The organism is Solirubrobacter deserti (assembly GCF_027587175.1).
Lineage (GTDB): Bacteria > Actinomycetota > Thermoleophilia > Solirubrobacterales > Solirubrobacteraceae > Solirubrobacter > Solirubrobacter deserti.
Genome location: NZ_JAPCID010000041.1, coordinates 1 through 55,627 on the forward strand (window position 1 = coordinate 1; position 55,627 = coordinate 55,627).

At 71.5% G+C, this 55,627-nt stretch carries 58 protein-coding genes, 1 tRNA gene, 1 pseudogene and 1 riboswitch (1 of these 61 cut by a window edge); of the genes and pseudogenes, 45 read left to right on the forward strand and 15 right to left on the reverse strand.

Annotation, left to right across the window (positions count from 1 at the left end; translation table 11 throughout):
• The 8 genes and pseudogenes from OJ962_RS23535 to OJ962_RS23570 all read left to right on the forward strand — a co-directional run.
• A pseudogene (locus OJ962_RS23535) lies at positions 1–515 on the forward strand (hypothetical protein); the annotation flags it as partial.
• Positions 512–1,018, forward strand: coding sequence for an arsinothricin resistance N-acetyltransferase ArsN1 family A (locus OJ962_RS23540; protein WP_202954213.1), 507 nt, complete (start codon positions 512–514; stop codon positions 1,016–1,018). The pseudogene OJ962_RS23535 and the gene OJ962_RS23540, both read left to right, overlap by 4 nt.
• A complete protein-coding gene (locus tag OJ962_RS23545; protein ID WP_202954214.1) occupies positions 1,018–1,680 on the forward strand; it encodes a hypothetical protein in 663 nt (220 codons plus the stop codon). Before OJ962_RS23540 ends, OJ962_RS23545 begins: the two co-directional genes overlap by 1 nt.
• Before the next feature lie 16 nt (positions 1,681–1,696).
• Entirely contained in the window at positions 1,697–1,876 is a 180-nt protein-coding gene (locus OJ962_RS23550; protein ID WP_202954215.1) for a hypothetical protein, read from the forward strand.
• Between the two features lie 35 nt (positions 1,877–1,911).
• Entirely contained in the window at positions 1,912–2,337 is a 426-nt protein-coding gene (locus OJ962_RS23555; protein ID WP_202954216.1) for a type IV pilin protein, read from the forward strand.
• A 50-nt stretch (positions 2,338–2,387) separates the two neighbouring features.
• Positions 2,388–3,950 (forward strand): carboxypeptidase-like regulatory domain-containing protein, encoded by a 1,563-nt coding sequence (locus OJ962_RS23560; RefSeq protein ID WP_202954217.1) that lies wholly within the window; start codon positions 2,388–2,390, stop codon positions 3,948–3,950.
• On the forward strand, positions 3,950–4,708 hold the full coding sequence (locus OJ962_RS23565; RefSeq protein ID WP_202954218.1) for a prepilin-type N-terminal cleavage/methylation domain-containing protein: 759 nt from the start codon (positions 3,950–3,952) through the stop codon (positions 4,706–4,708). Before OJ962_RS23560 ends, OJ962_RS23565 begins: the two co-directional genes overlap by 1 nt.
• 35 nt (positions 4,709–4,743) lie before the next feature.
• The gene (locus tag OJ962_RS23570) at positions 4,744–6,336 is read left to right on the forward strand and encodes a hypothetical protein (RefSeq protein WP_202954219.1); all 1,593 of its coding nucleotides are present in this window, start codon (positions 4,744–4,746) and stop codon (positions 6,334–6,336) included.
• Here OJ962_RS23570 and OJ962_RS23575 read toward each other — a convergent pair whose 3' ends face one another.
• On the reverse strand, positions 6,337–6,729 hold the full coding sequence (locus OJ962_RS23575) for a hypothetical protein (protein ID WP_202954220.1): 393 nt from the start codon (positions 6,727–6,729) through the stop codon (positions 6,337–6,339).
• Between the two features lie 71 nt (positions 6,730–6,800).
• Positions 6,801–6,884: riboswitch (cyclic di-GMP riboswitch) on the forward strand.
• An 80-nt stretch (positions 6,885–6,964) separates the two neighbouring features.
• Between OJ962_RS23575 and OJ962_RS23580 the strand changes: the two genes are divergently transcribed.
• The 11 genes from OJ962_RS23580 (at position 6,965) to OJ962_RS23630 (ending at position 17,675) form a co-directional block, all read left to right on the forward strand.
• Positions 6,965–7,411 carry a type IV pilin protein gene (locus OJ962_RS23580; protein ID WP_202954221.1) on the forward strand — a complete coding sequence of 149 codons (447 nt, stop codon included), beginning with the start codon at positions 6,965–6,967 and terminating at the stop codon, positions 7,409–7,411.
• A gap of 117 nt (positions 7,412–7,528) precedes the next feature.
• Positions 7,529–8,572: a pilus assembly protein PilM gene (gene pilM, locus OJ962_RS23585; RefSeq protein WP_202954222.1), complete on the forward strand. Its 1,044-nt coding sequence runs from the start codon at positions 7,529–7,531 to the stop codon at positions 8,570–8,572.
• A gap of 82 nt (positions 8,573–8,654) precedes the next feature.
• Positions 8,655–9,416, forward strand: a complete 762-nt coding sequence (locus tag OJ962_RS23590; RefSeq protein WP_202954223.1) for a prepilin peptidase — start codon at positions 8,655–8,657, stop codon at positions 9,414–9,416.
• Between the two features lie 54 nt (positions 9,417–9,470).
• Entirely contained in the window at positions 9,471–10,304 is an 834-nt protein-coding gene (locus OJ962_RS23595) for a PilN domain-containing protein (protein ID WP_202954224.1), read from the forward strand.
• Complete coding sequence (locus OJ962_RS23600; RefSeq protein ID WP_202954225.1) at positions 10,301–11,026, forward strand: hypothetical protein; 726 nt, start codon at positions 10,301–10,303, stop codon at positions 11,024–11,026. The genes OJ962_RS23595 and OJ962_RS23600 overlap by 4 nt, the downstream gene beginning before the upstream one ends.
• Complete coding sequence (locus OJ962_RS23605; protein ID WP_202954226.1) at positions 11,023–11,817, forward strand: hypothetical protein; 795 nt, start codon at positions 11,023–11,025, stop codon at positions 11,815–11,817. Before OJ962_RS23600 ends, OJ962_RS23605 begins: the two co-directional genes overlap by 4 nt.
• Positions 11,818–11,924: 107 nt before the next feature.
• Positions 11,925–13,097, forward strand: coding sequence for a chorismate synthase (gene aroC / locus OJ962_RS23610; protein ID WP_270006642.1), 1,173 nt, complete (start codon positions 11,925–11,927; stop codon positions 13,095–13,097).
• Complete coding sequence (locus OJ962_RS23615; protein ID WP_202954227.1) at positions 13,079–14,590, forward strand: bifunctional shikimate kinase/3-dehydroquinate synthase; 1,512 nt, start codon at positions 13,079–13,081, stop codon at positions 14,588–14,590. Before aroC ends, OJ962_RS23615 begins: the two co-directional genes overlap by 19 nt.
• Positions 14,587–15,021: a type II 3-dehydroquinate dehydratase gene (locus OJ962_RS23620; protein WP_202954228.1), complete on the forward strand. Its 435-nt coding sequence runs from the start codon at positions 14,587–14,589 to the stop codon at positions 15,019–15,021. Before OJ962_RS23615 ends, OJ962_RS23620 begins: the two co-directional genes overlap by 4 nt.
• Entirely contained in the window at positions 15,018–16,064 is a 1,047-nt protein-coding gene (locus OJ962_RS23625; protein ID WP_270006643.1) for a M24 family metallopeptidase, read from the forward strand. The genes OJ962_RS23620 and OJ962_RS23625 overlap by 4 nt, the downstream gene beginning before the upstream one ends.
• 60 nt (positions 16,065–16,124) lie before the next feature.
• Positions 16,125–17,675 (forward strand): IPT/TIG domain-containing protein, encoded by a 1,551-nt coding sequence (locus tag OJ962_RS23630; protein ID WP_202954230.1) that lies wholly within the window; start codon positions 16,125–16,127, stop codon positions 17,673–17,675.
• Here OJ962_RS23630 and OJ962_RS23635 read toward each other — a convergent pair.
• Genes OJ962_RS23635 through OJ962_RS23655 form a run of 5 tightly spaced genes read right to left on the reverse strand, consistent with a single transcriptional unit; the run spans position 17,668 to position 21,789 of the window.
• Complete coding sequence (locus OJ962_RS23635) at positions 17,668–18,207, reverse strand: OsmC family protein (protein ID WP_202954231.1); 540 nt, start codon at positions 18,205–18,207, stop codon at positions 17,668–17,670. The two genes, OJ962_RS23630 and OJ962_RS23635, sit on opposite strands and share 8 nt — an antisense overlap.
• Positions 18,204–19,088 (reverse strand): bifunctional helix-turn-helix transcriptional regulator/GNAT family N-acetyltransferase, encoded by an 885-nt coding sequence (locus tag OJ962_RS23640; RefSeq protein WP_202954232.1) that lies wholly within the window; start codon positions 19,086–19,088, stop codon positions 18,204–18,206. Before OJ962_RS23640 ends, OJ962_RS23635 begins: the two co-directional genes overlap by 4 nt.
• A gap of 15 nt (positions 19,089–19,103) precedes the next feature.
• Complete coding sequence (locus OJ962_RS23645) at positions 19,104–19,625, reverse strand: DUF2231 domain-containing protein (protein ID WP_202954233.1); 522 nt, start codon at positions 19,623–19,625, stop codon at positions 19,104–19,106.
• A complete protein-coding gene (locus OJ962_RS23650; RefSeq protein WP_202954234.1) occupies positions 19,625–20,428 on the reverse strand; it encodes a M28 family metallopeptidase in 804 nt (267 codons plus the stop codon). Before OJ962_RS23650 ends, OJ962_RS23645 begins: the two co-directional genes overlap by 1 nt.
• 26 nt (positions 20,429–20,454) lie before the next feature.
• Positions 20,455–21,789 (reverse strand): hypothetical protein, encoded by a 1,335-nt coding sequence (locus tag OJ962_RS23655; RefSeq protein ID WP_202954235.1) that lies wholly within the window; start codon positions 21,787–21,789, stop codon positions 20,455–20,457.
• A 61-nt stretch (positions 21,790–21,850) separates the two neighbouring features.
• Here OJ962_RS23655 and efp point away from each other — a divergent pair, with 61 nt between their 5' ends.
• The 6 genes from efp (at position 21,851) to OJ962_RS23685 (ending at position 26,384) form a co-directional block, all read left to right on the forward strand.
• Positions 21,851–22,417, forward strand: coding sequence for an elongation factor P (efp, locus tag OJ962_RS23660; protein WP_407697537.1), 567 nt, complete (start codon positions 21,851–21,853; stop codon positions 22,415–22,417).
• Positions 22,410–22,829 carry a transcription antitermination protein NusB gene (gene nusB, locus OJ962_RS23665; RefSeq protein WP_202954236.1) on the forward strand — a complete coding sequence of 140 codons (420 nt, stop codon included), beginning with the start codon at positions 22,410–22,412 and terminating at the stop codon, positions 22,827–22,829. The genes efp and nusB overlap by 8 nt, the downstream gene beginning before the upstream one ends.
• On the forward strand, positions 22,810–23,013 hold the full coding sequence (locus OJ962_RS23670; protein ID WP_202954237.1) for a hypothetical protein: 204 nt from the start codon (positions 22,810–22,812) through the stop codon (positions 23,011–23,013). Before nusB ends, OJ962_RS23670 begins: the two co-directional genes overlap by 20 nt.
• A 20-nt stretch (positions 23,014–23,033) precedes the next feature.
• On the forward strand, positions 23,034–23,912 hold the full coding sequence (locus OJ962_RS23675) for a polyprenyl synthetase family protein (protein ID WP_322101343.1): 879 nt from the start codon (positions 23,034–23,036) through the stop codon (positions 23,910–23,912).
• Complete coding sequence (dxs, locus tag OJ962_RS23680; protein ID WP_202954239.1) at positions 23,909–25,828, forward strand: 1-deoxy-D-xylulose-5-phosphate synthase; 1,920 nt, start codon at positions 23,909–23,911, stop codon at positions 25,826–25,828. Before OJ962_RS23675 ends, dxs begins: the two co-directional genes overlap by 4 nt.
• Positions 25,829–25,913: 85 nt before the next feature.
• Positions 25,914–26,384: a hypothetical protein gene (locus OJ962_RS23685; protein ID WP_202954240.1), complete on the forward strand. Its 471-nt coding sequence runs from the start codon at positions 25,914–25,916 to the stop codon at positions 26,382–26,384.
• Positions 26,385–26,464: 80 nt separating this feature from the next.
• Here OJ962_RS23685 and OJ962_RS23690 read toward each other — a convergent pair whose 3' ends face one another.
• Positions 26,465–27,427 carry a M10 family metallopeptidase domain-containing protein gene (locus OJ962_RS23690; protein ID WP_202954241.1) on the reverse strand — a complete coding sequence of 321 codons (963 nt, stop codon included), beginning with the start codon at positions 27,425–27,427 and terminating at the stop codon, positions 26,465–26,467.
• 46 nt (positions 27,428–27,473) lie between these two features.
• Between OJ962_RS23690 and OJ962_RS23695 the strand changes: the two genes are divergently transcribed.
• The 10 genes from OJ962_RS23695 (at position 27,474) to mutM (ending at position 38,703) form a co-directional block, all read left to right on the forward strand.
• The gene (locus OJ962_RS23695) at positions 27,474–28,244 is read left to right on the forward strand and encodes a TlyA family RNA methyltransferase (protein ID WP_202954242.1); all 771 of its coding nucleotides are present in this window, start codon (positions 27,474–27,476) and stop codon (positions 28,242–28,244) included.
• A complete protein-coding gene (locus tag OJ962_RS23700; protein ID WP_270006646.1) occupies positions 28,241–29,086 on the forward strand; it encodes an NAD(+)/NADH kinase in 846 nt (281 codons plus the stop codon). The genes OJ962_RS23695 and OJ962_RS23700 overlap by 4 nt, the downstream gene beginning before the upstream one ends.
• Positions 29,087–29,218: 132 nt before the next feature.
• Positions 29,219–30,880: a DNA repair protein RecN gene (recN, locus tag OJ962_RS23705; protein ID WP_202954243.1), complete on the forward strand. Its 1,662-nt coding sequence runs from the start codon at positions 29,219–29,221 to the stop codon at positions 30,878–30,880.
• A 59-nt stretch (positions 30,881–30,939) separates the two neighbouring features.
• Positions 30,940–32,616: a CTP synthase gene (locus tag OJ962_RS23710; RefSeq protein WP_202954244.1), complete on the forward strand. Its 1,677-nt coding sequence runs from the start codon at positions 30,940–30,942 to the stop codon at positions 32,614–32,616.
• A complete protein-coding gene (locus tag OJ962_RS23715) occupies positions 32,613–33,719 on the forward strand; it encodes a M20/M25/M40 family metallo-hydrolase (RefSeq protein ID WP_202954245.1) in 1,107 nt (368 codons plus the stop codon). The genes OJ962_RS23710 and OJ962_RS23715 overlap by 4 nt, the downstream gene beginning before the upstream one ends.
• Positions 33,716–34,255 carry an NUDIX hydrolase gene (locus OJ962_RS23720; protein WP_202954246.1) on the forward strand — a complete coding sequence of 180 codons (540 nt, stop codon included), beginning with the start codon at positions 33,716–33,718 and terminating at the stop codon, positions 34,253–34,255. The genes OJ962_RS23715 and OJ962_RS23720 overlap by 4 nt, the downstream gene beginning before the upstream one ends.
• Positions 34,256–34,299: 44 nt before the next feature.
• Positions 34,300–35,250 (forward strand): site-specific tyrosine recombinase XerD, encoded by a 951-nt coding sequence (xerD, locus tag OJ962_RS23725; RefSeq protein ID WP_202954247.1) that lies wholly within the window; start codon positions 34,300–34,302, stop codon positions 35,248–35,250.
• A 63-nt stretch (positions 35,251–35,313) separates the two neighbouring features.
• On the forward strand, positions 35,314–36,465 hold the full coding sequence (locus OJ962_RS23730; RefSeq protein ID WP_202954248.1) for a phosphopentomutase: 1,152 nt from the start codon (positions 35,314–35,316) through the stop codon (positions 36,463–36,465).
• A gap of 97 nt (positions 36,466–36,562) precedes the next feature.
• The gene (locus tag OJ962_RS23735) at positions 36,563–37,846 is read left to right on the forward strand and encodes a gluzincin family metallopeptidase (protein ID WP_270006647.1); all 1,284 of its coding nucleotides are present in this window, start codon (positions 36,563–36,565) and stop codon (positions 37,844–37,846) included.
• A 14-nt stretch (positions 37,847–37,860) separates the two neighbouring features.
• Complete coding sequence (gene mutM, locus OJ962_RS23740) at positions 37,861–38,703, forward strand: bifunctional DNA-formamidopyrimidine glycosylase/DNA-(apurinic or apyrimidinic site) lyase (RefSeq protein WP_202954250.1); 843 nt, start codon at positions 37,861–37,863, stop codon at positions 38,701–38,703.
• Between the two features lie 4 nt (positions 38,704–38,707).
• Here the strand turns inward: mutM and OJ962_RS23745 are convergent, their stop codons facing one another.
• Positions 38,708–39,037 (reverse strand): hypothetical protein, encoded by a 330-nt coding sequence (locus OJ962_RS23745; RefSeq protein WP_202954251.1) that lies wholly within the window; start codon positions 39,035–39,037, stop codon positions 38,708–38,710.
• Positions 39,034–39,291, reverse strand: coding sequence for a glutaredoxin domain-containing protein (locus tag OJ962_RS23750; RefSeq protein ID WP_202954252.1), 258 nt, complete (start codon positions 39,289–39,291; stop codon positions 39,034–39,036). The genes OJ962_RS23745 and OJ962_RS23750 overlap by 4 nt, the downstream gene beginning before the upstream one ends.
• 21 nt (positions 39,292–39,312) lie before the next feature.
• Here OJ962_RS23750 and recO point away from each other — a divergent pair, with 21 nt between their 5' ends.
• Positions 39,313–40,035 (forward strand): DNA repair protein RecO, encoded by a 723-nt coding sequence (recO, locus tag OJ962_RS23755; protein ID WP_270006656.1) that lies wholly within the window; start codon positions 39,313–39,315, stop codon positions 40,033–40,035.
• Here the strand turns inward: recO and OJ962_RS23760 are convergent.
• On the reverse strand, positions 40,032–40,901 hold the full coding sequence (locus OJ962_RS23760) for a LysR family transcriptional regulator (RefSeq protein WP_202954254.1): 870 nt from the start codon (positions 40,899–40,901) through the stop codon (positions 40,032–40,034). The two genes, recO and OJ962_RS23760, sit on opposite strands and share 4 nt — an antisense overlap.
• 103 nt (positions 40,902–41,004) lie before the next feature.
• On the opposite strand from OJ962_RS23760, the gene OJ962_RS23765 reads away from it, so the two are divergent.
• The 9 genes from OJ962_RS23765 to OJ962_RS23805 all read left to right on the forward strand — a co-directional run bounded on the left by OJ962_RS23765 (position 41,005) and on the right by OJ962_RS23805 (position 52,499).
• Positions 41,005–41,754 (forward strand): SDR family oxidoreductase, encoded by a 750-nt coding sequence (locus OJ962_RS23765; RefSeq protein ID WP_202954255.1) that lies wholly within the window; start codon positions 41,005–41,007, stop codon positions 41,752–41,754.
• A complete protein-coding gene (locus tag OJ962_RS23770; RefSeq protein WP_202954256.1) occupies positions 41,755–42,621 on the forward strand; it encodes an SDR family NAD(P)-dependent oxidoreductase in 867 nt (288 codons plus the stop codon).
• A 72-nt stretch (positions 42,622–42,693) separates the two neighbouring features.
• Positions 42,694–43,080: a DUF6636 domain-containing protein gene (locus OJ962_RS23775; RefSeq protein ID WP_202954257.1), complete on the forward strand. Its 387-nt coding sequence runs from the start codon at positions 42,694–42,696 to the stop codon at positions 43,078–43,080.
• A 3-nt stretch (positions 43,081–43,083) separates the two neighbouring features.
• Positions 43,084–45,756 (forward strand): pyruvate, phosphate dikinase, encoded by a 2,673-nt coding sequence (gene ppdK / locus OJ962_RS23780; RefSeq protein WP_202954258.1) that lies wholly within the window; start codon positions 43,084–43,086, stop codon positions 45,754–45,756.
• Positions 45,757–45,817: 61 nt separating this feature from the next.
• Positions 45,818–46,822, forward strand: coding sequence for a deoxyguanosinetriphosphate triphosphohydrolase (locus OJ962_RS23785; RefSeq protein WP_202954259.1), 1,005 nt, complete (start codon positions 45,818–45,820; stop codon positions 46,820–46,822).
• Positions 46,822–49,293: a DNA primase gene (gene dnaG / locus OJ962_RS23790; RefSeq protein ID WP_202954260.1), complete on the forward strand. Its 2,472-nt coding sequence runs from the start codon at positions 46,822–46,824 to the stop codon at positions 49,291–49,293. The genes OJ962_RS23785 and dnaG overlap by 1 nt, the downstream gene beginning before the upstream one ends.
• Positions 49,294–49,329: 36 nt before the next feature.
• Positions 49,330–50,022 (forward strand): helix-turn-helix domain-containing protein, encoded by a 693-nt coding sequence (locus OJ962_RS23795; protein WP_202954261.1) that lies wholly within the window; start codon positions 49,330–49,332, stop codon positions 50,020–50,022.
• A gap of 17 nt (positions 50,023–50,039) precedes the next feature.
• A tRNA-Asn gene (locus OJ962_RS23800) sits at positions 50,040–50,111 on the forward strand.
• Between the two features lie 252 nt (positions 50,112–50,363).
• Positions 50,364–52,499 carry a PQQ-dependent sugar dehydrogenase gene (locus OJ962_RS23805; RefSeq protein ID WP_270006649.1) on the forward strand — a complete coding sequence of 712 codons (2,136 nt, stop codon included), beginning with the start codon at positions 50,364–50,366 and terminating at the stop codon, positions 52,497–52,499.
• Here the strand turns inward: OJ962_RS23805 and OJ962_RS23810 are convergent.
• The 5 genes in view from OJ962_RS23810 to OJ962_RS23830 are tightly spaced (each overlapping or abutting the next) and all read right to left on the reverse strand, a layout consistent with a single transcriptional unit that may run on beyond the window.
• Positions 52,468–53,673 carry a glycosyltransferase gene (locus tag OJ962_RS23810; RefSeq protein ID WP_202954263.1) on the reverse strand — a complete coding sequence of 402 codons (1,206 nt, stop codon included), beginning with the start codon at positions 53,671–53,673 and terminating at the stop codon, positions 52,468–52,470. The genes OJ962_RS23805 and OJ962_RS23810 overlap by 32 nt on opposite strands.
• Positions 53,670–54,140, reverse strand: a complete 471-nt coding sequence (locus OJ962_RS23815; RefSeq protein WP_202954264.1) for a GNAT family N-acetyltransferase — start codon at positions 54,138–54,140, stop codon at positions 53,670–53,672. The genes OJ962_RS23810 and OJ962_RS23815 overlap by 4 nt, the downstream gene beginning before the upstream one ends.
• A complete protein-coding gene (locus OJ962_RS23820) occupies positions 54,137–55,177 on the reverse strand; it encodes an LLM class F420-dependent oxidoreductase (RefSeq protein ID WP_202954265.1) in 1,041 nt (346 codons plus the stop codon). The genes OJ962_RS23815 and OJ962_RS23820 overlap by 4 nt, the downstream gene beginning before the upstream one ends.
• Positions 55,174–55,548 carry a response regulator gene (locus tag OJ962_RS23825; protein ID WP_202954266.1) on the reverse strand — a complete coding sequence of 125 codons (375 nt, stop codon included), beginning with the start codon at positions 55,546–55,548 and terminating at the stop codon, positions 55,174–55,176. The genes OJ962_RS23820 and OJ962_RS23825 overlap by 4 nt, the downstream gene beginning before the upstream one ends.
• On the reverse strand, positions 55,545–55,627 hold the final stretch of the coding sequence (locus OJ962_RS23830) for an HD-GYP domain-containing protein (protein ID WP_407697538.1). Its footprint extends 481 nt past the window's final position; the window shows 83 of its 564 coding nt (coding positions 482–564); its start codon lies beyond the right edge, outside the window — the gene reads right to left on this strand; it ends in the stop codon at positions 55,545–55,547. Before OJ962_RS23830 ends, OJ962_RS23825 begins: the two co-directional genes overlap by 4 nt.

The following is a 55,627-nucleotide window of genomic DNA, read 5'->3' on the forward strand; positions in this document are numbered from 1 at the left end:
GCGCCGCCCACTCGGCCCGCGAGGACGGCCGCGCCGCCCACTCGCCGGCCCACGCCGACGGCCGCGCCGCGCACTCGCCGCATCGCGCCGCGCCCGCGCGGCTCGCCGCCCCCGCCGACGACGCGCCCACCCTCCTGCGCGGCCCTGCGATCCGCACCACCGCGGTGGCGGTCCTGATCGCCCAGGGCGGCGACGGCCTGCACTACCGGGACTGGTACGAGCTGGTCCGACGTGAGGGTTACGAGGTCGCGGGGAAGGACCCGCTGGCGGTGTTCCTCACCCAGATCTCGCGCTCGCCCGCGGTGCGCAAGGGCGCCCGACCGGGCGAATACGTGCTCGACCGCGGCGCGCGTGCCACCCTGGCAGAACGTCTGGAGCACCTGAACCGCGCCCTCGCCGCTCTGCCCCAGCAGACGAGCGACCTGACCGAGCTGCGCAGCCGCCGCGCGCAGCTGACGTCGGAGATCGCCAAGACCGAGAAGGCGCTCGAGGAACTCGAGACGGCGGCGGCATGACGATCCGACCCGCCACCGCCGCGGACGCCGCGCAGATCGTCGCGATCTACAACCACGGGATCGCCGAGCGCCAGGCGACGTTCGAGACGCGCCCGCGCAGCACCGACGACGTCGCGGAGTGGCTCGCCGCCCGGCGCCCGTTCCTGGTCGCCACCGACGGCGACGCGGTCCTCGGGTTCGCCCGCGTCTCCGCCTACTCCACCCGCGCGGCGTACGCGGGCGTCGGCGAGCACACGGTGTACGTCTCGCACACCGCGCGCGGGCGCGGCGTCGGCGTCGCGCTCCTGAACGCGCTGGCGGACGCCGCCACCCAGGCGGGCTACCACAAGCTCACGAGCCGGGTGTTCGCCACCAACGCCGCCTCGCTGGCGCTGCACCGCAAGGCGGGCTTCACCGAGGTCGGCGTCCAGCGCCGCCACGCGCAGCTCGACGGGGAGTGGAAGGACACCGTGCTGGTGGAGCGCCTGCTCGGCGAGGCCGCCAACTACCCTCTCACCCCGTAATGGCTTCCGCTCCTCCTCCGGCCGGCGGCGGCGCAGGCCGGTCGCTCACGATCGTGTTCGAGTCGGGCCGGCGCGTGGCGCCGGACGCGCTGCGGATCAACCCCGCGGGCGCCACCCTGGAAGTCGGCGGCTTCTTCCACACGCCGCTCAAGCTCACGCTCGGCCAGCTGCACCTCGGCATGATCGACCGCGGCCCGGCCACGCCCAAGGGCGACACGGGCCGCTTCCCGATCCTCAAGCGCCTCAGCGCCACCAGCGTCGTCCCGCGCGAGCAGGGCATCGAGGGCTGGCTGTGGACGACCACGGGCGGCTCGGCGCTCACGGTCCTGGGCGACGAGGACGCGGCGCCCTCGGGCGCGATCCTGTTCACCAAGCCGCTCACGGCCGAGCAGCTCAAGCCCACGATGGAGCCGAAGGCCTACGAGGCGCTGATCGCCCGCTCGCCACTCGGGGAGCCGGCGATCCCCGGCATCCTGTTCCGCGCGGCCGAGCCGTCCAACGCGGAGACCGCGTTCCGCACGTACGGGCTGCTGCGGCCGCTCACGGATCGCGAGGTCCCACCGGTGATGCGGCGGTCGCTGCCGACCGACCGGCCGGCGGACCCGAGCATCGCCGCCGCGCCCGCCCCGCGCGGCACGTCGGTGGCCCCGCCCGGCTTCTGAGTACCCTGCACCACCGATGGAGCACGATCCAGGCACCTGCACCGCCTGCCGCGGCAGCGGCGAGCTGATCTCCGGCCTCGGCGGCGAGCCGCACCGCGTGCGCTGCCCGTGGTGCGAGGGCACCGGGCGCTTCGACGCCACCCGCGACGCCCAGGCGCCGGCCCGCGAGGGCCACCCCGCCGACAGCCCGCGCTAAAGCGCCGCGGCTCCCGGCCGATCATCCGGGAACGCATGCGTCGCCTCCGCGCCGAAGAGGGCTACTCGCTCGTCGAACTGATGGTCGTCGTGCTGATCGTCGGCGTGCTCGCCGCCGTCGCCGTGCCGACCCTGCTCGGCCAGCGGGCCAAGGCGCAGGACACGGGCGCGAAGGCCGCGACCGTCACGGCGGCCAAGGCGGCGATCGCCTTCGGCACCGACCGCGGCGGCTTCGAGGACGCCACGCCGGAGGACCTCGCGCGGGTCGAGAAGTCGCTCGCCGACGCCCGCGGCCTGCGGGTCGAGGGCGCGAGCCGCACGTTCACGGTCAGCGTGGACTCGGCCAGCGGCACCACGTTCTCGATCGCGCGCGCCGAGGGCGGCGAGATCACGCGCGACTGCACCCCCGCGGGCAGCGGCGGCTGCCGCGAGACGGCGGACGCGCGCGGCAACCGTTGGTGAGGCGTCCGGGCCAGACCCCATCCCACTCAACCCGCGTGGCGGAGCGGCCGATGAAGGACGTGATGAACCACGCTCGCCACCAGGACGGCTTCGCCCTCATCGAGGTGATCGTCTCCGCCGCGGTGCTCGCGGTGCTCGCGCTCGCGGTGCTGTCGGGCCTGGACGGCGCCGGCCACGCCAGCGCGCGCGAACGTGCCCGCGCGCAGGCCTCGGCGCTCGCCGAACAGGATCAGGAGCGGCTGCGCTCGATCAACTTCGAATCGCTGGTCGACGGCAAGGTGCCGCAGACCGGCGCGGTCAAGGTCGCCGACGACAAGGCCAGCTACACGGTCACGTCCGAGGTGCAGTGGATCACCGATGACGACACCGGCGTGCCGGCGTGCGGCGACAAGTCCTACCGGGCGACGGAGTACGCGAAGCTGATCTCGACGGTCACGTCGAACATCGTCGGCGTGCGCATGAAGCCGGTGCGCGTGGAGTCGATGATGGCCACGCGGGCCTCGCGCGCCGCCAGCACCGGCACGCTGACCGTGCGCGTGAAGGCCGGGCGTCCGGAGCGGGTCGCGAACCTGACGGTCCGGGCGACGCACGCCACCACCAACGCCGTCGTCACGGCGCAGACCAATGCCAAGGGCTGCGCGCTGTTCCGCTCGATCCCGATCGGCGAGTACACGGTCTCGCTCAACACGTCCGGCTACGTCGACGATCGGGCGAGCCAGTACACCGAGACGAAGGCGACCGTCAGCCCGAGCACGGTGACCCCGACGTCGCTGATCTACGACCGCTCGGTGAACATGAGCGTCGACATCAAGACGATCAAACCGGGCGCGACCTTCTCCACGACCACCGCGAGCCGGCCCTCGAAGGCCGACAGCGTCGCCGACAACGCCGCCTCCGCCGGCTCGCTGCGCGCCTACGCGCCCAGCGCCGGCGGGTTCACGAGCAACATCAAGCCGACCGGCCTGTTCCCGTTCGAGTCCTCGTACGCGTTCTTCGCCGGCGCCTGCGTCTACCAGAGCCCGACCAAGGCGAACCCGACGCTCAACCAGAACTACTTCGAGACCACGAACCCGGCCGCGGTCGTCAAGGGAGACCCGGCGGCGTTCCAGCCGCAGAGCGCGACGGTCTACCAGCCCGCCCTGAACCTGCGCGTGCGCGCCGGCTCGTCGACGAACACGCCGCCGGCGACCTTCGACGCCGCCGCGAGCCAGCTCGAGCTCAAGCTGACGCTGCCGGCCCCGAGCGGCGACAGCTGCACCGACATCACGAACATGACGATGCGGCTGGCGTCGTGGCCGACCGCCGTCTGGGGCGAGCAACCGACCACGCCCGCGGGCATGACGGCGACGGGCTACGTCTGGCAGCCCAGCGCCACCGGCGAGTTCGACCCGGGGATGCCGTTCGGCGTCTACCGCCTCTGCCTGCGCGACGGCGCGACCAGCCCCTCCCGCTGGTGGGCCAACGGCACCGCCTCCGCGCCGGTCGCGCCGACCTACGACAACACGAACCCGAGCGGCCGCGCCGACACGATGGAGATCCCGCCGCGCACCACCGGCACGGGCTCGAGCACCGTCGCGCCGCTCTGGACCACGACCCGGCCGGCGGGCTGCTGATGCGCCGCCTGCGCACCGAGGAACGCGGCTTCACGCTCATCGAGGTGCTGACCGCGATGACGATCGGTCTGATCGTCTCGTTCGCGGTCTTCTCGCTGGTGGAGGTCGTCATGCGCCGCTCGGCCGACATCAGTACGCGCGTCGACACGACTCAGCGCGCCCGCACGGCCATGGACCAGATCACGCGCCAGCTGCGCTCGCAGGTGTGCACGCAGCGCGCCGGTGCGGCGGAGGGCCGCACGATCGACGCCGCCTCGCCGACGTCGATCTCCGTCTACGCCGACTTCAGCGACGAGACGCTCAACACCAGCGGCCAGCTACCGGCACCGGACCTGCGCAAGATCGCCTTCGACCCGGTCACGCGGGCGCTCACCGAAACGGTGACCAAGGGCACGCGTGACTCGGTCGGCTACGTCGTCTACGGCACCGCCGGCACCACGCGGCGGATCCTGGGCAACGTCGCCGCGACGTACTTCGCCGACGCGCCGGCCAACACGCTGCCGGTCGTCTTCCGCTACTTCCGGTATCCGAACACCACCGCGACGCTCAAGGAGCCGACCGAGGAGATCGCGCCCCTGCAGAACCGCGCACTCACGGCGGACGAGCTCAACGACGTCGCGCGGATCGAGATCAGCTACCGCGCACTCAACAACCGCGGCCAGCGCGCGGGCTCCACCGTGCTCGAGAACAGCGTCTACGTGCGCACCTTCACCCCGAACAACCCCGACCAGGTGAACCCGCAATGCAAGGCCTACTAGGACGTATCGACAGCCGGGCCGAGCACGGCTTCTCCATGATCCTGACGGTCATGGCGATGTTCATCATCTCGATGTTCGTCGCCGCGTCGTACGTGGCCGTCACGGGTGACATGCGGCTCTCGGCGATCGCCCAAGACCGCAAGGCCTCGCAGTCCGGCGCCGAGGCCGGTGCCGACTACTACCTGAACCGGCTGCGTCAGGACCCGGATTTCTGGACCAAGTGCGACACGCTCGGCCCGCTGGACTCCACGGACCCGACCAAGAACCCGATCAACCAGCTGTGGGACGGCGAGGGCCCGGACCCGCGCGTGTGGCGCTCGCTCCCGAACAGCTCGGAGGAGTACACGATCGAGCTGATCCCGGCCGCCGGCTACGACGAGTGCATCCCGAACAAGCAGGAGTCGTTCATCGATCTCGAGACCGGGACGTTCCGGATCAAGATCACGGCTCGCTCGCGCAAGGGCGACCCGCGCCCGCGGACGCTGATCGTCACCTACGCGCGTGACTCGTTCCTGAACTACATCTACTTCACGGACTACGAGAACCTCGATCCCGCGGCCTTCGCGAGCGCCACCGACCGGGCCAAGCAGACCACCAACTGCGCCAACCGCTACCGCTCGGCGCGTGCGGGCAAGGGCTGCGCCGAGATCCAGTTCGCGACCGGCGACTCCATCAACGGCCCGTTGCACACCAACGACGAGAACCTCTTCATCTGCGGCTCGCCGGTGTTCGGCCGCACGAAGAACCAGGACGGCTCGAGCCGGGCGACGCTGACCGACACCGTCGAGGTGTCCGGCCCGCCCGAGGGTTACGTGGCCAACCCGAACGGCAGCGGCTGCGCGAACACCCCGGTCATCCAGACCGCCGGTGGCCAGCGCAAGTTCGTCACCCGCGCGAAGCGGCTGATGCTGCCGTCCTCGAACTCGGAGCTGGCGACCTATGCGGCCAACAGCGGCAACCTCTACACGGGCGTGACGTCGATCCGCCTGCGCGGCACGGTCATGGACGTCACCAACAACGGGACCACGACGACCAAGACATGGCCGACCAACGGCGTGCTCTACGTCAAGAACGGCAACTCGTGCGAGCCGGAGTTCCCGACCGCGGCCGACTACAACGAGCCGGCCAGTTGCGGCAACGTCTACGTGAGCGGGACCTACTCGCGGCCGCTGACGATCGCCGCGGCCAACGACGTGATCATCCGCCCGACGTCGTCCACCTCGCCGACGGACGCGAACATCACCCAGGTCGGGACCGACAGCGCGACCCTCGGGCTGATCGCCAACAACTTCGTGCGCGTCTCGCATCGCGTGGCCTCGGACTGCAAGTCCAACCTGTCCCCGGTGCTGAACAACGTGACGATCGAGGCCGCGATCCTCGCCCTGCAGCACTCGTTCATCGTCGACAACCACAACTGCGGCCCGGCGCTGAGCAAGCTGACCGTCAACGGAGCGATCGTGCAGAAGTACCGCGGTCCGGTGGGCACCGGCTCGGGCGCGAGCATCGCCACGGGCTACGCCAAGAACTACTGGTACGACGACCGGTTCCGGTTCCGCAGTCCGCCGTACTTCCTCGTGCCGGACGAGTCGGCCTGGAACCCCGTGCGCACGCACGAGGTCGTCGGGTAGCTAACGGATCGTCAGGGTGCCGATCTGCCGCTCGTCGTCGACGAGCAGCGGGTAGGTGCCCGGCGTCTCCGCCATCAGCGTGAAGCGGGCCGGCAGGCCGGTCTCGAAGACGTCGGACTGAAGGCCGGTGAGCGCGACGCGCCCCGGCCCTTCGCCTTCTACGACGATCTCCACGTCGTCGCCGAGCGTGGCCTCGATGGTCTGGGGGCTCGCGTCGCCGTCGGCCGAGAGCGTCGCCGTGACGTCGAACTCGTCGGGGTCGGAGAGCAGCGCGCCCGGCGTGGAGGAGGGCCCCGCAGTGCCGCGTTGGGCCGTCCGCGGCGGCGACACGGTGACCACGAGGACCATCAGACCCACGATCGCGAGCACCAGGAGCGTCATCCGTCGGGTCATCACCCCATGTGAGGTTAGACGGGGGTAAAGCTGCTCGCACGGGGTGCCGATACAGGGACTAGCCAGACCGAGGTGTCAAAAGGCAAATCGCCCGCGAGGGCGAGACGCAAAGCCATCGGGGCTCCAGCGGATCTGGAGTCGGCCGGGCTGCCACTTCCGGCAGAACGGGACCGAGGACCTGGCAAGACACAACCGCCTTACAGGCCCAACGATCCCTTCAGGAGGGACATCCCACATGCTCCACAAGCTTCGCGCGCGTATGCAGGACGAGAAGGGCTTCACGCTCATCGAGCTCCTGGTCGTCATCCTGATCATCGGCGTCCTCGCCGCGATCGCCCTCCCCGCGTTCCTCAACCAGCGCGAGAAGGCGCAGGACTCGACCGCCAAGAGCGACGTCCGCACCGCCCAGACCGCGATGGAGACCTGGTACACGGACAACCAGTCCTACACCGACGTCACCGAGGCCGAGCTCAAGAAGATCGAGCCGGCGCTCAACAACGCCGCCACGCTCAAGATCGAGGCCAAGGGCGCCGACGGCTACACCATCTCCGTCGAGTCCAAGGGCTCGAACGTGAACACGTTCAAGATCGTCAACGCGGCGGGCACCGTGTCCCGCACCTGCGCCACCAAGACCGGCGCGGTCAAGGGCAAGGGCGGCTGCCCCACCTCCGGCAGCTGGTAGTCCCCGACACCATCTGATGTTCCTCCGCGAAGCGGGCCCTCGGGCCCGCTTCGTTCGTTTAAGCGCTCGGGTCCAGGCTGTATCAAGTCGGACAGCGGGTATGACGATGAATTGATCGTGTTCCGTAAAAAGCGTTCCCCCCAGAGCAGCGTCGTCGGGCTCGAGCTCGACGCGGGCCATCTTGCCGCCGCTGAAGTCAGCGTCGAAGGCACCCTCACGCTGACCCGCGGTGCGGTCGCCGAGCTCGAGCCCGGCGTGATCCGCGACGGCGAGGTCGCCGACCCCATCGCCCTGGCGGAGGCGCTGAAGACGCTCTTCGCCGACAACGAGCTGCCCAAGACGGTCCGGCTGGGCATCGCCCACCAGCGCATCGTCGTGCGCACGCTCGACCTGCCGACGGTGATCGACGATCCCAAGGCGCTGAGCGCGGCCGTCAAGGAGGCCGCGCCCGACCACATCCCGATGCCGATGGAGGAAGCCGTCCTGGACTTCCAGTCGCTCGGCACGGTCGAGACGCCGCTCGGCCCGCGCACGCGCGTCGTCGTCGTCGCCGTCCGCAAGGAGATGGTCGAGCGCGTCGCCGCCGCCGTCGACGGCGCCGGCCTGGAGATCGCGGGGATCGACCTGTCCGCGTTCGGCATGGTCCGCGCGCTCGCGTCCGAGCATGAGGGCGCGGTCCTCTACATCAACGTCGGCGGCCTGACCAACGTGGCCGTGGCGACCAAGGACGCCTGCCTGTTCACGCGCGCTTCGGCGGGTGGCGTGGAGACGATCGCCCACTCGCTCGCCGACCGGCGCGGGCTCACGCTCGAGCACGCCCGCGCGTGGATGTCGCACGTCGGCCTCGTCGCGCCGCTGGACGGCGTCGAAGGCGACATGGACCTCGTGTCGGCCACGCGGTCCGCGCTCGAGGACGGCGTGCGCGAGCTCGCCGACGGGATCCGCACGTCGCTGAACTTCTACCGCACGCAGGACGCGGCGCAGCCCGTGGATCTGGGCGTCGTGACCGGCCCGGCGATCGCGATCCCGGGCTTCGTCGAGAAGCTCAGCGAGGCGCTGCACCTGCCGCTGGAGGCGCGCGTGGTCGAGCACACCGACGACACCGAGAACGCCGGGCGCCTCACCATCGCCGCCGGCCTCGCCGTTGCCGAGCGGCCCTAGAACGCACCGCTTGCCGCCGTCCGCCACACTGCACGCCGCATGAGCGTGTGCCGTCAGGGAATCCCTCGGTAGCGATTTCGCAATGAGCGTCGGTGTGGCGGCCGCGGCGGCCGCGGTCTTCGGAGCGATCATCGGCTCCTTCCTGAACGTGGTGGCCTATCGGCTGCCGCGCAAGGAGTCCGTGCTGCACCCGCCGTCGCGCTGCCCCGAGTGCGGGACGCCGATCAAGCCCTACGACAACGTGCCCGTGCTGGGCTGGCTGTGGCTGCGCGGCAAGTGCCGGGCGTGCGGGGCGAGGATCTCGCCGCGCTACCCGATCATCGAGGCGCTCACGGGCGTGCTGTGCGCCTTGTGCGTGCTCGTCTACGGCGCCGACAATGACGTGTGGGCGCCGCTGCTGTTCGTCCTGTTACTCGTCCCGATCACGCTGATCGACCTCGAGCACCACATCATCCCGAACGTCCTGACACTGATCGGGGCGGTCGGAGCGGTGGCGCTGCTGATCGCGTTCAACTCGGATTCGCTCGTCGAGCATCTGATCGCGGCCGTGGCCGCCGGCGGGTTCTTCCTGCTGGCCGCGATTGTCTACCCGGCCGGCATGGGCATGGGCGACGTCAAGCTGGCGGCGGTGATGGGCCTGTTGCTGGGCCGGGCGGTCGTCCCCGCGATCTTCGCCGCGCTGATCGCCGGCACGCTGATCGGCGGCGCGATCATCGCGCGCTACGGGATGGCCGAGGGCCGCAAGAAGGGCATCCCGTTCGGCCCGTGGCTCGCGTTCGGCAGCCTCGTCGGCCTGTTCGCCGGCGACGAGCTCGTCGACTGGTACCTGGATACGTTCACCTAGGGTGGCGGCCCTACCTGGTTCAAGACGCGATCTCGCGCTGCCGATACCAGGGACGTGAAAGCCGTCAACCTCCTTCCTCCCGACACGCGCGGCGCGTCCAAGTCGTCCGCCGAGCTTGCCGTTGGCCCGGAGGCCAAGGGCGGCACGGGTGCATTCGTCGTCGTCGGCGTGCTCGCCGCCTGCGTGGCAGGCGTGGCGGGCCTCGTCCTGACCGACAACACCATCAAGCAGCGCCAGGCCGACCTCGATCACGCCGCTCAGCAGCAGCAGGCGCTCCAGGCGCAGGTCGCCCAGCTCAAGCCGTACGCGGACTTCGACGCCGCCGCCAAGGCCCGCGTCCAGACCGTTCGCGACCTCGCCGGCTCGCGCTTCGACTGGGAGCAGGCGCTGCGCGACCTTTCGCGCGCCATCCCGCAGGACGTGACGCTCAGGCAGCTCAGCGGTGACATCTCGACCGACGCCGGCGGCCAGGGCGGCACGCTCCGCGGCGCGATCTCCGCGCCCGCCATCACGCTCACCGGCTGCGCCCCGGGCCAGACGCAGGTCGCTCGCCTGATGGCGCGCCTGCGCGACATCGACGGCGTCACGCGCGTCTCGCTGTCGAGCTCCACGGCCGAGAAGGTCGAGGCCTCGTCCGACGGCACCGAGCGCTCCCGGCGCGTGTCGATGCCGTGCGGCTCGGGCAAGCGCCCGGCGTTCGAGCTGGTCATGTTCTTCGAGGGCGACGCCGCCAAGGTCGGCGTGACGCCGGTCACCGCGACCGGCTCGGTCAGCGAGACCCCCACGCCCGCGCCCAGCGCCACCGCCACGGCCACGGCCACGCCCGGGACCAGCAGCACCGACGGCACCACCACGACCACCACCACGACCGACGGGGCGACGAAGTGAGCCGTACCTACAAGATGCTGCTCGTGGCCGTCGTGGCGCTGCTCGCCGTGGGCGGCTACTGGAAGATGGCCCTGGCGCCCAAGCGCGCGCAGGTCGCCGACCTCGACGAGCAGATCGCGGTGGCCCAGGCGCAGCTGGCGCAGTCCCAGGCGCTGGTGAGCACCTACCGCGGCGCCCAGAAGGCCTACAAGGTCAACTACGAGACGGTCGTCCGCCTCGGCAAGGCCGTCCCGACCGACGACGACACGCGCTCGCTGCTGGTCCAGCTCGACACGTCCGCCAAGCGCGCCGGCGTCGACTTCGACACTGTGAACGTCAACGGTGGCGGCGGCTCGTCCTCGTCCACCGAGGCCAGCACGACGCCGGGCGCCGTGAACGCCGGCGCGTTCTCCGCCATGCCGTTCGCGTTCGGCTTCACCGGCACGTTCGCGTCCCTGGGCGACTTCCTCGCCCGCATGGAGCGCTTCGTCACGCTCAAGGGCGACAAGATCGAGGTCAACGGTCGCCTCGTCCGCATCGAGAACCTCACGCTCGCGCCCGCCGAGAGCGGCTGGCCCGGCCTGCAGGCGCAGGTCGGCGCGAGCGCCTACATCGTCCCGGAGACGACCGACGTCAACGGCGGCACGACCGCCGGCACGGGCTCCACCCAGACGTCGACCACGACCACGACCACCACGACGCCGGCCGCCACGGACGGCCAGGGCGGGACCGAGATCCGATGAACCTGATCACCGATACCTGGCGCGGGCTGGTCCGGCGCAAGCTGTGGCCCGTCGCGCTGCTCCTGGTGGGCGCGCTGGTGGCGGTGCCGATGTTCCTCGCGAAGGAGCCGGAGGTCACTCCCGCTCCCGCGAACGCCCAGGCGCAGGTCGAGGGCCTGCCCGCGACCTACGTGACCGCCGCCACCGAGGACAGCGCTCTCGAGGAAGATGCGACGAGCAAGCGCCATCGTGCGCTGGGGGCCGAGAAGGACCCGTTCGAGCCGGCGCCGCTGCCCAAGGCCAAGAAGAAGAAGACCAAGAAAGCGACGAAGACCTCGACGGCGAAGACCGAGCCGGCGGCGACCGAGACCGACAGCGCCAAGACCGAGCCGTCCACCGGTTCGGGTGACGCCGGCGGCGGTGCGTCCGAGCCGAGCGCTCCCGTGGCGACGCCCACCCCGACCGCCACGCCGACGCCGGCGCCGGACAACTCGGTGCGCGTGCGCTTCACGCGCGTCGAGGAGACCACGGCCGACGAGCTGCCCGCCGTCACGGTGGAGGAGCTCTCCGTCCTCCCGGACGAAGAGAACCCGGTGGTCGTCTTCCAGGGCCTCGAGAAGAAGGGCAAGATCGCGGTCTTCGAGCTCACCGGCAACGCGACGGTCGAGGGCGACGGCGAGTGCGAGCCCTCGCCCACGGACTGCCGGATCGTGCGGCTGCGCGCCGGCGAGACCGTCTTCATCACGGTCAAGGACACCGGCGAGGAGACCGACGCGCAGTACCAGCTCGACCTCGTGAAGATCAACCGCTGAGCGGGGGGTCCGGGGGGCGGCAGCCCCCTGGGGAAAATCTGCGGCGGGAGCCGAGGATGCGGAAGGCGGGCCCTGTGCCCGCCTTCGCCCTTTCTAGGATCTCCCGCGTGCCATTGCACGTCGTCACCGCCGGCGAATCACACGGGCCGGGCCTCACCACCATCGTGGAGGGCCTGCCCGCGGGCTTGCAGCTCTCTCAGGAAGCGATCGATCGCGACCTCGCGCGCCGCCAGCTCGGCCACGGCCGAGGTGGGCGGATGAAGATCGAGAAGGACGCCGCGTCCGTCACCTCGGGCGTCCGTCACGGACGGACGCTGGGCGGGCCGATCGCGCTTCAGGTCGCCAACCGCGACTACAAGAACTGGGAAGAGCGGATGAACCCGTGGCCGGTGGAGAACGCCGTGCCCGAGGTGCACCTGCCGCGCCCGGGGCACGCGGACCTCGCGGGCGTGCAGAAGTTCGGTTTCACGGACGTCCGCAACGTGCTCGAGCGGGCCTCCGCGCGCGAGACGGCCGCACGCGTGGCCGGCGGGGCGCTGGCCAAGGAGTTCTTGCGGGCGCTGGGCGTGTCCGTGGTTTCGCACGTCACCCAGATCGGGTCGGTGCGCGCGCCGGAGCGCTCGGACGAGCCGGTGCTGGCGGACTTCGACGCCGTCGACGAGTCGCCCGTCCGCTGCCTGGACGCCGAGGCGACGAAGGCGATGGTCAACGAGATCAACGTCCTGCGCAAGCAGAACGAGTCGATCGGCGGGATCTTCGAGCTGCGCGCGTACGGGCTCGTGCCCGGGCTGGGCTCGCACGTGTCCTGGACGCAGCGGATGGACGGGCTGATCGCGGGCGCGCTGCTGTCGATTCAGGCGGCGAAGGGCGTCGGGCTCGGCGACGGGTTCGACCTCGCGGGGCGCCCCGGCTCGGAGGCCCACGACGAGATCTTCTACTCCTCCGAGCGCGGCTACTACCGCGAGACCAACCGGTCCGGCGGGCTCGAGGGCGGCATGACGACGGGCGAGCCGCTGGTGGCGCGCGTCGCGATGAAGCCGATCCCGACGCTGACCAAGCCACTGCGCTCGGTCGACATCGCGACCAAGGAGCCCTCGCAGGCGCTGCGCGAGCGCACCGACTCCTGCGTCGTCCCGGCCGCGGGCGTCGTGGGGGAGGCGATGCTCGCGATCGTGCTCGCGGGCGCGTACCGGGACAAGTTCGGCGGCGACCACATCGACGACGTGAAGGCCGCCGTGAGCGCATACTGCTCGCGAATCGGATGGAAGCCTCGGCCCTAGTCTTCATCGGCTTCATGGGCGCCGGCAAGACGACCGGCGCCCGTGCGGCGGCCGCGGCGCTCGGCGTGCGCGCGGTCGACACCGACCGCGAGCTCGAGCAGCGGCTCGGCACCTCGATCGAGGAGTACTTCGCCTCGCACGGCGAGCGCGCGTTCCGCGAGGTCGAGGAAGACGTCGTCGCCGAGGTGCTGGAGACGGTGCCGGCGCCGGTGATCTCGCTCGGCGGCGGGTCGATCACCTCGGCCCGGGTGCGCGACCTGCTGACCCGGCACACGGTCGTGATGCTCGACGTCGACGAGCCGACGGCGTGGCGCCGCGCGGGCGGCAAGAAGCGCCCGCTGGCGCGCGACCGCGAGCGCTTCGCGGCACTGCACGCCGAGCGCGCGCCCCAGTACGAGGCGCTGGCCGACGCGGTGCTGCTGGACGGCAGCGCGGAGACGATCCGGCGCGCGGCGGGGGCGCTGCGGCGGATCCCGGGCGGCGTGAAGGTCATCTGGGCCGTCGCGGGCGAGCACACCTACCCCGTGTACGTCGGCGACGTCCTGGACGGCGCGTTCTGGCCGCTGCGGGGTCGCCGCTTCCTGCTCTCGGACGAGTCGGTCGCGCCGCTGTACGGCGACCGCGTGCCCGACGCGCTCGGCCCGTTCGTCATGCCCGCGGGCGAGGAGGCCAAGACGCTCGCCAACGCCGAGGTGCTGCTGCGCGCCGTGGCTGCGGCCGGGATGGACCATGACGACCACGTCGCCGCTTTGGGTGGCGGGGTCGTGGGCGACGTGGCCGGGTTCTGCGCGGCGGTCTACCAGCGCGGCGTCGGCGTGGTGCAGGTGCCGACGACGCTGGTGGCGCAGGTCGATTCGGCCTACGGCGGAAAGACCGGCGTGGACCTGCCCGAGGGCAAGAACTACGTGGGCGCGTATCACCAGCCGCGGGCGGTGCTCGCGGACCCGCGGACGCTGTCGACCTTGCCGCGCGAGGAGCTCGCCGCGGGCTGGGCCGAGGTGATCAAGACGGCGCTGATCGCCGGCGGGCCGCTGTGGGCGCGTGTGCGCCGCGGGGCGCAGGACGTGGACCGCGACCTGGTGCTGGCGTGCGCGCGCACCAAGCTGGCCGTGGTCGCGCGCGACGAGCGCGACGCCGGGCGCCGGCAGGTGCTCAACCTCGGCCACACCGTCGGCCACGCGATCGAGACTGCCACGGGCTACGCGCGCTACCGGCACGGCGAGGCGGTCGGGCTGGGGCTGCTCGCGGCGCTCAGGCTGTCCGGCCAGGACGGCCTGCGGGCCGAGGTCGCCGAGCTGCTGGAGACGCACGGGCTGCCGACGCGCGTGGACGCCGGCATCGACGAGGACGCGATCATCGCCGCCGCCCAGCGCGACAAGAAGCGCCGCGGCGGGCGCGTGGGCTTCGTCGTGGTGGAGGCGCCCGGTGACGTGCGGACGGGCGTGCCGATGGACGAGGGCGACGTCCGCGCCGCCGTCCGGGAGCTGCGATGAAGCACCGCGTCGCCGTCCTGCACGGGATCAACCTCGACGCGCTGGACCGGCGCCCGGCGCAGCACTATGGCGGGCTCACCTACACGCAGCTCGAGCAGCGGATCACCGCCTTCGGGCGCGAGCTCGGCTTGACCGTGGCGTGCTTTCAGTCCAACCACGAGGGCGAGTTCGTCGAGGAGCTGCACAAGACGCCCGACTACGCGGACGGGATCGTCATCAACCCGGGCGCGTGGACGCACTACGCGTGGTCGCTGCGCGACGCGGTGGAGATCGCCGGGCTGCCGACGATCGAGGTGCACCTGAGCGACGTGGACGCCCGCGAGGCATTCCGGCAGGTGTCGGTGCTGGAGGGCGTGCGCGCCGGCAAGGTCTCCGGTCGCGGGCCGGACGGCTACCGCGACGCGCTGGCGCTGCTCAAGGAGGCGTGGTGAGCCGCGCGGACCGGGTGGCCGGGAAGGTGGACCAGGTCGACGCGCTGCTGGTGACCGAGCCGGCGAACCTGCGCTACGTCACCGGTTTCACGGGCTCGAACGGGTTCGCGGTGGTCGGGCGCGACGTGCGTCGCTTCGTCACCGACTTCCGTTACGTCGAGCAGGCCAAGCTCGAGGTGCCCGACTTCGACCGCGAGCAGGGGCCGCAGGAGCTGTTCGCCGCGTTGAAGGGGTTCTCGGGGCGGCTCGGGTTCGACGACGCGCACCTGTCGGTCAAGCAGCACCGGCGGCTGGGGGAGCTGCTGCCGGACGTCGAGCTGGTGCCGCTGGCGAGCGTGGTCGAAGGCGTGCGGGCGGTCAAGGAGCCGGGGGAGATCCTGCGCATCTCCGCGGCCGCCGCGCTCGTGGACGAGATCTACGGCTGGCTGCTCGAGGTCGGGCTCGTCGGCCGCACGGAGCGTGACGTCGCCGTCGCGCTCGAGCACGAGATGCGCGTGCGCGGCGCGTCGGGGCCGTCGTTCCCGTCCATCGTCGCGTCCGCCGAGCACGGCGCGCTGCCGCACGCGCAGCCGCGCGAGGTCGAGATCGCGCGCGACACGCTCGTCACGATCGACATCGGCGCGGTGCTCGACGGCTACTGCTCGGACTGCACGCGCACGTGGGCGACGGGCGACGTGTCGGACGAGCTGGCCGAGATCCACGCGCTGGTGCTGCGCGCGCAGGTGACGGCACTGGATGAGGTCCGGCCCGGCCCGCTCGGGCGCGAGCTCGACGCCGTCGCACGCGACATCATCACCGCCGCCGGCCACGGCGACCACTTCGGGCACGGGCTGGGGCATGGCGTCGGCCTCGTCACCCACGAGGCGCCGCGCCTGGCGCGCACCGCGGAGGTGGCGCTGGAGCCGGGGCACGTCGTCACCGTCGAGCCGGGCGTCTACGTGCCAGGCGTGGGCGGTGTGCGGATCGAGGATCTCGTGGTCGTCACCGAGAGCGGACGGGACGTGCTCTCGCACGCGTCGAAGGAACTCCTGACCGCCGACTAGGGTCATCACCCCACCGACCACGGCTCAAGGCGGTCGGCGGATCGGTCGATACCGGGAGCGATGGTATTTCGACCCCGCACCCGCCAGCTGCGCCGCGCCGTGGCCGTGGCCGCGCTCGGCGCGCTCGTCGTGCCCGCCACGGCGGGCGCGGCGACGAAAAAGACGCCGGTGATCACCAAGGTGACGCCGAAGACGGCCTACGTCGGCGCGAAGCTGACGATCACGGGCAAGCACTTCAAGCGCGGCAAGGCCAAGAACAGCGTGCTGTTCCGCCGCGACGGCGGCAAGGCCCTGTTCGTCAAGGCCGACGTCAGCACGACCAAGAAGCTCACGGTCGTCCTGCCGAAGTCGCTCGAGAAGTACATGCTGACCCAGGGCGGCCAGCCGACCGTGACGCGGTTCCGCGTGCGCGTGCTCGCCGGCAAGCTCGGCAAGGCCTTCACCTCGGTCAAGGAGTCCCCGCTGATCGCGCCGGAGCGGATCGCCGACGCCGGTGGCGGCGCGGGCGGCGTCTCGGACGGCGCGGGCATCCCGCCGGCTCCGGACGGCGACTGCGACGGCGACCGCACCCTCAACAGCGCCGACGCCGACGACGACAACGACCTGCTGCCGGACCCGCTCGAGCTCTCCCTCAAGCTCGACCCGTGCGTCGGCGACACCGACGGCGACGGCGTCGAGGATGGCTTCGAGTACCAGTCCGCGATCGACCTCAACAACGACGACTACCAGGCGCCGAACACGGCCATCCCGTTCCCGGCGAAGACCCCGTACCCGAACCCGCTGTTCAAGGACGCGGACGTCGACTACGACGGCGACAGCCTCACGCTCGACGACGAGTACAAGCTCTGGAAGTACACGTACGAGGTCAACTTCACCGCGTCGCGCACGCTGACGCCGCTGTCGTACACGGACGGGGCGCAGTACTCGCTGTCGCAGCTCACGGGTGGCAACGGCCGCCGCCAGCCGACGCAGCTGGTGGCCACGTACGCCCCGCCGCAGACGTTCCGCACCTGGCTGGCGACCTACGGCTTCGAGTCCGTCACGCTGCGGTCGGTCCCGGGCATCTTCTCGGACCCGATGACCGAGGGCGTCCTGGAGACGCACAACATCACCAACATGGACCGCGTCGGAGGCACCACGCCCGACTACTGGAACGTCGAGAGCGACCTCTACGTCTCCGACAACGAGCGTGACGAGGACGCCGACGGCCTGACCAACTACCACGAGGTCTCCGGTCCGATGACCCGGGACTGGTGGGAGGCCTGCTACTCCAACGAGAACGCGTACCCGATCAAGTACGCGGGCACGAAGGCCTACGACAACGACAGCGACGGCGACGGCATCGTCGACGGCGCCGACGACCAGGACTTCGACGACGTGCCGAACATCATGGAGCTCAGCCGCAGCCTGGCCGGCAACTACCCGATCCAGGCGGCCAACTGCGACACGGGCTCCGCGATCCACGACTCGTCGGTCCCGAACAAGGCGCTCGTGAACCCGTTCAACCCGTGCCTGCCGGATCGCTTCTCGCGGACGTGCCCGATCCACCCGACCATCGGGCAGAAGTACCCGCCGTTCGACACCGAGTGGGAGCCGCTCGTCCTCAACTAGCCGAGTTCTCGAGGGCCCGCTCGGTGCGGGCCCTCGTCATCTCGGCGGTCAGCTTCGGGGCGCCGTTGAGCGTCTGGAAGACCACGCAGTAGCGCTCCGTCAGCTTGAGCAGCGTGGCCAGCTGCTCGTCGTCAGCGGGCGTGTCGACCTCGAAGCGCAGGCGGATGTCGGAGAAGCCGACCGCCGCCTCCCGGTCGACGCCCAGCGTGCCGCGGAAGTCCAGGTCGCCCTCGGCGAACACGCGCCCCTCGGTGATCGGCACCTCGATCGCGGTCGCGACCGCCTGCAGCGTGACGCCGGCGCACGCGACCAGCGCCTCCAGCAGCATGTCGCCCGAGCACAGCAGGCTGCCGTCGCCGCCCGTCAGCGGGTGCAGGCCGGCCTGGGCGATCGCGCGGCCCGTCTCGACGTTGCAGCTGACGCCGTCACCCACCGTCCCCTTGGCCTTCAGCGTGATGAAGGCCTCGTTCGGGTCTTCCTTGTAGCGGCTCTTCAGCGGTGCCTGGAGCGCGCGCAGCTCGTCGCGGTTCATGGGTTGAGGGTAAGCGACCAGGTCTGTGCGACGTGTTCGTGGCCGAACGCGTTCTCGGGCTCTTCGTGCGTGAGCGTGAAGCCGGCGCGCTCATACAGGCGGCGCGCGCTGTGCAGGTGTGCGTTGGTGTAGAGCGTCAGTGTGCGGTAGCCGCGCGTGCGGGCGTGGCGGACCACCTGGCCGACGAGGGCGCCGCCGACGCCCTTCCCGCGGGCCTTGGGCTCGACGAGCAGCGTCCGCAGCTTGGCGGTGGCTGCGTCGACGTGGACGCACAGGATCGCGCCGACGCGCTCGCCGTCGATCGTGGCGATCCAGGCGCGGTCGGTGGCCGGGTCGAAGTCGGCGGCAATGCGGGCGACGAGCCGCTCGAAGCTCTGGTCGTAGCCGTACTCGCGCCCGTAGAGCTCGCCGTGGCGCTGCACCATCCAGCCGAGGTCGCCGGGCTCGGGGTCGCGCAGCGTCAGCGTGCCCTGGGGCTCGATCGCGCTCTGCAGGCTCCGCATCGCCTCCACCACGCCGGCGGCGTCGCCGAGCTCGTCGAGCACCGCGCCGACCTGCTGCGCGGACTCGGCGTCCATCTGCGCGAACCGCTCCCGGCCCTTGTCGGTCAGGCGCACGAGCTGCCGGCGGGCGTCGGCGGGGGAGACGTGGCGGCTCGCGAGCCCTTGCTCCTCGAGCTTCGCGATGACGCGGCTGAGTTGACCCGCGTCGATGCGCAGCGCCTGTTTGAGCGCGGCCACCTCCTCGGTGCCCTGGCCGAGCTCGTACAGCACCCGCACCTCAGGCAGCGGGCGGGCGTAGCTGCCGCGTGTGAGTCCCATCTTGGCCGTGTAGAAGCGGTTGAACGCGCGCACGGCCTCGACGTGTTCCGTCGTCGCCATGCTTGACAGTGTCAACTATTTCGTTGACTCAGTCAACTCCTGGCCGTCGTCCTCCCAGACGAGCTTCGCGCCGAGGTGGCCCGTGCGGATCGTGAAGCCGATCGCGGACACCGCCATCAGGACCGCGACCACCCGCAGCGCGACGTTGGCCGCGCCGCGCTTGGCCCACAGCAGCGCGACCAGCGCGGCCGTGAGGAGGGCCATGGTGAAGCGGACGGTCTCGCCGGCACCTTGGTGGTCCTTCATCGTGGGGTCGCCCTGGAGACGCGGCTTGCTCTCCAGGAAGGCCTCGCCCGCGCCGACGGTGAGCAGCGTGGCGGCGAGGGTGACGACCGCGAAGGCCGCGAGCGGGACGCCGAACCAACCGGGCTTGGCGACCGCGATCAGCGTCGCGAGGCCCAGCAGCGGGACGAAGACGACGGGCACGTGAAGGATGAGCGGGTGCGCGGGCAGGCCGAACGCGCTGCTGATCTGGACCGGCCACAGCACAAGGCTCAGCACGGCGGCGCCGACGACGAACGGCCGAAGGTCTCTCATCAGCGCCAGGTTCGCAGCAACGGCCACACGATGCGCAGAACGCGCGTGAAGGCCGAGCGTTCCAGCCGGTCAGGGGTGTCGCAGGCGGTGTGCCGGCACGGCTCGCTGGGGACGCCGAGCTTGGCCGCGGGCGCCCCGGCGCGAGCGAGCTCGCGGTGGTCGGAGTTGCCCTCGCCACGTGGGTCGCGCACCCAGCGCACGCCGGGCTTCATCAGCCGCCGTTCGACGTTCGCGCGCGGGCTCGAAGCCGTGCTGTGCAGGTCGAACTTCGAGCCGCGGCCCACTTCGTCGAGCGAGAGCGCGAGCCGGACGTCCTTCAGGCGGTCGATGCGTCGCAACCGCGTGACGAGCGCGGAGGCGCCGAGGTGGTCGGGCGTGCCGGTGTACGGGCGCTCCTCGGCGCCGGTCGCGACCAGCCAGACGTCGCACGCGGGCGTGGGGTCGGTGGCGAGCGAGCGGGCCAGCGCGACCAGCGTGCCGACGCCGGACGCGTTGTCGTGCGCTCCGGGCGAGGGCGGGACGGTGTCCGCGTGCGCCATCGCGATCACCAGGCAGTCGCCCGGCGCGTCCCGGATGCCGATCACGTTGCGCGACCGGCCCTTGCCGGGGACGGTGAAGCGTTCGTACCCGACCCGCAGCCCGACGGCGCGGAACCGCGCCGCGACGCGCTGGTGCGCCTTGCGCTCGGCCGCGCTCGCGGCGGGCCGCTCGCCGTCGCGGGCGAGTGACACGGCGAAGGTGTACGCCTCGCTCCCGCTCGGCGCGGCGGCGAGGGCCGCGCAGCACAAAGTCGTTGCCAGCACGCGACGAATGTGCCACACAGGGCGTCTCAGCGCGCGCTGACCCGCGCCTCGCCCTCGGCCGCGTTGGCGTTGATGTCGGCGTAGACGGCGAGCGCCCGACCGTTGTTCATCATGCCCAACCCGGGCGGCTGCAGCCCGTCGTAGCCAGTCCCGCGCGAGGCGTCGTCGATCAGCTCGGGCGGCCCGAACGCGCCGTCGGGTCCGGTCAGGGAGGCGAACACGCCGAGGGGGCTGCCGTGCCCTTCGGGCCCGGGCGTCTCCCGCAGCCAGCTGACCGCGACGCCGTCGCCGACGCGGATCAGCGAGCCGATCGAGCCTGACGAGTCCAGCGCCACCGGCGGGCCGAACACCCCGGCCTGGTTCGCGATCGCCGCCGTCGGCACCGACACGCCGGGCCGCGCGGGCACCGTCCACGCCACCACGGGGCGGCCCGTGGCGTCGACCGTCGCCGCGATCGGCCCGCGCGGGTAGCCGACGAGGTCGCCCTCGGCCAACGAGACCGCGGGTCGCGGGCGGTTGGACCCGTTCGGCAGGATCGCGGCGGCCGCGTCCACGTGCCCGGTCGGCCCTTCCGTGACCGGGTACGCGCGCCAGGCGACGACCGCGATCCCCGGCTCCCCGGTGCCGACGACGATCTCCACGGGCCCGCGCTGCCCGCCGGGCGGCGCCACGCGCGCCTCCGCCGACGTCCAGCCCGTCTTCACGCGGATCACGCGCACGGCCAGCTGCCGGTCGCGCGAGTAGGCGACGATCGCCCGGTCGCCGGTGTCGATGCCGACGCCCACGATCGAGTCGGGGTCGATCCCGGTGTTCGCGAGCGTGCGGATCTCCGAGAAGCGCCCGCCGGCGGGGCGGTAGGAGACCTGGACCTCGTCCGAGCGGCCGCGCACGATGTGGCGCCAGGCGGCGATCGCCGCGCCGTCGGCGTTGACCGCCAGCTGCGGCACGGACGCGATCGATCGCGGCCCGCCGATCTCCCGCACGGCGCCGAGGGAGGAGAGGCCCGCGTCGCCGATCCGGTAGCCGAGCTGCCTTCGCTCGAGGTTGTCGCGGTCGGGGATGCGCGCGTCCAGCGTCAGCACGCGCGACTGGGCGTAGCGCGAGGCCGCCACGGCCGACCGCGAGGTGCGCACCCGCAGCGTCTGCGTCCCGTTCAGCGCGACCAGCACGCGCGAGTCCTCGCCGCCGCGCCACCACACGAGCTGCGGCCCGGCCTCGAACTTGCCCGCGCTGACGTGCGGGACGAAGCTCGCCTGGTCGAGCGTGTTGGCGTCCAGGCGCGGCGGAACGTCAGCCGCCGGGATCGCGACCGGTGGACTCCACGGCGGCGCCGCCGCCGCCGGAGCCGCGAGCGCAAGCATCGCGACGGTCCCACTAGCTACGCTCTTCAGCCGCACGCTGAGCCTGTTCGCCGAGGGGCTGATTCCCACGATCTCCACCAACCAGTTCAAGAACGGAAATCACATCGAGGTCGAAGGCACCGTCTTCAAGATCCTCGAGTTCCAGCACGTCAAGCCCGGGAAGGGCGGGGCGTTCGTCCGCACCAAGCTGCGCCGGGCGGCCGACGGGGCTGTGATCGATAGGACGTTCCGAGCGGGCGAGAAGTTTCGCCCGATCCACACCGAGGCGCGGAAGATGCAGTTCCTCTACGCCGACGGCACCGACGCGCACTTCATGGACGGTGAGACGTTCGAGCAGATCGCGCTCGCGGAGTCCAGCGTGGAGGAGTCGCTGAAGTACATCAAGCCGAACGAGACCGTCGACATGCTCTACATCGACGGCGAGCCGGCCGACATCCAGCTCAGCGCGAGCGTCGAGCTCGAGGTCACGCACACCGAGCCCGGCGTGCGTGGTGACACGGCTTCCGGCGGCGGCAACAAGCCGGCGACGCTGGAGACCGGCGCGACCGTGAACGTCCCGCTGTTCGTGAACATCGGGGACCGGATCAAGGTCGACACCCGCTCGGGCTCGTACATGTCGCGTGCGTAGGTCTGAGCAGCGTCGCGCGGCGGTTTTCGCCCTCTACCAGCACGACCTGACCAAGCGCCCGCTCGACGACGTGTTCGAGCGGGACGCGCTCCCGTTCACCCGCGCGCTCGCCCACGCGACCGCGGACTACACCGAGGAGCTCGACGGGCACATCGCCCGGCACGCGAAGAACTGGTCGCTGGACCGGATCGCGCCGCTGGAGAAGGCGATCCTGCGCACCGCGCTGCTCGAGATGCTGCACCCGGACGTGGTCGAGGCCGACACGCCGATCCCGCCCGAGGGCGCGATCGACGAGGCCGTCGAGACGGCGAAGGCGTTCTGCGGCGCCGAGGCGCCCGGTTTCGTCAACGGCATCCTCGCCGCCGTCATGCGGACTAGCATTCCCGACCCGAATGCCTCAGGACAGTCTTGAGCGCCTGATCGAGCGGCTCGAGCACGCCGCCGTCACGCTGCGCGCGGGTGAGCTGCCGACGGATCGCGCCGCCGCGCTCGTCGAGGAATGCGCGCGGGTCGCCGCCGAGGCGGGCGCCGAGCTGGATCGCCAGGTCCGCGCCGCGGACGTGCCCGTGGCCCCCGGCCAGATGGCGCTCAATTGACGCGCCCATCGAACCCGGCCGTGGCGTTCCCGGACCATCTCCGGACCGACATCGAGACCTATCTCGGGGGTCTGCGCTTCAGCGACGAGGCCGACACGGACGGGCTCGAGGAGGCGATGCGCTACTCGCTGCTGGCCGGTGGCAAGCGCATCCGGCCGGTGCTCGCGCTCGCGACCGCGCACGCCGTCGGGATGCCGACCGAGCACGTGCTCCCGCTGGCCGCCGCGCTCGAGCTCATCCACACCTACTCGCTGATCCACGACGACCTGCCGGCGATGGACGACGACTCGCTGCGGCGCGGGCGTCCAACGTGTCACGTGCGTTACGGCGAGGCGATCGCGATCCTCGCGGGCGACGCACTGTATGCCGAAGCGATGCGGCTGGTGCTGACAGAACAGCGGGGCGAGCCCGACCGGGTGCTGGCCGCGCTGGCCGAGCTGACGACGGCGTCGGGGGTCCGCGGCATGGTCGGCGGGCAGTTCATCGACATCCAGGGGCTCGAGAACGCGGGCGAGGAGAAGTTGCGCCGCCTGCACGAGCTCAAGACCGGCCGGCTGATCGGCGCCGCCATCGAATGCCCGCTGCTCTTGGCCGACGAGACGGTTCGCTCCACTACACTGGCTGACTTCCGTGCGTTCGCGTCAGAGCTCGGGGTCTTGTTCCAGATCGTCGACGACATCCTCGACGTGACCGGCACGGACGTCGCGCTCGGCAAGCCGCAGGGAAGCGATGAGCGTCACGGCAAGGTGACCTACGTGAGCCGCTACGGGCTTGACGGGGCCCGGGCCATGGCCGAAGAATCGCACCGCAACGCCCGGGCCGCGCTTGATCGGGCGGCTCCCGACAGTGCGGACGAGCTGAGACAGATCACCGACTTCATCGCCACCCGCACTTCATGACCTCACTTCTCTCCCGCATCGACCGGCCTCAGGACCTCCACGCGTTGTCGGAGGACGAGCTGCAGACCGTCGCGCAGGAGGTCCGTGAGCTGTTGATCGACACGGTCGGTGAGATCGGCGGGCACTTCGGCGCGAACCTCGGCACGTGCGAGATCGCGGTGGCGCTCCACTCGCTGATGGACTCGCCGCGCGACAAGGTCCTGTGGGACGTCGGCCACCAGGCCTACCCGCACAAGATCCTCACGGGGCGCCGCGATCAGCTCCCGACCATCCGGCAGTACGGCGGCCTGGCCCCGTTCTGTGCGCGCTTCGAGTCCGAGCACGACATCATGGGCGCCGGCCACGCCTCCACCTCGATCGGCTACGCCGTCGGGATCAAGGAGGCGATGCTCCGCGGCGCGACCGAGGACGGCAAGGTCGTCGCGGTCATCGGCGACGGGTCGATGACGGGCGGCGTCGCGTTCGAGGCCGTCTCGCAGGCCGGCGGCCTCGGGACCCCGATCGTCGTGATCCTCAACGACAACGGCATGTCGATCTCGCCGAACGTCGGCGCGTTGTCCCGCTACATGAACCGCGTCCGGCTGGACCCGGGGCTGTGGGAGGCGCGCGAGGGCGTCGAGGAGAAGCTCACCAAGCTGCCCGCGGGCATCGGCGCCGCGTTCGAGCGCCTCGGCCCGCGCTTCAAGGAGTCCGTCAAGGCCTTCTGGGCGCCCGGCCTGTGGTGGGAGGAGCTCGACTGGGCCTACCTCGGCGTGATCGACGGCCACGACGTGCGTGCCATGCGCCGCGCGCTGAAGACCGCCTTCGAGGCCGAGCGTCCCGTCGTCATCCACTGCGCGACCGTCAAGGGCAAGGGCTTCGCGCCCGCCGAGGACGGCGGCCTGGAGGGCATGGAGAAGTGGCATGCCGCCAAGCCGAAGTCGATCTCGCAGCGGATGCCCGCTCCGTCCCGTCCGTCGTCGACGCCCGCCCCGCCGCAGTACACGACCGTCTTCGGCGAGGCGTTGGTGCGCGAGTGCGAGCGCGACGAGCGCGTCATCGGCATCACCGCCGCGATGAACTCCGGCACCGGGCTCTCGATCCTGCAGAAGGCGATGCCCGACCGCTACTTCGACGTCGGCATCGCCGAGCAGCAGGCCGTGCTGTTCGCCGCGGGCGCCGCTCTGTCCGGGATGCGCCCGGTGGCGGCCATCTACAGCACCTTCCTGCAGCGCGCCTTCGACCAGATCGTCCACGACGTCTGCCTGCAGAAGCTGCCCGTCACCTTCTGCATGGACCGGAGCGGGCTGGTCGGCGACGACGGCCCGACCCACCACGGCGTCTTCGACATCGCCTACCTGCGCCCGCTGCCGAACATGACGCTGATGGCGCCGCGCGACGAGGCGATGCTCGTCCACATGCTCCACACGGCGCTGCAGATCGACGGCCCGGCCGCGCTGCGCTACCCGCGTGGGGCTGGCGTGGGCGTCGAGCTCCCGTCCGCGCCCGAGCTCATCCCGGTCGGCACCGGCGAGATCCTCCGCGAGGGTGAGCGCGTCGCGCTGGTCGGCTACGGCACCGGCGTCGGCAAGGCGCTCGGCGCCGCCGACCTGCTGGCCGAGCGCGGCATGGACGTCACCGTCGCCGACGCCCGCTTCTGCAAGCCGCTGGACAAGCTCCTGCTCGCCTCCCTGGCCGCCGACCACGATCTGCTCGTCACGGTCGAGGAAGGCGTCCTCCAGGGCGGCTTCGGCACCGCCGTCTGGGAGTCCTTCGCCGACGAGGGCGCCGTCGCGCCGCGCATCCTGCGCGTCGGCCTGCCGGACGCCTACGTCACCCACGGCGCCCCGGCCCTCCTGCACGAAGAGGTCGGCTTCACCGCCGAGGCGATCGCCGCCCGCGTCGAGGCCGCGGTCCTCGACCGCCTGGGCGTCTAGACGCTGACGCGCGGGCCGAACCCGCGCAGGCGTCCCTGCGTAGCTCCTCTGGGGTGCACCATCGTCCCGGAAGGGGGAGCCGTTGATGTCCATCCGTTGCCGTCGCGCCGTCCTGGCGCTGGCGGGGGCCGCCGTCGCCGCGGCCGCGTCGCCGTCTGTGGCCGCCGGTCAGACCGGTGTCGCCGCGTCGTTCACGGTCACCGATCACCGTTTCGTGGGTTCGCAGGACGGAAGTTCGTACGTCACGATCTACGCCGGGCAGAGCGTCGCGTTCGCGTACCCCGCGGGCACGATCCCCCACAACGTCGACTACCTCGCCCTCAAGCCGACGTCCTGCACGCAGACCGCGGGCCCCGATCTGGGTCCGGTCCCGCCGCTGCCCCGCGTTCCGAGCGGCCCCGGCTGGTCGGGCACCTGCCGGTTCAACGTGCCGAACATGTACGTGTTCGTCTCGCGTGGCCCGCGCTCGATGCCGGGCCACGTGATCGTCCGGCCGGGCGCGCCGCCGCCGTCGTTCCCGACGCAGCCCATGACGCCGCTCGTCCCGCGTCTCTAGCGAGCTCAGCCTGCCGGGTGTGTCGTCCTACTGTCGGAAAGCGGCGGTAGGACGACACAGGCACCCGACGGATCGCGCCGTCAGTCCACGCGCACGACGCGGTGCGCGAACGCCTTCGCGCGGAGCGCCGACGCGGCGCTGACCGCCGCCGTGCAGTCGCCGAACCAGTGATCGCGGGCGCCGCGCCACCACTCGCCGGCGCCCAGCACCTCGTCGAGCGGAGAGTTCACGCAGCGCGACTCGTGCTGCTTGTTGCCGGCCATGTGGCCGAACTCGTGGAGGAGGACGCTTTCGAGGTCGATCTCGTCCAGCGCGGGGTAATTCGGGCCGGCGGCCCAGTTCTCGGCGGCGTGCAGCGCGAGGTCGCGCTCGACCACGCGGCCGTTGCGCAGGTAGTCCGTCTGGACGCCGAGTGTTCCGCTCGGGACATCGGCGGAGAAGCCGGCGACGCTGCGGCCGTCCTCCACGCCCGCGAGGAGCTTCGTCGTCGTGCCCGCCTTCAGGTTCCACCGCTTCGCCGTCGTCCGCGCGAGGGTCTTCAAGCGCGTCTTGGAGACCGACGCCGGCAGGTTCGCGGTCGACACGAGGAAGCCCGCCGAGCCCTTGCGGCCGAACTTCGGGTACAGCTTGCCGCGCCCGCGATCGACGGCGGGCAGCGTCACCGTCAGCTGTCGGACCGGGCCGATCGGACGGTCGGCGCCGTCGCCGGACACGTACGCCTGCCAGTGGTAGCGCCCGGGACGCTGGCGCAGGATCGACGCGTTCGGCACGCTCCAGACCTGCAGGTCCTCGAGCGCCTGGGTGGCCGGTTCGTCAAGCCAGGTGCCCTCGGGCCCCGTGAGCAGGCCGTCCTCATCGATTTCGTTCCCGCCGGAGACCCGCACGACGACGCTGCTCTCGGGCGCGTCGGTCCGCACCGCGAACGTCAGCGGAGCACCGCGTGAGATCGAGGCGGCCGGAGCTTCGTAGTTGAGCTCGACGGCGGAGGCGGACGCGGGGAACGCGAGCAGGGCGAGACCGACGGAGGCGAGGACGGGACGCATCTGAGGTACGTATCGGCGGCCCACGGGACGGGCTTGAGTACCGTTCATGGCCGTGCCCCGCGTCCGCCTGGACACCTTGCTCGCGGACCGCGGCTTGTTCGAGTCACGGACGCGCGCGGCCGCGGCCGTGATCGCCGGTGACGTCCACATCGGCCCGGGCCGTCGCCGCGCCGAGAAGCCCGGCCAGCTCGTCGACCCCGAGGTCGAGCTCGAGGTGCGGGGCCCGCCGCCGTACGTCTCACGTGGCGGCGTCAAGCTCGCCAATGCCCTGGACACCCTCAACGTGCCCGTCGAAGGGCGCAAGGCGCTCGACGTCGGCGCCTCCACCGGCGGCTTCACCGACTGCCTGCTCCAACGCGGCGCCGAGCACGTGATTGCGCTCGACGTCGCGTACGGCGAGCTCGACTGGCGCATGCGCGAGCACGAGCGCGTGACCGTCATCGAGCGCACGAACGCCCGCGCCATCACGCCGGACCAGCTGCCGTACGCGCCGGACCTGGTCGTGATCGACGTGTCGTTCATCTCGCTGACGAAGGTCCTGCCCGCGGTGCTCGCGAGCACGGCGCCGACGTTCGACTGCCTCGCGATGGTCAAGCCGCAGTTCGAGGTCGGCAAGGAGCGGCTCGGCAAGGGCGGCGTCGTGCGCGACCTCGCCCTCCGGCGCGAAGCCGTCAGCGCCGTGGCGGCGTCCGTCGACGTGGCCGTGATGGGCAGCGCGCCGTCCGCCCTCGAGGGCCCGTCCGGCAACCGCGAGACGTTCCTGTGGCTCGCCGAGCCCGGCCGACCCGGCGCCGTCGCCGAGGTGGACGCCTGGTGATCGCCGCCGTCGTCACCCACCGCCGGCCGAGCGACACGCACGAGGCCATCCTGCTGCTGCTCGAGACCGCCCGCCGCCGGCGGGTGACGCTGCGCCTCACGCCCGACGAAGCGACCAAGCACGAGATCGAGACCGCGCCGTTCATCGAGATCGTCGAAGACCCGGGCGACGACATCGATCTGTGCCTCGTCCTCGGCGGCGACGGCACGATCCTCACCGCGCTCCGCCGCTACGCCGGCACCGGCGTCCCCGTGTTCGCGGTCAACTACGGCGAGGTCGGCTTCCTCGCCACGATCGACCCCGACGGCCTCGCCCAGGACTTCGAGCGTGCGTTCGCCGCGGAGTTCGAGACGATCCAGCTGCCGACGATCTCCGTCGGGCGCCCCGAGGGCACCTGGAGCGCGCTCAACGACATCTCCGTGCACCGCAAGGCCGGCCTGCGCGTGGCCGATCTCGCCTACGCGCTCGCCGGCGAGGAGATCGGCCGTGTCCGCTGCGACGGGCTGGTGGTGGCCACGCCGCAGGGCTCGACGGGGTACAACCTCGCCAACGGCGGCCCGGTCCTGGCCTGGGGCGTGGAGGGCTACGTCGTGTCCTTCATCGCGCCACACTCGCTCACGGCCCGCGCGCTCGTCGTGGCGCCGCAGGACGAGCTGACGATCAACAACGCCTCGCGCGAAGAGCCGGTGGAAATTCACGTGGACGGCCGGCCCACGCTCGAGCTCTCGCCCGGTGAGGACATCCACGTCGCGTTCGGCCTCACGCACGGCACGCTGGCACAGCTTCCCGGAGCAAGCTTCTACCACCGCTTGCGCGAGCGCTTCGGTCGCCTTGCGCGCTAGTCGCCGCAGCCGTTCCATGGCCGCCACTGTGCCAGGGAAAGTGCAACGTGTCTGTTCCAAAAGTGTGCCAATTCTGCAACAGAACACCTGTTCGACGGTGATCCGTCCTGACCCGCTGGTAAACCACTCGACGTGCTCCACGAACTGCGCGTCGAGAACCTGCTCCTGATCGAACGGGCCGAGCTGCGCCTCGGTCCGGGGCTGAACGTGCTCACAGGGGAGACGGGCGCGGGCAAGACGGTGCTCGCGCACGCGCTGGACCTGTTGCTGGGCGGCAAGCCACGCTCGGGCATCGTGCGCCCGGGAGCGGCCGAGGCATACGTGGAGGGCGTCTTCACGCTGCCGGACGAGCTGCGGTCGTTGCTGGGGGACCGGATCGCGGAGGACGCCGAGGAACTCGTCCTCGCGCGGCGCGTGAGTGCGGAGGGGCGCACACGCGCGTACCTCGGTGGCCGCAGCGCCACGGCGGCTGAGCTGCGAGACGCCGGCACCGCGCTGCTGTCCTTCTATGGGCAGCACGAGAGCCGCAAGCTCATGCTGCACTCGGCCCAGCTGGAGATCCTCGACGGCTTCGCGGGTGCCGACCAGTCGGGTCGCCGCGAGGCGTATCGCGAGACCTACGCGCGCGAGCGCGTTCTTCAAGAGCGCCTGCAGGAGCTGCGCGAACGTGCGGGGGCGCGGGATCGCGAGCTGGACCTGCTCGAGTGGGAGCTCGGCGAGATCGAGCGGGCCGCACCGAGCGAGGAGGAGGAGCTCGCGCTCGAGTCCGAACGCGACCGGCTCCGGCACGTCGAGGCGCTGCGCGCCGCCGCGGCCGCCGGCTCCGCGGCCCTGGCCGGCGACGAGGACGGGGGTGGCGGCGCCGCGATCGCGCTCGCCGCGGCCGCGCAGGCGATGGACGGCGTCACGGGTGTCGACGCCGAGCTGGACGCGCTCGGCGCCCGCATCCGCGCGCTCGCGATCGAGGCCGAGGACCTGCTGCACGACCTGCACCGCTACGCCGAGGGCGTCGAGGCCGCGCCCGGGCGCCTCGACGAGGTCGAGGAGCGCATGGCGCTGCTCGAACGGCTCAAGCGCAAGCACGGCGGGACGATCGCCGCGGTGCTGGCCTACGCCGAGCAGTGCGGCACCCGCCGCGACGAGCTCGTCGGCGCCGAGGAGGCGATCGAGGAGGTCGAGGGCGAGCTGGCCGAGGTCCGCGCCGAGCTCGAGCGGCGGGCGCGCACGCTCAGCGCGGCGCGCGAGGCCGCCGGCGTGGCGCTCGCCGAAGCGGTGCGCGAGCGGCTGGGCGCGCTGGCGATGGAAGGCGCGGAGTTCACCGCCGCGCTGTCGCCGCGCGAGTACGCGCCCAGCGGCGCAGACGAGGTCGACTTCCTGATCGCGCCCAACCCCGGCGTGCCCGCCGGCCCGCTGCGCGAGATCGCGTCGGGCGGCGAGCTGTCGCGCGTGATGCTGGCCCTGATGGGCGCCGCGGCCGAGGCCGGCCCGGCGACGCTCGTATTCGACGAGGTCGACGCGGGCATCGGCGGCGTGACGGCCCGTGCCGTGGGCGAGCAGCTGCGCGAGCTGGCCGCCGGCCGTCAGGTGATCTGCATCACCCATCTGCCGCAGATCGCGTCGATGGCGGACCGCCACTTCACGATCGTCAAGGACACCTCGGGCGAGACCGCCCGCACGACCGTGACGGAGCTGCGCAAGCAGGAGGTCGTCGGCGAGATCGTCCGCATGCTGGGCGCCGACCGCGAGGATTCGGCGGCCCGGCGGCACGCGAAGGAGCTGCTGAAGGCCGCATGACTGGTCCCCGCCGCTCGCCGCTCTATCCTCATGGAGGCGACATAAGGAGCTTGAAACCCATGCCCGAACCCAGGCCGCGAACCCGCTACATCTTCATCACAGGGGGAGTGGTCTCTTCTCTCGGGAAGGGGATCGCCGCCGCCTCCATCGGCCGACTGCTCGTCTCACGCGGGCTCAAGGTGGCCATCCAGAAGTTCGACCCGTACATCAACGTCGATCCCGGCACGATGTCGCCGTTCCAGCACGGCGAGGTCTTCGTCACCGAGGACGGCGCCGAGACGGATCTCGATCTCGGCCACTACGAGCGCTACACGGACGCGAACGCCTCACGCGCGTCGAACGTGACCGCAGGCGCGATCTACAACTCGGTGATCCGCAAGGAGCGCCGCGGCGACTATCTCGGCGGCACCGTGCAGGTCGTCCCGCACATCACGGACGAGATCAAACACCGCATCCGGCTGATCGGCGAGACGCAGGACGTCGACGTCGTGATCACCGAGATCGGCGGCACGGTGGGCGACATCGAGTCGCTGCCGTTCCTGGAGGCGATCCGTCAGTTCCCGGTGGACGTGAGCCGCCGCAACGTCATGTTCATCCACCTCACGCTCGTGCCGTACATCGGGCACGCGGGTGAGCTCAAGACGAAGCCGACGCAGCACTCGGTCAACGAGCTGCGTCGCATCGGCATCGCGCCGGACATGCTGATCTGCCGCTCCGAGGCGGGGCTGCCGCAGGACGTGCGCAAGAAGATCGCGCTGTTCGCGTCGCTGCCGCCCGAGGCGATCGTGTCCGGCCAGGACGTCGACAACATCTACAAGATCCCGCTCTACTACCGCAACGAGGGCGTGGACAGCTTCATCCTCGAGCACTTCGGGCTCGAGGCCGGCCCGCCGGAGCTGAGCGGGTGGGAGCGGCTGGTCCGTCAGGCGACCGAGGCGCAGAACCGGCCGCCGGTGAGGATCGCGCTGGTCGGCAAGTACGTGCAACTCGAGGACGCGTACCTCTCGGTCGTCGAGGCGCTGCGCCACTCGGGCTTCGAGCTCGGTCGCGGCATCGACATCGACTGGGTGGACTCCGAGACGCTGGACGACGGCGAGGTGCGGGCCCGGCTCGCGAACGCGGACGGCATCCTCATCCCGGGCGGCTTCGGCGTGCGCGGCATCGAGGGCAAGATCACCGCGGCGCGGATCGCCCGCGAGCAGAAGATCCCGTTCCTGGGCATCTGCCTCGGCATGCAGATGGCGGTGGCGGACTTCGCCCGCCACGTCGTCGGCATGGACGGCGCAAACTCCACGGAGTTCGACCCTGAGACGCCGTACCCCGTGATCGACCTGCTGCCCGAGCAGAAGGAAGTCGCGGACATGGGCGGCACGATGCGCCTGGGCGCGGACCCGATCAAGCTGCACCCGAACACCCGGGCCCGCGAGATCTACGGCGAGGCCGTGATCTACCAGCGTCACCGCCACCGCTACGAAGTCAACAACTTCCTGCGCAAGCGCATCGAGGCCGCCGGGCTCGTGTGCTCGGGCACGTCGCCGGACGAGCGCCTGGTCGAGATCATCGAGATTCCCGAGCATCCGTTCTTCGTCGCGTCCCAGTACCACCCAGAGTTCAAGTCGCGCCCGGAGCGGCCCGAGCCGCTGTTCCGGGACTTCGTCGCCGCCGCGCTCGGCCGCGCCGAGGAGCTGCGCCCGCACGAGCTCGCCACGAGCGAGGAACCGGCCGCCGCGCGGTGAGGCCCGCGAGCGAGGCGGAGAAAGCCCGGCTCAACGACACCTTCGTAGACCTGTGCCGCATCGTCTCCCCGTCGGGGGACGAAGCGGCCTGCGCGGAGCGCGTTGAGCGCGAGCTGCGCGGGATGGGGCTCGAGGTGATCCGCGACGAGGCCGGGAACCTGCTCGCGCGGGTCAAGGGTCGCGGGGAGCGCACGGTTCTGCTGTGCGCGCACCTGGACACCGTGCCGGCGCACGCGCCGATCGAGCCGGTGCTCGTGGACGGCGCGTGGGAGAACGAGCATGACGGCATCCTCGGGGCCGACAACAAGGCCGCGGTCGCGATGCTGCTGGAGATCGCGCGCCGGTGCAGCATCGAAAGTTCGCCCGTCGGCGTCGAGCTCGTGTTCACGGTGCAGGAGGAGGTCGGGCTGCTCGGCGCCAAGCGCTTCGACGCGTCGCAGCTGCAGGCGGAGTTCGGCTACGTGTTCGACCACGCGACGCCGATCGGCGAGATCGTCACCTCCTCGCCGACGCTGTACCGGATCGAGGCGCACTTCCTCGGCAAGTCCGCCCACGCCGGGCTACGCCCCGAGGAAGGGCACTCCGCGATTCTCGCCGCCGCGCACGCCGCGGCGCACATGCCGCACGGGCGGATCGGCCCGCAGACCACCGCCAACCTCGGCTTCTTCCACGGCGGCGTCGAGTCCACCAACGTCGTCCCGGAGCGCGCCCGCCTGCTGGCCGAGGTGCGCTCGGTGGATCCCGACAAGGCCGAGGAGGTCCTGGCGGGCGTGATCGACGCGCTGCACGACGGGGCGGCCCACGGCGCCTGCGATGTGGACGTGATCACCGAGAAGCAGGTCGTCGGCTACCGCCAGAAGCCGTCCTCGCCCGCGGTGGTCGCGGCCGAGGCGGCGCTGACGGCGCACGGCTACGAGCCGAAGCGGATTGCGACGGGCGGCGCCTCGGACGCAAACGTGTTCGAGGCCGCGGGCATCCCGTGCGTAAACGTCGCCAACGGCACGCAGAACAACCACGAGCCGACCGAGCGCGTGCCGCAGTACGCGCTGGAAGCCATGCTCGACATCGGATTCACACTTCTGCAGGAGGCTGCCGCCGCATGAGCTCACGGTTCGAGCGCATCGCCAACGAGACGATCTTCGAAGGCAAGTTCTTCGACGTCGAACGTGGGACGTTCCGCCACGAGGACGGAGAAGAGGTCAAGCGCGAGCTCGTGACGCACCCGGGGGCGGTCGGCGTCGTGGTGCTCGACGGCGAGCAGCTGGTCTTCGTCCGCCAGCCGCGCGAGGCGGTCGGCGTCCCCGACCTGCTCGAGATCGTCGCCGGCAAGCTCGACGAGGAGGGCGAGGACCCGCTGGACACCGCGAAGCGCGAACTCGCTGAGGAGATCGGCAAGCAGGCGTCCGAGTGGGAGTCGCTGGGCTCGTTCTTCACCACGCCGGGCTTCACGAACGAGGAGATCCACCTGTTCCTGGCGACCGGCATCAGCGACGTCGACGAACGGCCCGAGGTCCACGAGAACGAGCGGATCGACGTCGAGATCCGCCCGCTCAGCGAGCTCGACGAGGTCCTGGCGTCGAACACGGACTCCAAGACGCTGATCGCGCTGTACCGCTTCCGGGACCGCATGAACCGCTGATTGCAGGCGGAGGGCTCGGGCGGGCCGCCGCGAACGAGACAGGGATGGCCGTCGCCGACGCTCCCCTTGCCACGCCCGCACACGCTCAGCCGTTCGAGCACCTGCTGCTCGACTTCCTCGCCTACCTGGAGTTCGAGCGGGGCCTCTCGCGCAACACGCTCGAGGCCTACCGCTCGGACCTGCTCCAGTACGGCGCCTACCTGAAGGGCCGCGACGCGCTCGCCGTCACGCACTCCGACCTCGCGGGCTTCGTGTCCAGCCTCGCGGCGGGGGACGGCGACAAGCCGCCCGTGGCGCCCGCGACCCTCCAGCGCAAGGTCGCCTGCTTGCGCTCGTTCTACCGCCACCTCCGGCGCCAGGGCGAGCTCGACACCGACCCGACCGCGAACCTGCGCGCCCCCAAACAGAGTCGCCGGCTCCCGCACGTGCTCAGCCGCGACGAAGTGGCCAAGCTGCTCGAGCAGCCGCGCGGCACCGAGCCGCCGGCGCTGCGCGACCGCGCGCTGCTGGAGCTCATGTACGCGTGCGGGCTCCGCGCGTCGGAGGCGATCGACCTCGAGACCGGCGACCTGGACCTGGAGATCGGCATCCTGCGAGCGCGCGGGAAGGGCTCCAAGGAACGGATCGTGCCCGTCGGCTCGGCCGCGACCCGCGCCGTCAACGCCTACCTGGCCAGGGGCCGCGGCAAGCTCGTCGGCGACAAGCTCGAGTCGCGCCTGTTCGTCAACCATCGCGGCGCCGGGCTCACCCGCCAGGGCCTCTACAAGATCGTGCAGCGCCATGCGGCCACGGCCGGCCTCGCCGAGCGCATGAGCCCGCACACGCTCCGGCACACGTTCGCGACGCACCTGCTCGCGGGCGGCTGCGACCTGCGCAGCCTGCAGGAGATGCTCGGCCACGCCGACATCGCCACCACCCAGCTCTACACGCACCTGTCCGCGGACCGGCTCAAGGACGTCTACTTCGACGCCCACCCGCGCGCCAAGATGCGGTAGGGCGACGATGCCCGGTCGGCATCGGGCGCGGGCGCCGCGGGCGCCTTTGCCAGAATCGGCGCCGTGAGCAAGCGGGCTTTCGTCATCGTCATCGACGCCTGCGGCGCGGGGGCCCTGCCCGACGCGGCCGACTACGGCGACGAGGGCACCAACACGCTGCAGCACCTCTCGGAGGCGACCGGCGGCCTCGACCTGCCGGTGCTCCAGCAGCTCGGCCTCGGGGACATCCTCCCGCTCGTCGGCGTGGCGCCGTCGCCGGACCGCGTGGTGCACGGGCGTCTGCACCCGCTCGGCCCGGGCAAGGACACGATCACCGGGCACTGGGAGCTGATGGGCGTCGTCACGCCGCAGCCGCTGCGGACCTACCCGGACGGCTTTCCGCCCGAGATCATCGATGAGCTGCGCGACGCCACCGGCCGCGGGGTCCTGTGCAACCGGACCTACAGCGGCACGGGCGTGATCGAGGACTTCGGCGAGCAGCACCTGGCCACGGGCGACCTGATCGTCTACACGTCGGCCGACTCGGTGCTGCAGATCGCGGCGCACGTCGACGAGGTGCCGCCGGCGGAGCTGTACGCGGCGTGCGCCGCGGCGCGGGAGATCATGCACGGCGAGCACGCGGTCGGGCGGGTCATCGCGCGCCCGTTCAAGGGCTCGCCCGGCGCGTTCGTGCGCACCGATGGTCGCAAGGACCTCGCGCTGCCGCCGCCCGGGCGCTCCTACATGCAGGAGCTGCAGGCCGCGGGCGTGCCGGTACACACGGTGGGCAAGATCGGGCAGGTGTTCGACGGCGTCGGCGTCGACCGTCAGCACAAGGGGCCGACGAACGCGAGGGCGCTCGCCGCGACGGCCGAGCTGATCGACTCGCTCGAAGGCGGGTTCGTGTTCACCAACCTCGTCGAGACCGACCAGGTCTACGGCCACCGCAACGACGTCCCGGGCTACCACGGCGCGCTGAAGGCGATCGACGCCGAGGTGGGCGAGTGGCTGGAGCGGCTGGACCCGGCGCGCGACCTGCTGGTCATCACGGCCGACCACGGCTGCGACCCGACGACGCCCGGCACCGACCACACGCGCGAGCACGCGCCGCTGCTCGCGCGCTTCGACGGACACGGCGGAAAGCGCCATGACGGTCCGTTCGCTGACGTCGGTGCCTCGGTCCTGCGGTGGCTGACCGGCCGCGACGCGGCGCTTCCTGGCACCCCTTTCGTCTAAACCACCAAATTTGCGCCAGACGTAGGGTGAGGAGTCGCCGCAACCGGGGCACCCACTCATCGTGCGTTCACTGCTTCACACCTCGCAGTTGGCGGCAGTGACCGCCACGGCCCTGCTGATCGCCGGATGCGGCGGCAGCGGCGACACCGCCCCCCAGGAGACCAAGCGGGCGTCGACGCAGACGTCCGGTCAGTCCAAGCCCAAGCCGGCCGCCACCAAGGCGCCCAGCGACAGCGAGCAGCTCAACCGCCTGCTGGCCGACCGCGCGGCGGCGTTGCGCGACGGCGACTCGGCCGGGTTCCTGAAGACCTCGACCGGTTCGCAGGCCAAGAAGGACGAGCGCGCGATCGCGAACGCGAAGGCGCTTCCGATCAGCGACGTGCGGCTGACCGCGGAAGGCACGGAGGTCGACGGCAACCGCGGCACGCTGCGGGTCAACATGGTCTACCGCTTCGACGAGATCGACACGTTCTACGTCAAGACGTCGCGGATGACGGTGAAGAAGACCGAGGGCGGCTGGCGTGTCTCCAGGGACCGGCCGTCCGCCGGCATGCTCGCGCCCTGGGAGCACACGCGCTACAAGGCGCGCACGAGCAAGCACTTCCTCGCGCTCGCGCCCGCGAGCATGAAGGTCGGCAGCCTGATGACCGACCTCGAGAAGGGCCGCTCGCGCATGAAGCAGGGCCTGAAGGGCGTCAAGGTGCCGGGCAAGGTCCTGGTGATCGTCAACCGCAACAGCAACGACACGCGCGCCCTGACGAAGGACCTCAAGACGCTGAGCGCGCTCGTCGCCATCGCGGAGTCGCAGGTGTTCACGGAGGGCTCGGCCAAGCGGGTGACCGATGTCGCCGGCCAGCGCGTGTTCGTCCTCTGGCGCTCCTACGGCAAGGACTCGCGCTCCGGCCGGCGCCAGACGATCGCGCACGAGCTCGTCCACATTGCGCTCGCCAACCGCACCGGCGGCCGCGTACCGGACTGGCTCGTGGAAGGCATCGCGATGTACGCGTCCGGCGACAAGCGCGCCGGTGACGCGGGCGCGCTGCTCAGCGGCGCCCAGCTCAAGGACTCCTCCAAGCAGGCGCCCGCCAAGGCCGCGCTCTCGCTCAGCCGGCTGTCCAAGCCGGACATCCTGCACAAGATGTCCTCGATCCCGCTCACGTTCGCCTACTCCTACTCGTCCGCGGCGGCGTACACGATCGCCGACAAGTACGGTGGGGCCAAGACGCTGCTCAAGCTCTACTCGGCGTACAACAGCGAGAAGATCAAGGGCCGTCCGGGCAAGGCGCTGACGAACAAGGTCTTCCGCAAGGTGCTCAAGCGGTCGATCGGCCAGGTCGAGGCCGACATCGACGCGTACGCCCGCACCCAGTCGCCCTTCTAGCCTCTTCGGGCGCGATGCCCGAGCTTCCCGAAGTCGAGACGATCCGCGGTCATCTGGCGCCCCACGTGGAAGGGCGGGTGCTGGAGGCCGTGGACATCCTCGATGCCCGCTGGTGCCGGCCGCTCGCGCCGGAGGAGATGCGCGCGGCGCTGCTCGGCCGGCGCGTGGAGACGCTCGGGCGGCGCGGCAAGTACCTCGTCTGGGAGCTCGAGGACGATGTCTACCTGCTGATGCACCTGCGCATGACGGGGACGCTGCTGTTGGACCCGTCACCCCCGAGCAAGCACGTGCGCGTGCGCTTCGGGCTTGGTGACCATGAGGTGGTCTTCGACGACCCCCGGCGGTTCGGGACGGGAGAGCTGGCGCTCGGGCCGGTCGCGCGCGACGCGTTCTTCGACGCGCGGCTCGGCGTCGAGCCGCTCGAGCGCGCGTTCACCGCCGAGCACCTCTACGCGCTGGCGAAGACGTCCCGCGCACCGGTCAAGGCCTTCCTGCTCGACCAGAAGCGGGTCGCGGGCGTCGGGAACATCTACGCCGACGAGGCCCTGTTCCGGGCGCGCGTGCATCCGCTGCGGCCGGCGAACACCCTCACGCGGGCGCAGTGCGCGGCGATCCGGGACGGGGTCGTGGACGCGCTGATGCTGGGCCTCGAGTCCAAGGGCGCGACGATCGACGACTTCCGTGACCCCTACGGCGTCAGCGGGACCTTCCAGGACAAGATGCTCGTGCACACGCGCGAAGGCGAGCCGTGCCCGAACTGCGGGACGCCGGTCCGCAAGCTGCGCGCCGCGGGGCGCGGCACCTACGTGTGCGAGCGCTGTCAGTCACGCCCGCGCGTGCGGCGCAAGGCGGCGTAGACCCTCAGAGGGTGCGGAAGTACTCCGGCCCTTCGGCGGTTTCCACGACGGCGAAGCCGAACTTGTCGGGCTCGATGTCGTCGCGGCGGCCGAACGTGCGCACGGCGTCGCGGAGCGTGGCGGGCGCGCCGGAGGCGACGGTGTCGAACAGCTCGGACGGGTCCTCGCCGAGCCAGCGGGCGACGTGGTGATAGGGCGCGAGCGTGAGCATGAGCTCGCGCGGGTCGGCCAAGTACTCGTCCTCGCGCGCGAGGAGCTTGTCCAGCAGGGCTGAGGTCAGCGCGCCCGGGTGGCCGGAGCGTGCGACGCGGGTCGGCCCGGCGAGGTGCTTCAAGCCGCCGCGGCGAACTCCGACAGCTTGCCGGCCTTGTCGAACGCGACCAGCTCCTGGTAGCCGCCGATCGACGTCCCCTCGATTACGACCTGGGGGAACGTCATCATGCCCGTCAGACGCACGAGCTCCGCACGGCCCTCAGGGTCCTTGGCGAGGTTGATCTCCTCGAAGGGAACGCCTCGCTTGTTCAGGAGGGCTTTGGCGACGCGGCAATAGCCGCAGGGCTCGGTCGTGTAGACGGTGATCTGGCTCATGGCTTCAAAAAGGATAGTGCGATATCCGGATCGGTAAAAACGGAAGGAATCGTTCTCCGCTCGATGCGCTACGGCGAAGCGGACCGCATCCTTCACTTGTATACCCCGGACCGGGGGCGAGTGAGCGCGATCGCGAAAGGCGTGCGCAAGGCCAAGTCGCGCTTCGGCGGGCGGCTGGAGCCGTTCTTCCAGCTGAACCTCGTCCTGTATGAGGGCCGCAGCGATCTGATGACGGTCACGTCCGTGGAGACGATCGCGGCGTATCCGCGCCTGCGCGAGGACGCTGCTGCGCTCGACGGCGCCGCGCGCGCCTGCGAGGCCGTCGCGCGCCTCTTCGACGACGGCGAGCCGCACGCCGGCGTCTACCACCTGCTCGCCAACGAGCTCGCGCTGCTCAACCGCGAGCCACAGCGGGCGGGCCGCGCCAACTCGCTCGCGTTCCGGCTCAAGCTCCTGCTGGCGGCCGGCTTCGCCCCGCACCTGGCGGCGTGCGCCTCCTGCGGCGAACGCGAGCACCTCGTCGGGTTCTCCGGCGCGGCGGGCGGCGTCGTCTGCGGCGCCTGCGAGGCGAGTGCGTTCCCGCTCGCGGAGGAGGCGCACGCCTTCATGGTCGCCGCGCTCGGCCGCCCGCTGGCAGAGACGCCCGAAGCGCCTCCGCTCGCCCTCGCACAGGCGGAACGCGCGATCACCGAGACGCTCGAGCACCACGCCCACCTGCGCCTGCGGCCGGTCGGCACGCGTTAGCCCGCACCGGGGACCCCCAGCACGGCGATCAGCCGGCGCGCGGCCGGTGACGGCCGCCCGGCCGCCCACAGCACGAACAGCGGCAGGGTGAGCCCGCCGGCGATCGGGCGGGCGACCACGCCGGGCGGCACGCCCGTGCCCTCGGGCATCAGATAGACGGCGTCCTCGGCGACGAGCTCGGACAGGATCACGCCCGTGCCGGTCACGCGCGCCTCGACGGGGATCGCGCCGGGCACCCGCGCGAGCAGCAGGTCGGTGAACGGCGTGCCCGGCGGGCTGGGGACGAGCAGCCGCTCGCCGACGAGGGCCGCCACCGAGACGGCGTCCTGCTTCGCGAGCCGGTGCGACGCCGGAAGGCAGCACACGACGGTCGAGGGGCGCAGCTCGTGCGTGCTGATCGCGTCCTCGTCGAGCCCACGGGCGCGTGTCAGCGCGACCTCGAGCTCCCCGGCGCGCAGCAGCGCGCGCAGCTGCGCCGGCCGAACCTCGTGAAAGGCCACGGCCACGCGCGAGGAGCTCGTCCGCAGCGCCCGTGCGGCGTCCGTGCGGTCGGTCAGGCCGATCGCGGGGGACACGCCGATCCGGATGGTTCCGGACAGCCCGGCCTCCACGTCCCGAACCTCGGCGAAGGCAACCTCGGCGCGGGCCAGTAGGTCGCGCGCGGACGCCAGCAGCGTCGTGCCCGCGGGCGTCAGGCGAACCTCGCGCGTCGTGCGCTCCAGCAGCACCACGCCGAGCTCGTCCTCGAGCGCCCGCACCGCTTTCGACGCCGCCTGCTGGCTGAGCCCGAGCTCCTCGGCGGCGCGGGTGAAGCTCAGCGCCTCGGCGACCGCCGTGAACGTCCGCAGCTGGGAGAGCTCAGGCATTCACCACCTCCGGTGGACGCTTCACACCCGCGCGTTGTTGGGAAATCCGGGCTTTCGCGGGCATCATCGGAGGCACTTCTTCCCTCCGATCACGAGGTTCCAGATGACTTCTTCCGCACCTGGCGGCACGGGCGCCCCTGCCCGCGTCGCGATCGTCACCGGCGGCTCGCGCGGCATCGGGCGCGAGATCGTGGGACGGCTCGCCCGCGAGGGCTACGCCGTCGTCGTCAACTACGCCGGCAACACCGAAGAGGCCGAGGCCGCCGCCCGCGAAGCGGGCAACGCGATCGCGGTCCAGGCCGACGTGGCCGACGAGACGGCCGTGGCGGCACTGTTCGACGCCGCCGAGGAACGCTTCGGGGGCGTAGATGTGGTCGTGCACGCCGCGGGGCGCATGACGCTCGCGCCCGTTGCCGAGCTCGACCTCGACGAGCTCGACGCGCTGCACCGCACCAACATCCGCGGCACGTTCGTCGTCGCCCAGCAGGCCGCGCGGCGCCTGCGGCCGGGCGGCGCCCTGCTCACGTTCTCGAGCTCGGTGGTCGGGCTGGCGCTTCCGACCTACGCCGCGTACGCGGCCAGCAAGGGCGCGGTCGAGGCGACGACGCTCGTGCTCGCGCGCGAGCTGCGCGGGCGCGACGTGACGGTCAACACGGTCGCGCCCGGCCCGACCGCCACCGCCCTGTTCCTCGACGGCAAGGACGAGGAGACGATCGACCGGATGGCCAAGCAGCCGCCGCTTGAGCGCCTCGGCCGGCCGCAGGACATCGCCGAGGTCGTCGCGTTCCTCGCGAGCCCGGCCGGCCACTGGGTCAACGGCCAGATCATCCGCGCCAACGGAGGCATCGTCTAAGTGCACGTTCTCGTCACCGGCGCCTCCAGCGGGTTCGGCGCCCTCACCGTCCGGGCCCTGGGCGCGCGCGGCCACACCGTCTATGCCGGGATGCGCGACATCGGGGAGCGCAACGCCGCCGCGGCCGCCGCGCTGGGCGACGAACCCGGCGACCTGCGCGCGGTCGAGCTCGACGTCACCGACCAGGACTCCGTCGCCGCGGCGATCGGCGGACTCGAGCACCTCGACGCGATCGTCCACAACGCGGGGCACATGGTGCTCGGCCCGGCTGAGGCGTTCGTGCCGGAGCAGTGGCACGAGCTCTACGACGTCAACGTCGTCGGGGCCCAGCGTGTGAACCGGGCCGCGCTGCCGCGGCTGCGCGCGCAGGGCGGCGGCCTGCTGGTATGGGTCGGCAGCTCGAGCACCCGCGGCGGCTGCCCGCCGTTCCTCGCCCCGTACTTCGCGGCCAAGGCGGCGATGGACGCGCTCGCCGTCAGCTACGCGGCGGAGCTCATCCGCTTCGGGATCGACACCACGATCGTCGTCCCGGGCGCCTTCACGTCCGGAACCAACCACTTCGCCCATGCGGGCGCGCCCGCCGACACGGACCGGGCCGCCGACTACGACGAGCGCTACGGCACGTTCATGCAGGAGCTGGCCCCGCGCCTCGCGCGGCTCACGCCCGAGGACGCCGACGCGGGCGCCGTCGCGGAGAAAATCGCCCGCGTGATCGACCTGCCCGCCGGAAAGCGGCCGTTCCGCACCCACGTCGATCCGACCCGCGACGGCAGCGAGGTCGTGTCCGCCGTCGCCGACCGCATCCGCGTGGAGTTCTTCCGCCGCGCCGGAATCGACGACCTGCTCACACCGCACGCCGCCCTCTGACGCACGGACCCGGCCGGCCACTGACCAGGTTCCGGCACGTTCGTGCGGGGCTGGCATATAGGCTCCGCGCCGATGAGTCGGTTCTCTGTCGCGCTCGCCCTGACGCTCGCGGGGGTGGCCGCCGCGGCCGCTCCCGCCGATGCCGCCCTGCGGGAATTCCGCTCGCCCACCGGCAAGCTCGCCTGCATGTTCTACTCCGACGAGCGGGTGCCACGGCAGGTGCGCTGCGAGTGGCGGGGCGGAGCCGATCGCGCCGTCCAGCTCAACGAGACGGGCAAGGGGCGGCGGATCAAGATCACCGACACCGTGTTCAACCCCGACGCCAAGCCGCTGGCCTACGGAAAGAGCACGACCTTCGGGCGCCTGAAGTGCACGTCGCGGAGAAGCGGCATCACGTGCAAGAGCCTGCGGTCGGGCCACGGCTTCACCGTCTCCACCACCAAACAGCGGGTGTTCTGAGCCATGTCCGACAAGTGGGTGTACGACTTCTCCGAAGGCTCGAAGGACATGCGGGAGCTGCTCGGCGGCAAGGGCGCGAACGTCGCCGAGATGACCCGCGTGCTCGGCGCGGACCGCGTCCCGGCGGGCTTCACGATCACCACCGAGGCGTGCGTCGCCTACATGAAGGCCGATCAAACCGAGCCCGAGGGGATGGCCGACGAGGTCGCCGAGGCGCTCGAGCGCCTGCAGGAGCACACGGGCAAGCGGCTCGGCGACGACGACGATCCGCTGCTGGTCTCCGTCCGCTCCGGCGCGCGCGAGTCGATGCCCGGCATGCTCGACACGGTTCTGAACCTCGGCATGAACGACCGCTCCGTCGAGGGCCTGGCCAAGGCGACGGAGAACGATCGCTTCGCGTGGGACTCCTACCGGCGCTTCCTGCAGATGTTCGGCAACGTCAGCCGCGGCATCGACGGCGAGGCGTTCGAGCAGGCGATCGCGGACGTCAAGGCCGACCGCGGCGTCGAGGAGGACACCGACCTCGACACGGACGCGCTCAAGGCGCTCGTCGACCGCTTCAAGGCGCTCTACAAGGAGCACACCGACGAGGAGTTCCCGCAGGACCCGCAGGAGCAGCTGCGGCTCGCCATCCGCGCCGTGTTCGACTCCTGGACGGGCGACCGGGCCAAGGAGTACCGCCGCATCAATCGCATCCCGGACGACTGGGGCACGGCGGTCAACGTCCAGCAGATGGTGTTCGGCAACAAGGGCGACACGTCGGGGTCGGGCGTGGCGTTCAGCCGCGACGAGGTGACGGGCGCGCCGGAGCCGTCCGGTGACTTCCTGCCCAACGCCCAGGGCGAGGACGTCGTGTCCGGCGCGCGCACGCCGCGCGACATCGCGGAGATGAAGGAGTGGCTGCCCGACGCCTACGAGCAGCTGATGGACATCCTCAAGACGCTCGAGCAGCACTACGGGGACATGCAGGACACCGAGTTCACGGTGGAGGAGGGGCAGCTGTACATGCTCCAGACCCGTGACGCCAAGCGGCCGGCGCAGGCCGCGGTGCGCTTCGCGCGCGACGCCGTCGACGAAGGGCTGCTCGAGCGCGAGCAGGCGCTCATGACCGTCGACGCCGAGATGCTCACCGCGCTGCTGGTCAAGACCTTCGATCCCGGCGCGAACTACGAGGTGATCGCCACGGGCGTCCCCGCCGCTCCGGGCGGCGCCAAGGGCGAGGTGGTGTTCACGGCGCGCGACGCCATCGACGCCGCCGCCGAGGGTCGCGACGTGGTGCTCGTCCGTCCGGACACGAACGCCAACGACGTCGGCGGCTTCCACGCCGCCAAGGGCATCCTCACCAGCCTCGGCGGCAAGGCCAGCCACGCGGCGCTCGTCGCCCGCGGCATGGGCGTCCCGTGCGTGACGGCCGCCTCCGAGCTCAAGATCAACCTCGAGGACAAGTGCATCCGCGTCGGCGAGCGCACGATCGGCGAGGGCGACTTCATCGCCATCAACGGCACCAACGGCGAGGTCACGCTCGACGACGTCCCGCTCGTCGACCCCACCGAGGACCCGGCCTTCGACGAGATCCTCAAGGCGTTCGAGACCGTGCTCGGCTGGGCCGACGATGTCCGCCGGCTCGGCGTGCGCACCAACGCGGACACGCCGGCCGATGCGCGCAAGGCGCGCGAGCTGGGCGCGGAGGGCATCGGCCTGTGCCGGACCGAGCACATGTTCATGGCCGAGGACCGCCAGCCGAAGATGCGGCGGATGATCATGTCCGGCACCCGGGACGCGCGCAAGGAGGCGCTGGCGGAGCTGCTGCCGTTGCAGCAGGAGGACTTCGAGGGGCTCTTTGAGGCGATGAAAGGCCTTCCGGTGACGATCCGGCTGCTGGATCCGCCGCTGCACGAGTTCCTCCCGAACCTGCCGGACCTGGCGGCGCACGTCGAGCGCGCGCGGATCGAGGTCTCCGCCGACCTGGACGAGCTGGAGACGCTGCTGGAGACGACCGAGCGCATCTCGGAGGAGAACCCGATGCTGGGCACGCGCGGGTGCCGGCTCGGAATCCTCTACCCCGAGATCTACGAGATGCAGGTCCACGCGATCATGCGCGCGGCGAAGGCGATGGACGAGCCTCCGCACCCCGAGATCATGATCCCGCTCGTCGACTACGAGCACGAGATCGAGCTGATGCGGGAGCTCGTGGTCCGGATCGGGGACGAGGAAGGGCTGCACGAGATAGAGGACTACACCGTCGGGACGATGATCGAGCTGCCCAGAGCGTGTTTTGTTGCAGATCGCATCGCAAAATTTGCAGACTTCTTCTCTTTCGGCACGAATGACCTGACCCAGACGGCGCTCGGGTTCTCCCGCGACGACGTCGAGTCCAAGTTCGTGCCCGTCTACATGGAGCGCAAGATCATCGAGCGCTCGCCGTTCGAGACGATCGACAAGCCGGGTGTGGGGTGGCTCGTGCGCCTGGCCGCGTGGGTGGGCCGCGAGTCGCGTCCGGACCTCAAGCTCGGCATCTGCGGCGAGCACGGCGGCGACCCCGACTCGATCGAGTTCTTCCATATGGCCGGCCTGGACTACGTGTCCTGCTCGCCGTTCCGGGTGCCGATCGCGCGAGTGGCGGCCGCGCAGGCGGCGATCATCCATGCCAACGATCGGTCATGGGCTGACGCATGAATGCAAAGACTTCGTGCCGACTTTGCGCAGTCGGCCGAAGTCGTCGTCGGCGGCGGTCAGAATGGGTCGCGTGAGCGCTCCGACCGTCAGCGATTTCGCCGCGATGCAGCAGGCCCGGGAGGCCGCGTGGCTCTCGCCGCTGGCCACGCCGTCCTACCCGGCGCGGCGCGAGCGCGAGGAGCCCCACAGCGGTGTGCGCACGCCGTTCCAGCGCGACCGTGACCGGATCGTGCACTCGAAGGCGTTCCGGCGGCTCAAGCACAAGACGCAGGTGTTCGTGGCGCCCGAGGGCGACCACTTCCGCACGCGGCTCACGCACACGCTGGAGGTCACGGGGATCTCGCGGACGGTCGCGCGGGCGCTGCGGCTCAACGAGGACCTGACGGAAGCGATCGGGCTCGGGCACGACGTCGGGCACCCGCCGTTCGGGCACCTCGGCGAGGACATCCTCGATCGGGCGGGACGGGAGCGCTTCGGTCGCGGCTTCCGGCACAACGAGCATTCGCTGCGGGTGGTGTCCGCGCTCGAGGGCCTGAACCTGACCGAGCCGGTGCGTGACGGCATCCTGCGCCACAGCTCCGGCGCGGGCGAGCCGGCGACGCTGGAGGGCAAGATCGTCCGGCTCGTGGATCGGATCGCCTACATCAACCACGACATCGACGACGCGCTGCGGGCCGGGATCCTCGCTGTCGAGGACCTTCCGGCCGAGGAGATCGCGATCCTCGGACCGACCGGGCCGGCGCGCATCGACACGCTTGTGCACGACCTCGTGGCGCACTCGGAAGCGGCCGGGGACATCGTGCAGAGCGAGGAGGTCGGGCGCGCGATGTACGCGCTGCGCTCGTTCATGTTCGAGCGGGTGTACCTGGGGCCGGCGCAGCGCGAGCAGGCCGAGCGGGTCGAGCGCGTGCTCCGCGGACTCTTCGACTGGTACTGCGAGCATCCGGACGAGCTGCCGCCGGGCGAGATGCCGGAGCGTGTGATCGACTATCTGGCGGGGATGACCGACCGGTTCGCGATCCGGGCCTGGACGGAGCGCTTCGTGCCGCAGGGCCTGGCGCGCTGATGGCGCGCTACACCGACGAGTCACGCGAGCGGGTCCGCGACGCCGTGGACTTCGCCGAGGTCGTCGGCGCGCGCACCGAGCTGCGGCGGTCGGGCGTGAACCGGCTGGAGGGCCTGTGCCCGTTCCACGACGAGCGCTCGCCGTCGTTCGGCATCGACCCGACCGAAAAGGTCTACTACTGCTTCGGCTGTCAGGCGGGCGGCGACGTCTTCAAGTTCGTCATGGAGACGGAGAACCTCGGCTTCGGGGAGGCGCTGGAGTCGCTGGCGGAGCGCTACCGCGTGCCGCTCGAGCGCGAGTCCGAGGACCCGCGCGACGCCGAGAAGCGCCAGCGGCGGGAGCGGCTGCTCGGGCTGCTGGAGCGCACGGCGGCGTTCTACGTGCGGGTGCTGTGGGAGTCGCCGGAGGCGGCCGACGCGCGCGCGTATCTGGCTTCGCGTGGGCTGGACGAGGGCGCGCTGCGGGCCTATCGCGTGGGCTTTGCGCCCGAGGCCTGGGACCGTGTCGTCGTCGGCTCGCGGCGCGCCGGCTACAGCGAGGCCGAGCTGCTGGCGGCCGGCCTGGGCCAGCGGTCGAGCCGCGGGACGCTGATCGATCGCTTCCACGGGCGCATCACATTCCCGCTGGCCGACGAGCGCGGGCGCGTGCTCGGGTTCGGCGCGCGGGCGATGAAGCCCGACCAGAAGCCGAAGTATCTGAACACCTCGGAGGGCGAGCTCTTCCACAAGGGGCGGATCGTGTACGGGGCCGACCTCGCGCGCGCGGCGGCGGCGAAGGCGGGGCGCGTGGTGCTCGTCGAGGGCTACACGGACGTGATCGCGCTCCACCAGGCCGGGGTGCCCGAGGTGGTGGCGCAGATGGGAACGGCCCTGACGGACGCCCAGGTGGACGCGATCGCGCGGCTGGCGCCGAAGGCGCTGTTCTGCCAGGACCCGGACCGGGCGGGGCAGGAGTCGGTGGCGAAGGGCATCGCGGCGCTGCGCGTGCACAACAAGGGGCGCACGACGCGCGCGGTCGAGTTCCGGATCGTACGGTTGCCGGCCGGGCAGGATCCGGCGGACGTCGTCCAGCAGTCCGGCGGGGACGCGTTGCGCGCGCTGCTCGAGAAGGCGGTCGCGATCGAGAAGTTCGAGGTCGAGCGGGCGCTGGCTTCGCCGGACGCGTCGACGGACGAGATGCTCGCGACGGTCGCGCCCATCATCGCGCCGATGTCGGCTTCGATCCTCAAGGACGAGCTCGTCGCGCTGGTCGCGGGGCGGCTCGGGATGGGGGAGAACTTGGTCAACGAGGCGCTGCGGCAGCCGTTCACCGCGGCTTCGCGCGGCGACATGCGCGGGGGCGGCATGCCCGGACGGGGCGGGAACCCGTCGCGCGCCGGCTGGTCGCGGCCGGCGCCGCCCTCGCAGGGACCGCCGCGATATCAGCAGGGGCCAGAGCAGCAAGGGCAGGCGCCGCCGGGCGGTCGGGCGCCGTCGGACAGGCGCGGGTCGCCGGCTGGGCCGGCGACGGCGGGCGGCCAGGCGTCCTCGCACGGGCAGGCAGCGGGGCGCGGGCAGGCGCACGGGCAGGCGCCGCCGCACGGGCAGTCGGCGCCGCACACGCACACTTCGCCGGCGCCGCGGCAGGCGGGCTCGCACGGCGAAGCGTCTGCGTCTCGCGAGGCGCCGTCGCGGCCGGCCGCGGCTGCGTCGTCGCCTGCGGACGACTTCGAGGGTCCGCCGCCGCCCGAGTGGGACGGGTTCTCAGGCGACGGAGAGGACGTCGATCCCGGCGCCATGGGGCCACCGAAGGATTGGAGCGAGCCGACGGCGGCGAACCCCGGGGCGCAGTCCGCGCCGCCGCCCGCCCACGAGGCGCCGCCGAGGGCCTACGAGCCGCCGCCTGCGTACCAGCCCGCGCCGCCGCAGGAGCAGGGCTGGACCCGCGAGTGGCAGCCCCGCGGTGGTGGCGGCGGTCGCCGGGGCGGAGGACGCGGGGGCGGGAACTACCGAGGCGGCGGTGGGCGCGGCGACCGTGACCGCTACCGCCGCAACGACGCCCCGCCACCTGACCCCATCGACCCGCGCGCGGTGCTGGCCAAGCGCGAGGAGGGCGAGCGCACGTTCCTGGCGTTCTGCCTCGCGTTGCCCGAGCAGGGCGAGAAGCGGCTCGCGGCGGTTGACGTCGACGACTACTTCGCCGCGCCCGTCACGCGCCGGGCCGCGGCCTATCTGCGCGGCCGGCTGCGCTCGCCCATGGGCGGCATCCCGTCGGGCGACGACGCGCTCGCCCACACGATCGCGGCGCTCGTCGTCCAGTCCGGACGGCTCGACGCCACGCCGGCCAAGCTCGAGCTCGAGGACCTGCAGATGCAGCTCAATCGCCTCGACCGCCACATCTCCCGCGCCCGCAGCGCCGGCGCCACGGGCGTCCGCGAGCTCGCGGCCGAGCGCCAGAGAGTGCTCGACGAGATCCGCCACAAGCTGACCTGATTTCCGTCCGACACACGAACTAGTGTTCGTATCGCCATGGACCGCGAATGGCTCGCCGCGCAGCTTGCTGAAGGCCGCTCGATCGAGTCGATCGCCCGCGAGGCCGGCAAGTCCCCGTCGACGGTCGGCTACTGGGTCAACAAACACGGCCTGAGCTCCACCCACGCGGAGCCGCATGCGCCGCGCGGCGGGATCGAGCGTGCGCGGCTCGAGACGCTCGTCGAAGAGGGCTTGTCGATCCGGCAGATCGCCACGCGCTGTGACGTGAGCGCGACGACGGTGCGCCACTGGCTGCAACGGCACGGCCTGAGGACGCAGCCCGCCCGCTACGCCCGTGGGGACGCGCAGCGTCCGGACAGCCTGCTGCGCGAGTGCGTCAAGCACGGCTGGGGACCGTTCGTGCGTGTCGGAGCGGCGGGCACGTATCGGTGCGCGCGCTGCAACACCGAGGCGGTCACCGAACGGCGTCGGCGGGTGAAGGAGATTCTCGTCGCCGAAGCCGGCGGTTGCTGTGCTGCGTGCGGGTTCGATTCCTATGTCGGCGCGCTCCAATTCCACCACCTCGACCCCTCGACCAAGGCGTTCGAGGTGAGCCGGCAAGGAATCACCCGCTCGTTGGAGCGATTGCGCTTGGAAGCCCAGAAGTGCGTGCTACTGTGCGCGAACTGCCACGCGATGGTGGAAGCCGGGCTGCTCAAGCCGCCAACGGCCAGGACCGATAGCGGGTAGTACAACTGAAGACCCATTCGGGGGTAGCTCAACGGCAGAGCATTCGGCTGTTAACCGAAGGGTTGTGGGTTCGAATCCCACCCCCCGAGCTTTACGAGGCCCGCGTCCCCGACGCGGGCCTTGTGTGTTCTCGGGGTTGGGACCTCGCAACCGGGCGTCACGGCGCGCCAAATCGGCGGCGCTATGCACCGGTTAGAGGGACTCCCTACTGATCTGTCGGTCGGCCGACGTTAGTTTGTTGCCGAATCCGGCTAAAGAGCCTCCATTGTCAGGGGGCGGGGCGTCCCTCGCGTGGTTGAGTCGCGCGGAGCCCGTCCTGCGGAAGCAGTGGGAGGTAATTGATGAGGAGAAAGGCCATTGCGGCCGTGGTCATGGCCGTGGGATGTGTCGGCATCCCGGCCGCGGCGCAGGCACAGACGCCGTCGCCGACCCCGACGCCTCAGCCGGGGGCGGAGCGGTTCGAGAAGCTGACGCTGAACGACTTTCCCGGCGAGCCGATGAACCTTGCGGTGCTGCCGGACTCGCGGGTGCTGCACACCGCGCGTACGGGCGAGGTGCGCATCCACGACCCCAAGACGGGCCGCAATGTGCTGGCGGCGACGATCGAGGTCTACCAGCACGACGAGGAAGGTCTGCAGAGCGTCGCGGTCAACCCGTTCACGTTCGAGGACGACAAGTGGGTGTACGCGTACTACTCGCCGCCGCTGAACACTCCGGCGGACAACCCGGACACGCCGGGCTTCAACGAGGGTGACGCGCCGGACAACGGCACGGCGGCGGACTGGCAGCGGTTCAAGGGCGTGATCCGCCTGTCGCGGTACAAGCTCAAGGGCAACCGGCTGGACCTGAAGACCGAGCAGAAGATCATCGACGTGCCGGTCGACCGCGGGCAGTGCTGCCACGTGGGCGGCAACATCGAGTTCGACGCCGCCGGCAACCTGTACCTGAGCACGGGCGACGACACCAACCCGTTCTTCTCGGACGGCTACTCGCCGTTGGACGACTCGCCGGGCCGCAACCCCGTCTATGACGCGCGCCGCAGCGCCGGCAACACGAACGACCTGCGCGGCAAGATCCTGCGGATCAAGCCGAAGCGCAACAAGCCCGGCTACACGGTCCCGGACGGCAACCTGTTCAAGAAGAACCGGGACAAGACGCGCCCCGAGATTTACGCGATGGGCCTGCGCAACCCGTTCCGCTTCGGCATCGACCCGGAAACGGGCGACCTGTACGTCGGCGACTACTCGCCGGACGCCGACAAGCCCGACCCGCTGCGCGGACCGGCGGGCCACGGCCGCTGGATCATCGTCAAGAAGCCGGCCAACTATGGCTGGCCGTACTGCGCCACGCCGACGCAGGCCTATAACGACTACGACTTCGCGACCAAGACGTCGGGCCCGAAGTTCAACTGCAAGGCGCCGAAGAACGACTCGCCCTACAACACGGGCCTGACGACGCTGCCGGCGGTCGAGCGACCGGACATCTGGTACTCGTACATCCTCTCGCCGCACTTCCCGCAGCTCGAGGTCGAAGGACCCGAGGGCAACGACGGCATTGCGCCGATGGGCGGCCCCGCCTACGTGCCGATCCGCGGCAACCGCTCGCCGTTCCGCTTCCCGGACCGTTACGCGGGCAAGCCGCTGTTCTACGAGTGGGCGCGCGACTGGACGAAGATGGTCGAGCTCAACAAGCAGGGCCGCCAGCGGGAGATCGACGGGTTCGCGCCGTTCGTGGACAACCCGATGGACATGGAGTGGGGCCCGGACGGCACGCTCTACGTGCTCGAGTACGGCGACGGCTACTTCGCCGAGAACCCGGACGCGCAGCTGTCGAAGATCAACTACGTCCGCGGCAACCGGTCGCCGGTGGCGAAGGCGTTCGCCAGCACCAAGGGCGGGCGCGGCCCGCTCGCGGTCCAGTTCAGCTCCGAAGGCACGACGGATCCGGACGGTGACGAGCTCACCTACGCGTGGGACTTCGACGCCGACGGCAAGGTCGACAGCCGCGCCGCGCACCCGAATTTCACCTACACCAAGAACGGTGAGTTCCGGGCGACGCTGAAGGTGACCGACGAGACGGACCGGACGGCGAGCGCCGAGGTCCAGATCGTGATCGGCAACCAGCGGCCGGTGCTCGAGCTGATCACGTCGCCGAAGCCGGACGACCCGGCGACCCCGTTCCAGTTCGGCACGACCATCACCTACGAGGTCAAGGTCACCGACGACGCGCCGGTCGACTGCGCCAAGGTCACCGTGGCCTACATCCTCGGCCACGAACGCCACGGCCACCCGCAGAACTCGACCGCGGGCTGCACCGGCTCGATCACGGTCCCGCTCGACGCGGGTCACGCCGGCGCCGCGAACCTGAGCGCGATCCTCGGCGCGTCCTACACGGACGCCGGCGCCGAGGGCCAGCCCGGCCTGAACGGCAACACGCAGGTGCGGTTCACGCCGCCGGCCCCTCCGCACGGGAACTAGCCCGCCGCACGGTCGCGGCCCAGCGCTCCAGCTGGGTCGCGGCCGCGGCCGGCCCCGGGTTCGCCCGCACCCAGCGGGCGAGCTCGCCGGCGCGCAGCCGCAGCCCGCGCGAGCGCAGCGCTCGCCGCACCGCCAGCCGCACGCCCCACGGTGTGCTGAACCGCGGCGCGAGCCGTACACCCACGCCCGCCCAGTCCACGCGGGCCGCGGTCTCGGCCATGTCGCCGGCCGCGGGGGAGATGAGCACCGGCACGCCGCTCGCCAGCGCGCGCGCGACCGTCCCGTGCCCGCCGTGCGTGATGACGAGGTCGCAGTGCGGCATGGTGGCCGCGTAGGACATCCACGGCGCGAGCACCGCGTTCGCCGGAGCGTCGTCGCGCGGCTCGGAGATCGCGATCACCCGCACCGGCTCGTCCGCCAGCCCGTCCAGAGCCGCCCGTAGGAGCGACCCGGACGGGTCCTGCGACGTCGACGTCGCCACCAGCACCACGGGACCGACACCCGCCGGTGGCTCCACCAGCGGCCCGCCCAGCTCCCACAGCATCGGTCCGACGATCCGCGTCCACGCCGGCCACTGCCGCGGGTACTCGAGCTGCGGAAAGGTCCCGACCATCGTCAACGAGCGGGAGAGCCCGCTGTGCCCGTACGGCACCGGCTCCAGCCCGAGCCGAGCACGGCACTCGTTGTACTCCACGCGCCCCTGCTCGACCCCGATCGCGACCAGTCGGTCCGTCAGCCCCCACAGCCGCCGCCCGACCGCGGTCCGCGGCAGCCGCGCCCCGATCGAGAACGGCGGGAACCCCGACGGCAGGTCCGGGAAGACGTGAGGGACGAGCGTGGCGCGCGGGACGCCCTCCAGGTCGGCGGCCAGGGCGGGCGCAGCGGTCAGGATGTCGGCCACCACGACGTCCGGTTCGAACGACGCCACGAGCTCGCGCGACACCAACGCCGCTCGTGCTGCCGCCTCGTAGGGCTTGAGCGGCACCTCGCGCGTCGGGAACACCTGGTACTCCGGCGCGGCCGCGAACGTCATCCCGAGCGCCTCCGCCGGCTCGCGCCAGCGCTGCCACGTCTCGACCCCGACCTCGTGCCCGCGCGCGACCAGCTCGGAGCCGAGCGCGAGGATCGGGAACGCGTGCCCCGGGTCCCCGAACGCCCCGAGCAGGACCCTCACGGCAGGTCCCGCGCGTACCCGACCATGTCCAGCGCAACCCACGGATGCCACTCGGTCCGGCCGTCCCGCGCCCACCCGCGCGAGCGGTAGAACTGCTCGGCGGGCGCGCCGGCCGGCGTCCACAGCACCTCGGACACGTATCCGCGTGCGACCATCTCGGCCTCGGCGCGGCCGAGCATCATCCCCGCGAGCCCTTCCCGCCAGCGCGACGGATGCACGAACACGAGCCCGACGTGAGCCACTGACGGCCCGAGCTCGGACGGACGGAACGCGACCGTGGCGATCAGATCCGTGTCGAACGCGCCCTCGATGAACGCGTCGGGCACGAAGTACTTGCTCGCCCAGCCGGGCGGCGCGATCGGCACGCTCCAGCCGGGCCGCGTCCACTCCAGATACGTCTCGTCGCAGGCCCGCGCGAGCGCGGCGAGCGCGGGCTCGTCGTCGCTCGTGAGCGACCGGATGATCACCCGTTGAGCTCGGCCACCGCGCGCAGCTGCGCGACGCGTTCCTCGAACGTCCACGCCATCGGCGAGACCATCAGCGTCCCGACGCCCGCCTCGCGGTACACGGCCAGCCGCTCGCGCACGACCTCGCGCGGCCCGACCAGCGCCACGGTGTCGATCAGCTCGCCCGGCAGCGAGGCGGCCGCCTCGTCCTTCTTGCCCGCCAGGTACAGCTCCTGCACGGTGTCCGCGGCCTCCTCGAACCCGTACCGGCGCATCAGCGCGTTGTAGAAGTTCTGCTTGCGCGAGCCCATGCCGCCGGTGTAGAGCGCGACGTAGTGGCGCATCGCGTCGCGGGCGCTCTCGAGGTCGTCGCTGACCATCGCGGTGACCGTGGGGACGATGTCGAAGTCGTCGAAGCCCTTGCCGCCGCCCGCCTTCGCGAAGCCTTCCTCGAGCAGCGGCCGGAACTCGCCGACGTGCTCGGGGGAGAACAGCGTGGGCAGCCAGCCGTCGGCGATCTCGGCCGCCAGCGTCGTGTTCTTGGGCCCGATGGCGGCGATGTAGATCGGGATCCGATCCTGGACGGGGGAGATCGTGAGCTTGAGCGCCTTGCCCGGGCCGTCCGGCAGCGGCAGCGTCAGCGTCTCGCCGTCGTAGACGACCCGTTCGCGCCGCAACGCCATCCGCACCACGTCCACGTACTCGCGCGTGCGCTGCAGCTGACGCGCGAAGCGCTGGCCGTGCCAGCCCTCGGCCACCTGCGGCCCGCTGGAGCCGATGCCGAGCAGCATCCGGCCGTCTGAGAGCTGGTCGATGGTCGCCGCGGTCATGGCCGTCATCGCGGCGGAACGCGCCGGCATCTGGAAGATCGCGGAGCCGAGCTTGATCTTCGACGTGGCCTGGGCGATCCAGGCGAGGATGGTCGCGGCGTCGGAGCCGTAGGCCTCGGCCGTCCACACGCTGTCGTAGCCGAGCCGCTCGGCCTCGAGAACGAGCTCCAGCTGCTGCTGCGCCGTCAGCCCGAGGCCCCAGTAGCCGATGTGCAGGCCGAGCTTCACCGCGCCGCGCCGATCCGGTCCACGAGCCGCAGCAGGTGCAGCGGCGAGAACGGCTTGGTGAGGAACAGGTCGGCGCCGGCCTCCTGCGCGCCGCGCTCGACCACGTCGCCCGAGTCGCCCGTGAGCATCACGATCGTCGCGCTGGCCGTGACCGGGTCGCTGCGCAGCCGCCGGCAGGTCTCGATCCCGTTCAGCCGCGGCATGTCGACGTCCAGGAAGACGATCTCCGGCCGGGCGGTGAGGGCGCGCTCCACGGCCTCCAGCCCGTCCCCGGCCTCCTGCAGCCGGTAGCCCGAGATGTCCTCCAGCGTCGTCGCGATCAGCTTGCGGATCATCGGGTCGTCGTCGACGATCAGGATCGTCCGCGTCACAGTGAACCTCGCAGGCGCGCGAACTGCTCGTCCGGGATCTGGTCGAACGCGTCGACCACTTTCGGGTCGAACTGCGAGC

Coding starts and splice junctions, on each gene's coding strand:
- OJ962_RS23540 (WP_202954213.1), top strand. CDS start 512: ATGACGATCCGACCCGCCACCGCCGCGGACGCCGCGCAGATCGTCGCG.
- OJ962_RS23545 (WP_202954214.1), top strand. CDS start 1,018: ATGGCTTCCGCTCCTCCTCCGGCCGGCGGCGGCGCAGGCCGGTCGCTC.
- OJ962_RS23550 (WP_202954215.1), top strand. CDS start 1,697: ATGGAGCACGATCCAGGCACCTGCACCGCCTGCCGCGGCAGCGGCGAG.
- OJ962_RS23555 (WP_202954216.1), top strand. CDS start 1,912: ATGCGTCGCCTCCGCGCCGAAGAGGGCTACTCGCTCGTCGAACTGATG.
- OJ962_RS23560 (WP_202954217.1), top strand. CDS start 2,388: ATGAAGGACGTGATGAACCACGCTCGCCACCAGGACGGCTTCGCCCTC.
- OJ962_RS23565 (WP_202954218.1), top strand. CDS start 3,950: ATGCGCCGCCTGCGCACCGAGGAACGCGGCTTCACGCTCATCGAGGTG.
- OJ962_RS23570 (WP_202954219.1), top strand. CDS start 4,744: ATGATCCTGACGGTCATGGCGATGTTCATCATCTCGATGTTCGTCGCC.
- OJ962_RS23575 (WP_202954220.1), bottom strand. CDS start 6,729: ATGACCCGACGGATGACGCTCCTGGTGCTCGCGATCGTGGGTCTGATG.
- OJ962_RS23580 (WP_202954221.1), top strand. CDS start 6,965: ATGCTCCACAAGCTTCGCGCGCGTATGCAGGACGAGAAGGGCTTCACG.
- OJ962_RS23590 (WP_202954223.1), top strand. CDS start 8,655: ATGAGCGTCGGTGTGGCGGCCGCGGCGGCCGCGGTCTTCGGAGCGATC.
- OJ962_RS23605 (WP_202954226.1), top strand. CDS start 11,023: ATGAACCTGATCACCGATACCTGGCGCGGGCTGGTCCGGCGCAAGCTG.
- OJ962_RS23615 (WP_202954227.1), top strand. CDS start 13,079: ATGGAAGCCTCGGCCCTAGTCTTCATCGGCTTCATGGGCGCCGGCAAG.
- OJ962_RS23620 (WP_202954228.1), top strand. CDS start 14,587: ATGAAGCACCGCGTCGCCGTCCTGCACGGGATCAACCTCGACGCGCTG.
- OJ962_RS23630 (WP_202954230.1), top strand. CDS start 16,125: ATGGTATTTCGACCCCGCACCCGCCAGCTGCGCCGCGCCGTGGCCGTG.
- OJ962_RS23635 (WP_202954231.1), bottom strand. CDS start 18,207: ATGAACCGCGACGAGCTGCGCGCGCTCCAGGCACCGCTGAAGAGCCGC.
- OJ962_RS23640 (WP_202954232.1), bottom strand. CDS start 19,088: ATGGCGACGACGGAACACGTCGAGGCCGTGCGCGCGTTCAACCGCTTC.
- OJ962_RS23645 (WP_202954233.1), bottom strand. CDS start 19,625: ATGAGAGACCTTCGGCCGTTCGTCGTCGGCGCCGCCGTGCTGAGCCTT.
- OJ962_RS23655 (WP_202954235.1), bottom strand. CDS start 21,789: ATGCTTGCGCTCGCGGCTCCGGCGGCGGCGGCGCCGCCGTGGAGTCCA.
- OJ962_RS23670 (WP_202954237.1), top strand. CDS start 22,810: ATGCCTCAGGACAGTCTTGAGCGCCTGATCGAGCGGCTCGAGCACGCC.
- dxs (WP_202954239.1), top strand. CDS start 23,909: ATGACCTCACTTCTCTCCCGCATCGACCGGCCTCAGGACCTCCACGCG.
- OJ962_RS23685 (WP_202954240.1), top strand. CDS start 25,914: ATGTCCATCCGTTGCCGTCGCGCCGTCCTGGCGCTGGCGGGGGCCGCC.
- OJ962_RS23690 (WP_202954241.1), bottom strand. CDS start 27,427: ATGCGTCCCGTCCTCGCCTCCGTCGGTCTCGCCCTGCTCGCGTTCCCC.
- OJ962_RS23695 (WP_202954242.1), top strand. CDS start 27,474: ATGGCCGTGCCCCGCGTCCGCCTGGACACCTTGCTCGCGGACCGCGGC.
- OJ962_RS23710 (WP_202954244.1), top strand. CDS start 30,940: ATGCCCGAACCCAGGCCGCGAACCCGCTACATCTTCATCACAGGGGGA.
- OJ962_RS23720 (WP_202954246.1), top strand. CDS start 33,716: ATGAGCTCACGGTTCGAGCGCATCGCCAACGAGACGATCTTCGAAGGC.
- xerD (WP_202954247.1), top strand. CDS start 34,300: ATGGCCGTCGCCGACGCTCCCCTTGCCACGCCCGCACACGCTCAGCCG.
- mutM (WP_202954250.1), top strand. CDS start 37,861: ATGCCCGAGCTTCCCGAAGTCGAGACGATCCGCGGTCATCTGGCGCCC.
- OJ962_RS23750 (WP_202954252.1), bottom strand. CDS start 39,291: ATGAGCCAGATCACCGTCTACACGACCGAGCCCTGCGGCTATTGCCGC.
- OJ962_RS23760 (WP_202954254.1), bottom strand. CDS start 40,901: ATGCCTGAGCTCTCCCAGCTGCGGACGTTCACGGCGGTCGCCGAGGCG.
- OJ962_RS23765 (WP_202954255.1), top strand. CDS start 41,005: ATGACTTCTTCCGCACCTGGCGGCACGGGCGCCCCTGCCCGCGTCGCG.
- OJ962_RS23775 (WP_202954257.1), top strand. CDS start 42,694: ATGAGTCGGTTCTCTGTCGCGCTCGCCCTGACGCTCGCGGGGGTGGCC.
- ppdK (WP_202954258.1), top strand. CDS start 43,084: ATGTCCGACAAGTGGGTGTACGACTTCTCCGAAGGCTCGAAGGACATG.
- OJ962_RS23785 (WP_202954259.1), top strand. CDS start 45,818: ATGGGTCGCGTGAGCGCTCCGACCGTCAGCGATTTCGCCGCGATGCAG.
- dnaG (WP_202954260.1), top strand. CDS start 46,822: ATGGCGCGCTACACCGACGAGTCACGCGAGCGGGTCCGCGACGCCGTG.
- OJ962_RS23795 (WP_202954261.1), top strand. CDS start 49,330: ATGGACCGCGAATGGCTCGCCGCGCAGCTTGCTGAAGGCCGCTCGATC.
- OJ962_RS23805 (WP_270006649.1), top strand. CDS start 50,364: ATGAGGAGAAAGGCCATTGCGGCCGTGGTCATGGCCGTGGGATGTGTC.